48 protein-coding genes, 1 pseudogene and 1 riboswitch (2 of these 50 only partly in view) are annotated in these 57,671 nt (G+C 64.6%); of the genes and pseudogenes, 27 read left to right on the plus strand and 22 right to left on the minus strand.

The genetic code is table 11. From position 1 onward, the window contains the following. The 3 genes in view from HU748_RS18005 to HU748_RS18015 are tightly spaced (at most 41 nt apart) and all read left to right on the plus strand, a layout consistent with a single transcriptional unit that may run on beyond the window. Window positions 1–928 carry the 3' portion of a mannitol dehydrogenase family protein gene (locus tag HU748_RS18005; protein WP_186708269.1) on the plus strand. Its footprint begins 548 nt before the window's first position, so the window shows 928 of its 1,476 coding nt (coding positions 549–1,476); its start codon lies off the left edge, out of view; it ends in the stop codon at window positions 926–928. A 17-nt stretch (window positions 929–945) separates the two neighbouring features. Next, window positions 946–2,436: a xylulokinase gene (gene xylB / locus HU748_RS18010; protein ID WP_186721359.1), complete on the plus strand. Its 1,491-nt coding sequence runs from the start codon at window positions 946–948 to the stop codon at window positions 2,434–2,436. A 41-nt stretch (window positions 2,437–2,477) separates the two neighbouring features. Continuing rightward, window positions 2,478–3,410, plus strand: coding sequence for a carbohydrate kinase (locus tag HU748_RS18015; RefSeq protein ID WP_186721310.1), 933 nt, complete (start codon window positions 2,478–2,480; stop codon window positions 3,408–3,410). Window positions 3,411–3,464: 54 nt separating this feature from the next. Here the strand turns inward: HU748_RS18015 and HU748_RS26735 are convergent, their stop codons facing one another. The 8 genes from HU748_RS26735 to tkt all read right to left on the minus strand — a co-directional run bounded on the left by HU748_RS26735 (window position 3,465) and on the right by tkt (window position 14,853). Next, window positions 3,465–6,236: an RHS repeat-associated core domain-containing protein gene (locus tag HU748_RS26735; RefSeq protein ID WP_186721312.1), complete on the minus strand. Its 2,772-nt coding sequence runs from the start codon at window positions 6,234–6,236 to the stop codon at window positions 3,465–3,467. A 77-nt stretch (window positions 6,237–6,313) separates the two neighbouring features. After that, window positions 6,314–8,455 carry an EAL domain-containing protein gene (locus HU748_RS18025; RefSeq protein WP_186721314.1) on the minus strand — a complete coding sequence of 714 codons (2,142 nt, stop codon included), beginning with the start codon at window positions 8,453–8,455 and terminating at the stop codon, window positions 6,314–6,316. 204 nt (window positions 8,456–8,659) lie between these two features. After that, complete coding sequence (gene fba / locus HU748_RS18030; RefSeq protein ID WP_009399343.1) at window positions 8,660–9,724, minus strand: class II fructose-bisphosphate aldolase; 1,065 nt, start codon at window positions 9,722–9,724, stop codon at window positions 8,660–8,662. A gap of 100 nt (window positions 9,725–9,824) precedes the next feature. Then, window positions 9,825–10,154, minus strand: coding sequence for an MliC family protein (locus tag HU748_RS18035; protein ID WP_186665843.1), 330 nt, complete (start codon window positions 10,152–10,154; stop codon window positions 9,825–9,827). A gap of 81 nt (window positions 10,155–10,235) precedes the next feature. Continuing rightward, a complete protein-coding gene (locus HU748_RS18040) occupies window positions 10,236–10,454 on the minus strand; it encodes a hypothetical protein (RefSeq protein ID WP_186665841.1) in 219 nt (72 codons plus the stop codon). Window positions 10,455–10,486: 32 nt separating this feature from the next. Continuing rightward, window positions 10,487–11,650, minus strand: a complete 1,164-nt coding sequence (locus tag HU748_RS18045) for a phosphoglycerate kinase (RefSeq protein WP_063546513.1) — start codon at window positions 11,648–11,650, stop codon at window positions 10,487–10,489. Between the two features lie 12 nt (window positions 11,651–11,662). Further along, window positions 11,663–12,721: an erythrose-4-phosphate dehydrogenase gene (gene epd / locus HU748_RS18050; protein WP_186708275.1), complete on the minus strand. Its 1,059-nt coding sequence runs from the start codon at window positions 12,719–12,721 to the stop codon at window positions 11,663–11,665. Between the two features lie 134 nt (window positions 12,722–12,855). Then, window positions 12,856–14,853, minus strand: a complete 1,998-nt coding sequence (gene tkt, locus HU748_RS18055; protein WP_186665839.1) for a transketolase — start codon at window positions 14,851–14,853, stop codon at window positions 12,856–12,858. A 279-nt stretch (window positions 14,854–15,132) separates the two neighbouring features. On the opposite strand from tkt, the gene HU748_RS18060 reads away from it, so the two are divergent. The 4 genes and pseudogenes from HU748_RS18060 (at window position 15,133) to HU748_RS18075 (ending at window position 19,605) form a co-directional block, all read left to right on the plus strand. Further along, window positions 15,133–16,131: a metalloregulator ArsR/SmtB family transcription factor gene (locus HU748_RS18060; protein WP_186721316.1), complete on the plus strand. Its 999-nt coding sequence runs from the start codon at window positions 15,133–15,135 to the stop codon at window positions 16,129–16,131. 12 nt (window positions 16,132–16,143) lie between these two features. Beyond that, window positions 16,144–17,334, plus strand: a complete 1,191-nt coding sequence (metK, locus tag HU748_RS18065) for a methionine adenosyltransferase (RefSeq protein WP_186665837.1) — start codon at window positions 16,144–16,146, stop codon at window positions 17,332–17,334. A 145-nt stretch (window positions 17,335–17,479) separates the two neighbouring features. Beyond that, window positions 17,480–19,153, plus strand: a pseudogene (gene ligB, locus HU748_RS18070) (NAD-dependent DNA ligase LigB). A gap of 56 nt (window positions 19,154–19,209) precedes the next feature. Beyond that, complete coding sequence (locus HU748_RS18075) at window positions 19,210–19,605, plus strand: DUF1090 domain-containing protein (RefSeq protein ID WP_186708281.1); 396 nt, start codon at window positions 19,210–19,212, stop codon at window positions 19,603–19,605. A 46-nt stretch (window positions 19,606–19,651) separates the two neighbouring features. Here HU748_RS18075 and HU748_RS18080 read toward each other — a convergent pair whose 3' ends face one another. Continuing rightward, window positions 19,652–20,098: a cytochrome c gene (locus HU748_RS18080; protein ID WP_186708289.1), complete on the minus strand. Its 447-nt coding sequence runs from the start codon at window positions 20,096–20,098 to the stop codon at window positions 19,652–19,654. Between the two features lie 119 nt (window positions 20,099–20,217). Here HU748_RS18080 and HU748_RS18085 point away from each other — a divergent pair, with 119 nt between their 5' ends. After that, window positions 20,218–21,369, plus strand: a complete 1,152-nt coding sequence (locus HU748_RS18085) for an MltA domain-containing protein (protein ID WP_186708283.1) — start codon at window positions 20,218–20,220, stop codon at window positions 21,367–21,369. Window positions 21,370–21,408: 39 nt separating this feature from the next. Here the strand turns inward: HU748_RS18085 and HU748_RS18090 are convergent, their stop codons facing one another. Continuing rightward, entirely contained in the window at window positions 21,409–21,795 is a 387-nt protein-coding gene (locus HU748_RS18090; RefSeq protein WP_054894820.1) for an MAPEG family protein, read from the minus strand. Between the two features lie 24 nt (window positions 21,796–21,819). Then, a complete protein-coding gene (locus HU748_RS18095) occupies window positions 21,820–22,653 on the minus strand; it encodes a DMT family transporter (protein WP_186665831.1) in 834 nt (277 codons plus the stop codon). 329 nt (window positions 22,654–22,982) lie between these two features. Here HU748_RS18095 and HU748_RS18100 point away from each other — a divergent pair, with 329 nt between their 5' ends. Continuing rightward, window positions 22,983–24,218 carry a sodium:proton antiporter gene (locus tag HU748_RS18100; protein ID WP_065863852.1) on the plus strand — a complete coding sequence of 412 codons (1,236 nt, stop codon included), beginning with the start codon at window positions 22,983–22,985 and terminating at the stop codon, window positions 24,216–24,218. Between the two features lie 56 nt (window positions 24,219–24,274). Here HU748_RS18100 and HU748_RS18105 read toward each other — a convergent pair whose 3' ends face one another. Then, entirely contained in the window at window positions 24,275–24,676 is a 402-nt protein-coding gene (locus tag HU748_RS18105) for a hotdog domain-containing protein (protein ID WP_054894823.1), read from the minus strand. Between the two features lie 178 nt (window positions 24,677–24,854). Then, window positions 24,855–24,950: riboswitch (S-adenosyl-L-homocysteine riboswitch) on the plus strand. 21 nt (window positions 24,951–24,971) lie between these two features. On the opposite strand from HU748_RS18105, the gene ahcY reads away from it, so the two are divergent. From ahcY to HU748_RS18125, 4 genes are all read left to right on the plus strand, one after another. After that, window positions 24,972–26,381, plus strand: coding sequence for an adenosylhomocysteinase (gene ahcY / locus HU748_RS18110; RefSeq protein WP_186656321.1), 1,410 nt, complete (start codon window positions 24,972–24,974; stop codon window positions 26,379–26,381). A 132-nt stretch (window positions 26,382–26,513) separates the two neighbouring features. Then, window positions 26,514–27,359 (plus strand): methylenetetrahydrofolate reductase [NAD(P)H], encoded by an 846-nt coding sequence (metF, locus tag HU748_RS18115; RefSeq protein WP_186665829.1) that lies wholly within the window; start codon window positions 26,514–26,516, stop codon window positions 27,357–27,359. Window positions 27,360–27,450: 91 nt separating this feature from the next. After that, complete coding sequence (locus HU748_RS18120) at window positions 27,451–28,527, plus strand: hypothetical protein (protein WP_186721318.1); 1,077 nt, start codon at window positions 27,451–27,453, stop codon at window positions 28,525–28,527. Between the two features lie 339 nt (window positions 28,528–28,866). Then, window positions 28,867–30,771, plus strand: a complete 1,905-nt coding sequence (locus tag HU748_RS18125) for a DEAD/DEAH box helicase (protein ID WP_186708285.1) — start codon at window positions 28,867–28,869, stop codon at window positions 30,769–30,771. Window positions 30,772–30,824: 53 nt separating this feature from the next. On the opposite strand, the gene HU748_RS18130 is transcribed toward HU748_RS18125, so the two are convergent. The 3 genes from HU748_RS18130 to HU748_RS18140 all read right to left on the minus strand — a co-directional run bounded on the left by HU748_RS18130 (window position 30,825) and on the right by HU748_RS18140 (window position 33,979). Then, complete coding sequence (locus HU748_RS18130) at window positions 30,825–31,403, minus strand: YceI family protein (RefSeq protein WP_186721321.1); 579 nt, start codon at window positions 31,401–31,403, stop codon at window positions 30,825–30,827. Between the two features lie 34 nt (window positions 31,404–31,437). Further along, window positions 31,438–31,989, minus strand: coding sequence for a cytochrome b (locus HU748_RS18135; protein WP_186711853.1), 552 nt, complete (start codon window positions 31,987–31,989; stop codon window positions 31,438–31,440). Window positions 31,990–32,206: 217 nt separating this feature from the next. Further along, on the minus strand, window positions 32,207–33,979 hold the full coding sequence (locus tag HU748_RS18140) for a flavin monoamine oxidase family protein (protein ID WP_186721323.1): 1,773 nt from the start codon (window positions 33,977–33,979) through the stop codon (window positions 32,207–32,209). Between the two features lie 275 nt (window positions 33,980–34,254). On the opposite strand from HU748_RS18140, the gene HU748_RS18145 reads away from it, so the two are divergent. After that, a complete protein-coding gene (locus tag HU748_RS18145; RefSeq protein ID WP_186721325.1) occupies window positions 34,255–35,661 on the plus strand; it encodes an adenosylmethionine--8-amino-7-oxononanoate transaminase in 1,407 nt (468 codons plus the stop codon). A 119-nt stretch (window positions 35,662–35,780) separates the two neighbouring features. Next, window positions 35,781–36,500: a 16S rRNA (uracil(1498)-N(3))-methyltransferase gene (locus HU748_RS18150; RefSeq protein WP_186721327.1), complete on the plus strand. Its 720-nt coding sequence runs from the start codon at window positions 35,781–35,783 to the stop codon at window positions 36,498–36,500. A gap of 9 nt (window positions 36,501–36,509) precedes the next feature. Here the strand turns inward: HU748_RS18150 and HU748_RS18155 are convergent, their stop codons facing one another. The 7 genes from HU748_RS18155 to HU748_RS18185 form a co-directional block, all read right to left on the minus strand. Next, window positions 36,510–37,127, minus strand: a complete 618-nt coding sequence (locus HU748_RS18155; RefSeq protein ID WP_186665821.1) for a hemolysin III family protein — start codon at window positions 37,125–37,127, stop codon at window positions 36,510–36,512. A 74-nt stretch (window positions 37,128–37,201) separates the two neighbouring features. Then, a complete protein-coding gene (locus HU748_RS18160) occupies window positions 37,202–37,675 on the minus strand; it encodes a chemotaxis protein CheW (protein ID WP_186665820.1) in 474 nt (157 codons plus the stop codon). Beyond that, window positions 37,668–42,944: an Hpt domain-containing protein gene (locus HU748_RS18165; protein ID WP_238343403.1), complete on the minus strand. Its 5,277-nt coding sequence runs from the start codon at window positions 42,942–42,944 to the stop codon at window positions 37,668–37,670. Before HU748_RS18165 ends, HU748_RS18160 begins: the two co-directional genes overlap by 8 nt. 10 nt (window positions 42,945–42,954) lie before the next feature. After that, window positions 42,955–45,012 (minus strand): methyl-accepting chemotaxis protein, encoded by a 2,058-nt coding sequence (locus HU748_RS18170; protein ID WP_063546550.1) that lies wholly within the window; start codon window positions 45,010–45,012, stop codon window positions 42,955–42,957. A gap of 14 nt (window positions 45,013–45,026) precedes the next feature. After that, on the minus strand, window positions 45,027–45,581 hold the full coding sequence (locus tag HU748_RS18175; RefSeq protein WP_065863863.1) for a chemotaxis protein CheW: 555 nt from the start codon (window positions 45,579–45,581) through the stop codon (window positions 45,027–45,029). Then, window positions 45,578–45,943, minus strand: coding sequence for a twitching motility response regulator PilH (gene pilH, locus HU748_RS18180; RefSeq protein ID WP_012274551.1), 366 nt, complete (start codon window positions 45,941–45,943; stop codon window positions 45,578–45,580). The genes HU748_RS18175 and pilH overlap by 4 nt, the downstream gene beginning before the upstream one ends. A gap of 47 nt (window positions 45,944–45,990) precedes the next feature. Next, complete coding sequence (locus tag HU748_RS18185) at window positions 45,991–46,392, minus strand: response regulator (RefSeq protein ID WP_065863864.1); 402 nt, start codon at window positions 46,390–46,392, stop codon at window positions 45,991–45,993. A gap of 195 nt (window positions 46,393–46,587) precedes the next feature. On the opposite strand from HU748_RS18185, the gene gshB reads away from it, so the two are divergent. From gshB to phaZ, 12 genes are all read left to right on the plus strand, one after another. After that, on the plus strand, window positions 46,588–47,541 hold the full coding sequence (gene gshB, locus HU748_RS18190; protein ID WP_186665819.1) for a glutathione synthase: 954 nt from the start codon (window positions 46,588–46,590) through the stop codon (window positions 47,539–47,541). 89 nt (window positions 47,542–47,630) lie between these two features. After that, complete coding sequence (locus HU748_RS18195; RefSeq protein ID WP_186665818.1) at window positions 47,631–48,530, plus strand: energy transducer TonB; 900 nt, start codon at window positions 47,631–47,633, stop codon at window positions 48,528–48,530. A gap of 87 nt (window positions 48,531–48,617) precedes the next feature. Beyond that, window positions 48,618–49,187 (plus strand): YqgE/AlgH family protein, encoded by a 570-nt coding sequence (locus HU748_RS18200; protein ID WP_186710248.1) that lies wholly within the window; start codon window positions 48,618–48,620, stop codon window positions 49,185–49,187. After that, the gene (gene ruvX / locus HU748_RS18205) at window positions 49,187–49,612 is read left to right on the plus strand and encodes a Holliday junction resolvase RuvX (RefSeq protein ID WP_054894841.1); all 426 of its coding nucleotides are present in this window, start codon (window positions 49,187–49,189) and stop codon (window positions 49,610–49,612) included. The genes HU748_RS18200 and ruvX overlap by 1 nt, the downstream gene beginning before the upstream one ends. A gap of 46 nt (window positions 49,613–49,658) precedes the next feature. Further along, window positions 49,659–50,177 carry a bifunctional pyr operon transcriptional regulator/uracil phosphoribosyltransferase PyrR gene (gene pyrR, locus HU748_RS18210; protein ID WP_186710250.1) on the plus strand — a complete coding sequence of 173 codons (519 nt, stop codon included), beginning with the start codon at window positions 49,659–49,661 and terminating at the stop codon, window positions 50,175–50,177. A gap of 12 nt (window positions 50,178–50,189) precedes the next feature. Then, window positions 50,190–51,194, plus strand: a complete 1,005-nt coding sequence (locus tag HU748_RS18215) for an aspartate carbamoyltransferase catalytic subunit (protein WP_054894843.1) — start codon at window positions 50,190–50,192, stop codon at window positions 51,192–51,194. Beyond that, window positions 51,191–52,462: a dihydroorotase gene (locus tag HU748_RS18220; protein ID WP_186665814.1), complete on the plus strand. Its 1,272-nt coding sequence runs from the start codon at window positions 51,191–51,193 to the stop codon at window positions 52,460–52,462. Before HU748_RS18215 ends, HU748_RS18220 begins: the two co-directional genes overlap by 4 nt. Before the next feature lie 181 nt (window positions 52,463–52,643). Continuing rightward, window positions 52,644–53,174 carry an ATP-dependent protease subunit HslV gene (gene hslV / locus HU748_RS18225; RefSeq protein ID WP_186665813.1) on the plus strand — a complete coding sequence of 177 codons (531 nt, stop codon included), beginning with the start codon at window positions 52,644–52,646 and terminating at the stop codon, window positions 53,172–53,174. Between the two features lie 76 nt (window positions 53,175–53,250). Next, on the plus strand, window positions 53,251–54,594 hold the full coding sequence (hslU, locus tag HU748_RS18230; RefSeq protein WP_054894846.1) for an ATP-dependent protease ATPase subunit HslU: 1,344 nt from the start codon (window positions 53,251–53,253) through the stop codon (window positions 54,592–54,594). Between the two features lie 153 nt (window positions 54,595–54,747). Further along, the gene (locus HU748_RS18235) at window positions 54,748–55,125 is read left to right on the plus strand and encodes a DUF971 domain-containing protein (protein ID WP_063546560.1); all 378 of its coding nucleotides are present in this window, start codon (window positions 54,748–54,750) and stop codon (window positions 55,123–55,125) included. 233 nt (window positions 55,126–55,358) lie between these two features. After that, the gene (phaC, locus tag HU748_RS18240) at window positions 55,359–57,038 is read left to right on the plus strand and encodes a class II poly(R)-hydroxyalkanoic acid synthase (protein ID WP_186721330.1); all 1,680 of its coding nucleotides are present in this window, start codon (window positions 55,359–55,361) and stop codon (window positions 57,036–57,038) included. Window positions 57,039–57,098: 60 nt separating this feature from the next. Continuing rightward, window positions 57,099–57,671: the 5' portion of a poly(3-hydroxyalkanoate) depolymerase gene (gene phaZ / locus HU748_RS18245; protein WP_186721332.1), read on the plus strand. It continues 279 nt past the right edge of the window; only the first 573 of its 852 coding nucleotides appear in the window; the start codon lies at window positions 57,099–57,101; its stop codon lies off the right edge, out of view.

The raw sequence follows: 57,671 nt of genomic DNA on the forward strand, positions 1-57,671 counted from the left end.
GTTCACGGTCATGTCCTGCGACAACCTTCCACACAACGGCGACGTGGCGCGCAAGGCACTGCTGGCCTTCGCCCACCTGCTCAACCATGACCTGGCCCAGTGGATCGCCCGGCACGTCAGCTTCCCCAATGCCATGGTCGATCGCATCACACCGATGACCAGCGACGAACATCGCCGCCAGTTGGCCGAGCGCCATGGTGTAGAGGACGCCTGGCCGGTGGTCTGCGAGCCGTTCCTGCAGTGGGTGCTGGAAGACAAGTTCGTCAGCGGTCGCCCGGCCTGGGAGAAGGTCGGCGTGCAGTTCACCGACGACGTCACGCCCTATGAAGAGATGAAGATCAAACTGCTCAACGGCAGCCACCTGGCGCTGACCTACCTGGGCTTCCTGCAGGGCTACCGCTTCGTCCACGAGACCCTCGCCGACGACCTGCTGCGCCGCTACATGCGCACCTTCATGGACCAGGACGTCACGCCGCAACTGGCGCAGGTGCCAGGCATCGACCTTACGCACTACAAGGACAGCCTCACCGAGCGCTTCTCCAACCGCGCCATCGCCGACCAGTTGGAGCGGGTGTGCTCGGACGGCTCTTCGAAATTCCCCAAGTTCATCGTACCCACCGCCAACCGCCTGATTGCCGACGGCAAGCCGCTGGAGCGCGTGGCGCTGGTAGTCGCAGCCTGGGCGCTGTACCTGGGCGGCAAGGATGAAAAGGGCAATGTCTACAGCATTCCCGATCCGCGCGCAGCACAGTGCCAGGCCCGTGTCGTCCAGCGCGAAGGCCTGGCGGCCCGGGTGCTCGGCGACGAAGCGATCTTCGGCACGGCGATCCCCAACTCACGGGCCTTCGTCGACGCCTTCGAGCGCCTGTACGACAGCTTGCGTGAAGTCGGCGTGAGTGAAACCCTGCGCCGGGTACTGGGCGACTGAGACGGAGCGCAGCAATGATGGAAGGACTGTTCCTCGGCATCGACTGCGGCACCCAGGGCACCAAGGCCCTGGTGCTCGACGCAGACAGCGGTCGCGTACTGGGGCTGGGCAGCGCGGCACATGCGGCGCCGCAGGGCGACCACGGCCGCCGTGAACAGGATCCGGCAGACTGGCTGCAGGCCCTGCGCACGGCGGTGGCCAATGCCCTCGCTGACGCCGGGGTCGGGGGCCATGCCATCCGCGCACTGGCCGTCTCTGGCCAGCAGCACGGCCTGGTGATGCTCGATGACCAAGGCCAGGTGCTGCGCCCGGCCAAGCTCTGGTGCGACACCGAAACCACTACGGAAAATGACGAACTGCTGGCCGCCCTCGGCGGCGCCGCAGGCTCGCTGGAGCGCCTGGGGCTGGTGGTCGCGCCGGGCTATACGCTGTCCAAGCTGCTGTGGAGCCAGCGCCATCATCCAGACCTGTTCGCCCGCGCCGCACACCTGCTGCTGCCCCACGATTACCTCAACCACTGGCTCACCGGCCGTGCCTGCAGCGAACCGGGCGACGCCTCGGGCACCGGCTACTACGATGTGCGCAAACGCACCTGGGCCGCCGATGTGCTGGCGCTGATCGAGCCCGGCAAGCGCCTGCTGGCGGCACTGCCCGAGCTGGTCGAGTCCGGCGACTGCATCGCCACCCTGCAGCCCTCGGCAGCCCAGGCGCTGGGCCTGGACACTGGCGCCTGGGTGGCCAGCGGTGGGGGCGACAACATGCTCGGCGCCATCGGCACCGGCAACATTCGCCCCGGCATGATCACCCTCAGCCTGGGCACCTCCGGCACCCTGGCCGCACACCTCGACCAGCCACGTGTCAGCCCCCACGGTGAGGTCGCGACCTTCTGCGGCTCATCCGGCGGATGGCTGCCGCTGATCTGCACCATGAACCTCACCAGCGCCTGCGCCCTGGTGCAAGACCTGTTGCAGCTTGACCTGTCGGCGTTCAGCGAGCTCGCCGCACAAGCCCCCGTCGGCGCCGACGGCCTGTTGCTGCTGCCGTTCTTCAATGGCGAGCGCGTGCCCGCACTGCCCGAGGCCAGTGCCAGCCTGCACGGTATGACCAGCAGCAACCTGACCCGTGCCAACCTCTGCCGGGCGGTGCTCGAAGGCACCTGTTTCAGCCTGCGCTACGGGCTCGACCTGCTGCGCGCCAGCGGCCTGCAGGGCCAGGAGATCCGCCTGGTCGGCGGCGCGGCGAAAAGCCCGCTGTGGCGCCAGACACTCGCCGACCTGCTCGGCCTGCCGGTGGTGTGCCCGCGCCAGACCGAAGCCGCCGCCCTGGGTGCTGCGATCCAGGCTGCCTGGAGCCTGGGCCGCAAGCTCGGCGAAGGTGACAGCCTGGAGGCTCTGTGCCAGCGCTGCGTCGAACTCGACGAAAGCACGCGCACCACACCCCGGCCCGCACAACAGGCGGCCTACGAAACCGCCTACCAACGTTACGTTTCGCATCTGCCTGCGCACTGATCGCAGGTATCCTGCCCGCTTACTTCGTTTCGGAGAATTTCATGTACCTGGTCTGTGGCGAAGCCCTGTTCGATGTGTTCAGCCTGGATGACAGCCCACGCAGCAGCGAGTTGGGCTTCAAGGCGATTGCCGGCGGCTCGCCGTTCAACGTCGCGGTGGGCCTGCGCCGGCTGGGCGTGGAGTCGGCGCTGTTCGGCGGGCTGTCCAGCGACTACCTGGGTGCACGCCTGCGTCGGGTGCTGGAAGAGGAAAAGGTCGAGTGTGGCTATCTGGTCACCAATGACGCCCCGACCACGCTGGCCATGGTCGGCCTGGATGCGAGCGGCTCGGCGCAGTACCAGTTCCGTGGCGAGGGCTGCGCCGACCGACAGGTGCGCCTCGAACACCTGCCGCTGCTCGGTGACCAGATCCGTGGGCTGCATGTGGGCTCCTACACCTTGGTGGTCACACCCGTGGCAGACACCTTGCTGGCGTTGGTGCAGCGTGAGAGCGCACATCGGCTGATCAGCCTCGACCCCAACGTACGCCTCAATCCGCAACCCGACGTGGCCTTGTGGCGACGCCAGGTGCAAGCCTTCGCGGCCCACGCCCACCTGATCAAGGCCAGCGAGGAAGACCTCGCGCTGCTCTATCCGGACCGTGCGCCGGCCGAAGTGGCCCGTGGCTGGCTGAACGACCGCTGCCGACTGGTGTTCGTCACCCACGGTGCAGACGGCGCCAGCGTGCATTGCGCGCACGGCTCGTGGACACGACCGGCGGATGCCTCGCTGACGGTGCAAGACACAGTCGGTGCTGGCGATACCTTCCAGGCGGCGGTGCTGAGCTGTCTGGCCAAGCTGCACGCGGACAGTCCACAGGCACTGGCGGCGCTGACGCGCGAAGCGATCGACGGCATCCTCGAATTCGCCATTCGAGCGGCGGCCATCACCTGTTCGCGGGTTGGGCCGGATTTGCCGTTTGCCCGGGAGCTTTAGCGTTACACGGTGAGCGGGACCAGATCAGTCCACCAGGTAAACGTGGTGAGTGAGTCAGTGCTGCGCACGCCGTGTTACCTGGAGGGTTTTCATTTTTCGCTGTTGCTCAGCCTTGGACGTGTAACTGCTCCAACCCGTTGGATTGCTGACCCACGGCGCAGACACCTCATGACCGTTTTTGTAGAAGTGGAGTCGTGCTTCAAGCTGTGCCCACTGCCTAAATGCATAGCGAAGCTCGCTGGAGGTGTATGACTGCCCGTGGGTCATTGATTTGTTGATCACTGCGGCCTCGTCGATACCATCGAGGATGAAATGAACATGATGATCCGCCCTTCTCGCGGTTATCGACAGCCCAATCTTGCTCCCGCGCTTCCATAACAACTGCGGGCCTGGGTCCCCCTCCAGCCACTCATGGAACTGGGTTTTTCCGGGCCGCCCTTTGACCTCGGAATAAATTTGGTCGATATCGAACTTATTGTTGAAGAGACCGGCTGATACATACCGGTTCCATAACGGGTAGCCAGGAAAGGTTTCCTTGACCTGGGCAAACAGGGATGCATTCGCCCTGACGAACTTGATCACTTCGGTATGAGGCGCTGTTTCGGTCAAACCTGAGCGTGCAAGCGCGTTCTCCCTGATGACTCTAGCGATTGCCTGATTGTAGTGATCGATCGTCAGCGCTGACTTGGTGTAATCGATTCCTACATGATTAAAATAGCTCTCGCGCCACTCGCCCAGCCCATACACTAGGTCACCCCGTGCTGGCTGGAGATTGTCGCTGAAGGTAGCAAGCCCCGCAGAGTCCTCAAGCGAGACCGGATTGTTCTGGGTCATGCGGAAGGTGTTGATACCGTCGACGATGCCTGCGGGGTCGGGCGTCAGCCAGCGTCCAACCCTGGGTTGATGATAGCGATACCCGTAGTAATAAAGCCCTGTCGCATCTCGCTCCCGCCCCGAATAACGCACCGTCTTGTACTCCACCTCTATGCGATGACGCCCCGCCAGAATCGCCGTTCCCCCATAGGGGTAATATTCTTCGAGGCTGATGACACTGCCCTCGCCATCGAGCTCCAGTCCGACACTGCCGATCAGGTTGTCATAGCCAAAACGTACCTGGTCGTTATCGATCCCCTCCGGTTTACCGGCCTCCCAGCGCAACGCCCGCACCTGGGCACGCCCTGCCTCGCCCAGCACCACCGTGTGCAGACTTTCCCGCACGGCGCCGTCGACCGTCGTGATACGCAGCTCAAGCCCCGGCAGATACAGCGTGCGTTGCACCTTCAGTGATCCACCTTGCTGCTGATGACTCACCTTGAGCACACGCTGCCTGCCAGCATCGTAGCGATAGCTTTCCTGAGTACCGCCTGCAACCCTGCGCAACTCACCGCGTGCCGTCCACTCAAGCGGCTGTCCCGGCAGCAGCACACGCTGCTCGCCCCCTGCGGTGAACAGCGCCTCGACCTTGCTCGGGTCGCTGGCCAAAACGCTCGACACGCCGCGATTACTGCGCTGGCTGACGGTGATTGCAGTGACGTAGTTGTTGTTCGTGGCCGGCGTACTATGACGGACATGCGTGAGATTGCCCGCGCTGTCGTAGGTGTAACTCCGGGTGTAGAGGGTATAGGCCGAATCATCCACCGGCAGCGGCACCAGCACGCCTGGCAGATGATTGCCCTGCTGCCCGGCATTGGCCATCTCGCGGCCGCTGGCGAAGACCAGTTGATACAGGCTGTCGTAGCGGTACTCGCTTTGCGCGCTGATCTTCTGGTTGCGCCAGAAGCGCGTCGGCTCGGCGTCGTTGGCCAGCACGACGACGTTACCGACAGGGTCATAGCGATAGTGCAGGTCCTGCAAGCGCGTGCTTTCGGTGGTTTGGCGAGCAGTCCGCACGGTCGCCAGGCGCAGGGTCATCGGTTCGTAGGTGTACACCGTGATGATGCCGTTGCCATGTACCTCGTGCTGCTTGCGTCCACCCGCCGAATAGCTCACCGACCTGACGATCTCACGCTCGAGCGTACCTTCGAGTGTCAACCAGCTGGCCGCCTGGGCGCCTGCCACATCGTAGGCGCTTCGCTGCTGATGGCCTGCGCAGTCCAGCGCCGTGAGCCCCTTGCCGGTGGCGTCTACGTGGCTACGGGTCGTGTAGCGCTGATCATCCAGCAGTGCGTCCCAGGCCTCAGCAGCCTCACCTTGCCAGTCAACTTGCACCGCATCGTCGTCGCCCCCCTTCAGCAGCTTGCGCTGCACACAGAGGGCTGCGCCGCCGAGGGCGTTGGCGAGGGTAGAAACGCACCCGGCCGGGTCGTAGTGAACGATCCGGGTGCCCGCCAGATTACGGGCTTTCTCCTGCGGCTCATTGCCGCCATACAACACCCGCTCACGGGTACGAGGGGTATCACCGGCAACCTGCTCGCTCACCGCCAGCAGACGCCCAGGCAAATCGACCGGCTCATAGCGCAAGGTACGGGTCACGGCTTCAGCGAAATCGCCCTGTCCATCCAACGTCCTGCCAATACGACTAATCGAGAACAGGTCACGCCTGACTGCGTCTTTCAGATCGAGGCTCACGCCCGCATCGACGCTTTGCGTGCGTATCACCTGAGCTGTCAGATCATGCCGATGAATGAAGTTGGCAAGGCCTGCGCCATGCAACCGTGGGTCGGTGATCTGCGCCAGTCGGCCTGCCGGGCTGAACACCTGCCGCGTGATACGCGTATCGGCGGCATCCAGCAGCGAAGCACGCTGATACTCGATCTCGCGCACCGTTTGGCCGCGGTTGTCGAGGACCTTGATCAAGGGCGTCTGCTGGAACAGTGCGCTGCTCACAACCTGTACACCTGCGGGTCATGACTGGAGAGACGACAGTCGCTCATCATGAGCCGAACGGGCAACTGGCAGTTTTATCAGGTCTGGGGAGTGGCTGATCGGGTCGGCACCCACGGATACACCGTCGGAAAACCACGCGCATCCCTCGCCGTCATCGGCCGTGCAACCAGGAAGCCCTGCACGTAGGCGCAGCCGCTGTCGCGCAGCCACTGCGCCTGAACGTCGGTTTCCACGCCCTCGGCGATCACCGTGATGCCATAGTCGGCGCACAGCGCGATGACGCTGCGCGCCAGCGCCGCATCGACCTTCGAATCCGGCAGGCGTGCCACCAAGTGGCGGTCGAGCTTCAGGGTGTCGATCGGCAGGTCGCGCAGCATGCGCAGCGAGCAATCTCCGGCGCCGAAGTCGTCCAGCGCCACGCGTACGCCCAGCTCGCGCAAACGCTTGACCTGCTTGGCAGCCGCGTCGATGTCATACATCAATGAGGTTTCCGCCACCTCCACTTCCAGTTGCGCAGGCTCCAGGCCGTGCTCCTGGATCGCCCGCCGCAGTTCATCGACCAGGTTCGGCTGGGTGAACTGCGCGCGGCTCAGGCTGATGCCCAGCACCACATCGTCGGCGAATACCTGGCGCCATTCTTGACGCTGGGCCGCGCCCTTGCTGTAGATCCAGCTCGCCAGCCGATGGATGAGGCGCGCTTCTTCCAGCAACGGAATGAACAGCCCCGGCGGCACATCGCCAACACTGGGGTGCCGCCAGCGCAGCAGCGCCTCGAAGCCACGCAGACGTCCGTCGGCAAATCCCACCTGCGGCTGGTAGACCAAGGTAAAGTCCTTTTGCTCGATGGCAGTGCGCACACTATCCTCGAGCATCAGCCGCGAACGCGCGCGGCCGTTGAGCTCCTGGTCATAGAAGCGATACTGCTGGCGCCCGGCGCGCTTGGCGGCATACATCGCCGCATCGCCAGCACGCAGCAGGCCTTCGACCGTGGCACCGCAATCAGGGTAGGTGGCGATGCCGATACTGACCCCAAGACTGACATCCTGGCCGTCAACCTGCGGGCAACTGGACATGCGCTCGATCAAGGCCTCGGCGTACCGGCCGGTCTGCTCCGCATAGGGCAAGCCGTCGAACAACGCGGTGAACTCATCACCGCCCATACGCCCAAGCATCGCCTGGCTGCCCAGGCAGTCCTTGAGTTGCTCGGCGACCCAGCGCAGGACCCGGTCGCCCGCTTCGTGACCCAAGGAATCGTTGATTCGCTTGAAACCATCCAGATCCATGTACATCAAGGCCTGGACCTTGCCGGGCCGTTCGTTGCGAAGCAACGCACCTTCTGCCGTCTGGTAGAAACCGCGGCGGTTGAGCAAGCCAGTCAGCGGGTCGGTCACCGCCTGGTGTTCCAGTTGCTGGTGCAGGCTGCGCACCACCGACATGTCCAGTACGGTCACCACCATGGCCTTCTGTTCAGCGGGCAGCGGTGCACACGACAGCGCCACCGGAACCAGCGGCCCCGCGGGCGGACGCAACTGGGCATCGTGCACGCGGAAGATCTGCCGCCCCAGATAGGCCTGGTAGAAGTCCGAGTCGCGCCACAACGCAGCGCTGGGCAGTTGGATCAGGTCCAGGAGATGGGCGCCCTGCAGTTTGTCCACCGACATCTGCAGCAGACGCGAGATAGCAGGGTTGGCAAAGCTGATATCACCCGCCTCGTCGACCACCAGGATACCCTCGGCGGCGTTCTCAAGAATCGAGGCATTGAATGCGCGGGCCGACTCCAGCTCACGACTCAACCGCTGCAGCATGCGGCGGTTGCGCTGCTGTTCGAGCAGGGCCTGCACCTTGGGCTTGAGGATCTGCGGATCGAAGGGCTTGAACAGGTAGTCCACCGCGCCACTGGCATAGCCCTTGAGCACGGCAGCTTCGGACTGCTCGTTGGCGGTAAGGAAGATGATTGGGGTAAGGCGGGTGCGTTGGCTGCCGCGCATCAAGCGGGCGACCTCAAAGCCATCCATCTCGGGCATCTGTACATCGAGCAGGACCAGGTCCACTTCGTGTTCCAGCAAGGTGCTCAGTGCTTCCATCCCTGAGCCTGCGGTGAGTACTTGCCAATCCTGCCGGGCTAGCAAAGCCCGCATGCTGATCAGGTTTTCCGGGTAGTCATCGACCACCAGCAGCACTGAGCTGCCTTCCGGTGCCGCGGGTTGAGCTCCATCCATGCCGCTTCTCTTGTCCGACCGACTTCGTCTTGTAATTGGATCCGATTCTCTACTCTAGACGCGACTTTGCAGGACGCAATGCAATCAGTTCGCTATCAATGGATAAAATGAAAATAGCCGACTAATGGTCACTGCGCTTTGCGATCATTTCACAGGCGAAAAAAAACCCGCATTTCTGCGGGTTTCTTCAGTGCCATCAGCGGATCAGTTGACCTTTGCGGCCAGCTCGCCCTTGGCGTAACGCAGGTACATCTCATCCAGCGAAACCGGCTTGATCTTCGACGCGTTGCCAGCGGTACCGAAAGCTTCGTAACGCGCGATGCAGATGTCACGCATGGCTTCGACAGTCTTGGCGAAGTACTTGCGCGGGTCGAACTCGGACTTGTTCTGCTCCAGGAAGCGACGGATCGCGCCAGTGGAGGCCAGACGCAGGTCGGTGTCGATGTTGACCTTGCGCACGCCGTGCTTGATGCCTTCGACGATCTCTTCGACCGGCACGCCGTAGGTTTCTTTGATGTCGCCGCCGAACTCATTGATGATCGCCAGCCAGTCCTGCGGAACCGACGAGGAACCGTGCATCACCAGGTGAGTGTTGGGGATACGCTGGTGGATCGCCTTGATGCGGTCGATCGCCAGGATGTCGCCGGTCGGCGGCTTGGTGAACTTGTAGGCGCCGTGGCTGGTGCCGATGGCGATGGCCAGGGCATCGACCTGGGTCTTCTTGACGAAGTCGGCAGCCTCTTCCGGGTCGGTCAGCATCTGGCTGTGGTCCAGGATGCCTTCGGCGCCGACACCGTCTTCTTCACCGGCCTGGCCGGTTTCCAGGCTGCCCAGGCAGCCCAGCTCGCCTTCCACCGACACACCGCAGGCGTGGGCGAATGCCACGGTCTGCTGGGTGACGCGCACGTTGTATTCGTAGTCGGACGGGGTCTTGCCGTCTTCACGCAGCGAGCCGTCCATCATGACCGAGCTGAAGCCCAGCTGGATCGAGCGCTGGCACACGTCAGGGCTGGTGCCGTGGTCCTGGTGCATGCACACCGGGATGTGCGGGAATTCTTCGATCGCCGCCAGGATCAGGTGACGCAGGAAGGGAGCACCGGCGTACTTGCGGGCACCGGCGGAGGCCTGGACGATGACCGGAGAGTCGGTCTTGTCGGCGGCTTCCATGATGGCGCGCATCTGCTCGAGGTTGTTGACGTTGAAAGCTGGAACGCCGTAGCCGAACTCGGCGGCGTGGTCCAGCATCTGGCGCATGCTAATGAGTGCCATTGTGTATCTCTCTCCCGACAAGCGTCGTTGTTTCGTGCAAGCCTGCCGCAGGGGCGGTTGCTGTTCAAGTAGTTGTGGACCACCGTCGCGGTCCGGCCAATCACGGCGCCTTGCAGCCCCGCCCAATCAGATCGTTGGTCGCTTCCCAGTACACCAGGCCTTCATTACCCTTGGTGTGGAAGGCGAGTACGCCATCGCTGTACAGCGCGCCCGAGGCGCCGGGCTCGGCCTTGAGCCGGTAGACCTGGTCAGCGCCGCCGAGGCGGACATCGACCGACTGCTGCGAAGCATCGGCGAAGCGCCACAGCACTTCGGCCTGGCTGTCGCAGACCCAGCGGGTCCAGTTGTCCGTCGCGGCAGGTCGCGACGGTTGCAGCAGGGAGCAGCCTGCCAGGGTCGCCAGGGCCAGTACGGCCAGCAGCGCTTTCATTGAGTATCCTCGCTTCGAAGGCCGCACCACGGACCTTCTGTTCAAGACCACAAAACAGCCCATCGGTTGCCCGCTGTCCGATCAAGGGCAGCCGGGCGCCTTGCGCTGGTGTTCTTCGTCGTACTTCTCCAGCCCGTCCGGCCCCAGGCGCTTGTTGATCACCGGCACCGTCTCCGCCTGCCACTGCGACTGGTAACAGCCGCCCTTGGGCTCACGTGCCGGTTCGCTGTCGGGGGCGCCGCCGCTGGAGCAGGCCCCCAAAAACAAGGCCACGATCATCACAGGCAATTGCTTGACCATCAGGTCGCTCCCTTTGCCAGGCGCCGTCACTATCAGGCCTTGGCCCGTTCTTCCAGGATTGCCACGGCAGGCAGGACCTTGCCCTCGACGAACTCGAGGAACGCACCGCCACCGGTAGAAATGTAGGAGATATCAGCGCCGACGCCATACTTGTCGATGGCCGCCAGGGTGTCGCCGCCACCGGCGATGGAGAACGCGGCGCTTTCGGCGATGGCCTTGGCCAGCACTTTAGTGCCGTTGCCGAACTGGTCGAACTCGAATACACCGACCGGGCCGTTCCACAGGATGGTCTTCGACGACTTCAGCAGCTCGGCGAAGTTGGCGGCGGTCTGCGGGCCGATATCCAGGATCATGTCGTCGGCGGCCACGTCAGCAATGGCCTTGACGGTGGCTTCGGCGCTCTCGGCGAATTCCTTGGCAACGACCACATCGACCGGCAGCGGTACGCTGACCTTGGCGGCGATGGCCTTGGCGGTCTCGACCAGGTCTGGCTCGTACAGCGACTTGCCGACCGGGTGCCCGGCAGCGGCGAGGAAAGTGTTGGCGATACCACCACCGACGATCAGCTGGTCGCAGACAGTCGACAGGCTGTTGAGCACGTCGAGCTTGGTCGAGACCTTGGAGCCGGCAACGATGGCCGCCATGGGTTTGGCCGGCGCCTTCAGGGCCTTGCCCAGGGCGTCCAGCTCGGCCGCCAGCAGCGGGCCAGCGGCAGCGACCTTGGCGAACTTGGCCACACCGTGGGTGGAACCCTCGGCGCGGTGGGCGGTGCCGAAGGCGTCCATGACGAACACGTCGCACAGGGCGGCGTACTTCTGCGCCAGCTCGTCGGCGTTCTTCTTCTCGCCCTTGTTGAAACGTACGTTTTCGAACAGCACCACCTCACCGGCCTTGACCTCGACGCCGTCGAGATAGTCGGCGACCAACGGTACTGCGCGGCCCAAGGCCTTGCTCAGGTAGTCGGCGACCGGCTTGAGGCTGTTTTCCTGGGAGAACTCGCCCTCGGTCGGACGGCCCAGGTGCGAGCAGACCATCAGCGCGGCGCCCTTCTCCAGGGCCAGCTTGATGGTCGGCAGCGCTGCCAGGATACGCGCATCGCTCGTTACCACACCGTCCTTCACAGGCACGTTGAGGTCTTCGCGGATCAGTACGCGCTTACCTTGCAGGTCGAGGTCGGTCATCTTCAACACGGTCATGAATGCAGTCCTTCAGGGCTGTTTGCTGCGGGTTTGGTGGACGACGTGCAGATAATGTTCGGCAACGTCGAGCATACGGTTGGCGAACCCCCATTCGTTGTCGAACCAGGCCAGCAGGTTCACCAGGCGGGGGCCTGAGACGCGGGTCTGGCTGGCATCGACGATGGCCGAGTGCGGGTCATGGTTGAAATCACAGCTGGCGTGCGGCAGTTCGGTGTAGGCCAGCAGGCCTTTGAGCGGGCCGTCCAGCGCCGCCTCGCGCAGCACCCGGTTGACCTCGGCAGCCGTCGTGTCGCGTGCGGTCTGCAGGGTGATGTCCAGGCACGAGACGTTGACGGTCGGCACACGTACCGCTTTGGCCTGGATTCGCCCGGCAAGTTCCGGCAACAGGCGCTCGATGCCGCGCGCCAGACCAGTGGACACCGGGATCACCGACTGGAACGCCGAACGGGTACGGCGCAGGTCTTCGTGGTGGTAGGCGTCGATCACCGGCTGGTCGTTCATCGCCGAGTGGATGGTGGTGATCTGCACGTACTCGATACCGAACGCCTGGTCCAGCACGCGCAACAGCGGCACGCCGCAGTTGGTGGTGCAGGACGCGTTCGAGACCAGCAGCTCGTCACCGGTCAGGCGGTCCTGGTTGATACCGTAGACCACCGTGGCATCGATGTCCGCCTCGCTGGCCATCGGCTGCGAGAACAGCACGCGCGGCGCGCCGGCGTCGAGAAAACGCTGGCCATCGGCGCGGGTGTTGTAGGCACCGGAGCACTCCAGCACCAGGTCGATGCCCAGGGCGGCCCAGTCGATGCCTTCAGGGGTGGCGCTGCGCATGACTTTCACGCAGTCGCCATTGATATGCAGACAGTCGCCGTCGACCTTCACCTCGCCGGGGAAACGCCCGTGGGTGGAGTCGAAGCGCGTCAGGTACTCCAGGCTGGCCTGGTCGGCCAGGTCGTTCAACGCAACGATCTCGAAACCTGCCTTCGCCCCTCGCTCGAACAGTGCGCGCAGGACACAGCGGCCAATGCGGCCGTAACCGTTGAGTGCAACTTTGTAGGGACGCTGGGGCATTCGGGACTCACGTGGCTAGTGCGTTGAACGGCCATCGCGGGACAAGCCCGCTCCTACAGAGCACTACACATGCGCTGTAGGAGCGGGCTTGTCCCGCGATCGATGGAGGCATCACTGCCCCCAGGCTTGATGCATCAGTCTTCCAGCAGCTCTTCAGCGGTACCCAGGATGTTCTCCAGGGTGAAGCCGAACTCCTCGAACAGCGCGGCGGCCGGGGCCGATTCGCCGTAGGTGGTCATGCCGATGACGCGGCCTTCGAGGCCGACGTACTTGTACCAGAAGTCGGCATGGGCAGCTTCGATGGCGATACGCGCACCGACTTCCAACGGCAGTACCGACTGCTTGTAGGCAGCGTCCTGGGCGTCGAACACGCTGGTGCTTGGCATCGACACGACGCGGACCTTGCGGCCCTGCTCGCTGAGCTTGTCGAACGCCTGAACGGCCAGGCCCACTTCGGAGCCGGTGGCGATCAGGATCAGCTCAGGCTCGCCGGCGCAGTCCTTGAGCACGTAGCCGCCACGGGCGATGTCGGCGATCTGCTGGGCGCTGCGTTCCTGGTGCTGCAGGTTCTGGCGCGAGAAGATCAGCGCCGAAGGGCCGTCCTTGCGCTCCAGGGCGGCTTTCCAGGCCACGGCCGACTCGACCGCGTCACCCGGACGCCAGGTGTCCAGGTTCGGCGTGCTGCGCAGGCTGGTCAGTTGCTCGATCGGCTGGTGGGTCGGTCCGTCTTCGCCCAGACCGATAGAGTCGTGGGTATAGACGTGGATGACACGCTGCTTCATCAGCGCCGACATGCGCACCGCATTGCGGGCATATTCCATGAACATCAGGAAGGTGGCGCCGTAAGGCACCAGACCGCCGTGCAGGGCCACGCCGTTCATGATGGCGGTCATGCCGAACTCGCGCACGCCGTAGAACACGTAGTTGCCGCTGGCGTCATTGGCCTCGACGCCCTTGCAACCTTTCCACAGGGTCAGGTTGGAACCGGCCAGGTCCGCCGAACCACCGAGGAACTCGGGCAGCAGCGGGCCGAAGGCGTTGAGGGTGTTCTGGCTGGCCTTGCGGCTGGCGATGGTTTCGCCCTTGGCGGCGACTTCATTGATGTAGGCCTGGGCCTTCTCGGCGAAATCGGCCGGCAGGTCGCCAGCAGCGCGGCGCTTGAACTCGGCGGCGAGTTCAGGGAAGGCCTTGGCGTAGGCGTCGAAGCGCTGGTTCCACTCGGCTTCGGCCTTGGCACCGGCTTCCTTGGCGTCCCACTCGGCGTAGATGTCGGCCGGGATTTCGAACGGGCCGTGGTTCCAGTTCAGCTCCTTGCGGGCCAGGGCGATTTCGTCGTTGCCCAGCGGCGCGCCGTGGCAGTCTTCCTTGCCCTGCTTGTTCGGCGAGCCGAAACCGATGATGGTCTTGCAGCAGATGAGGGTCGGACGGTCGCTCTTGCGCGCGGTCTCGATCGCCATCTTGATTTCTTCGGCGTCGTGGCCGTTGACGTTGCGGATCACCTGCCAGTTGTAGGCTTCGAAACGCGCCGGGGTGTTGTCGGTGAACCAGCCGTGCACTTCGCCGTCGATGGAGATGCCGTTGTCGTCGTAGAAGGCGATCAGCTTGTTCAGGCCCAGGGTGCCGGCCAGCGAGGCGACTTCGTGGGAAATACCTTCCATCATGCAGCCATCGCCCAGGAACACGTAGGTGTTGTGATCGACGATGTCGTGGCCTTCACGGTTGAACTGGGCCGCCAGCACTTTCTCTGCGAGGGCGAAACCGACAGCGTTGGCGATACCCTGGCCGAGCGGGCCGGTGGTGGTCTCGACGCCCGGGGTGTAGCCGTATTCCGGGTGGCCCGGGGTGCGGCTGTGCAGTTGGCGGAACGCCTTCAGGTCATCGATGGACAGGTCGTAGCCGGTCAGGTGCAGCAGCGAATAGATGAGCATCGAACCATGGCCGTTGGACAGCACGAAGCGGTCGCGGTCGGCGAAATTCGGGTTGCTCGGGTTGTGCTTGAGGTAGTCGCGCCAAAGCACTTCGGCGATATCCGCCATGCCCATGGGGGCACCTGGGTGGCCGCTGTTGGCCTTTTGCACGGCATCCATGCTGAGGGCACGAATGGCGTTGGCACGATCACGACGGCTGGGCATCGCTTATCTCCTGAGGCTTGAATAAGTAGTGAAACGAAAAAAGGCGGCCATTTTCGCCCACTGGGGGCCTTCGGGGCAATGACGGATGGTCGCAGTCGGGGATTTTTCCTGTGATTGGAGGGCACTTCGGGTAAAAAACTCGAGATCGGCGTCGTAGTTTTCGCGGATGAACCCGCGCCCACGGATTACAAATCCTCGCATCGGCCACCCATCAGCCAATATCAAAACTTTTTGATATTGGCTTGCCAGGACAACGACGCGTGTCTAGACTGCCGCACCATGAACCTGCGTGCGCAAGCGATCCCCCAACAAAGCGATACACTGGCCGCCCTGTGCAAGGCCAGTGGCGATGCGCTGCGCCTGAATGTCCTGCGCGCCCTGGCCAGCGATTCGTTCGGCGTGCTGGAGCTGGCGCAGATCTTCGACATCGGCCAGTCCGGCATGAGCCACCACCTCAAGGTGCTGGCCCAGGCGGAACTGGTGGCCACGCGCCGCGAAGGCAACGCGATCTTCTATCGCCGCGCCCTGCCCGACAGCCTGCGCCAAGGCGGACGCCTGCATGCGGCCCTGCTCGAGGAAATCGACGAACTGGCCCTGCCGGACGACGTGCAGGCGCGTATTGCCCAGGTGCAACAACGCCGCGCGGCCACCAGCCAGGACTTTTTCCAGCGCGTCGAAGAAAAATTCCGTGCCCAGCAGGACCTGATCGCCGGTGTACCGCAATACCGCGAAAGCCTGCTGGCCCTGCTCGACAAGTTGAGCTTTGGCAGCGACGCCAGCGCCCTGGAGGTTGGCCCCGGCGATGGCGGCTTCCTGCCTGATCTGGCGCAGCGCTTCGCTCAGGTCACGGCGATGGACAACAGCCCGACCATGCTCGAACTGGCTCGCCAGGTCTGCGAACGTGAAGGCCTGGATAATGTAATCCTGCAGTTGGCCGATGCACTGGGTGCAACGGATGTGGAAGCCGACTGCGTTGTGCTGAACATGGTCCTGCACCATTTCAGCGACCCGGCCCTGGCCTTGCGCCTGCTGGCCAAACGGGTGAAAGCGGGCGGCAGCCTGCTGGTCACCGAGCTGTGCAGCCATAACCAGGGGTGGGCGCGGGACGCCTGCGGCGACCTCTGGCTGGGCTTCGAGCAGGACGACCTGGCCCGCTGGGCCAATGCTGCGGGGCTGACTCCCGGGGACAGCCTCTATGTTGGCTTGCGTAACGGTTTCCAGATTCAGGTCCGTCATTTCCAGCGGGCCGCTGGCGACACACACATCGGTAAATTTTAGGAACCCCTCGAGATGAGCGAATACTCCCTTTTCACTTCCGAGTCCGTGTCCGAAGGGCATCCGGACAAGATCGCCGACCAGATTTCCGACGCGGTCCTGGACGCAATCATCGCCCAGGACAAATACGCCCGCGTAGCCTGTGAAACCTTGGTCAAGACCGGTGTCGCCATCATCGCCGGCGAAGTCACCACCTCGGCCTGGGTCGATCTGGAAGACCTGGTGCGCAAGGTCATCATCGACATCGGCTACAACAGCTCCGACGTCGGCTTCGACGGCGCCACCTGCGCCGTGATGAACATCATCGGCAAGCAGTCGGTGGACATCGCCCAGGGCGTCGATCGCTCCAAGCCGGAAGACCAGGGCGCAGGCGACCAGGGCCTGATGTTCGGCTACGCCAGCAACGAAACCGAAGTGCTGATGCCTGCGCCAATCTGCTTCTCGCACCGCCTGGTCGAGCGCCAGGCCGAAGCGCGCAAGTCCAAGCTGCTGCCATGGCTGCGCCCGGACGCCAAGTCCCAGGTCACCTGCCGCTACGAGAACGGCAAGGTGGTCGGCATCGACGCGGTGGTCCTGTCGACCCAGCACAACCCTGAAGTGTCGCAGAAAGACCTGCAGGAAGCGGTGATGGAACTGATCGTCAAGCACACCCTGCCGGCCGAACTGCTGCACAAGGACACCCAGTACCACATCAACCCGACCGGCAACTTCATCATCGGCGGCCCGGTGGGCGACTGCGGCCTGACCGGTCGCAAGATCATCGTCGACTCCTACGGCGGCATGGCCCGTCACGGTGGTGGCGCGTTCTCCGGCAAGGACCCTTCCAAGGTCGACCGTTCCGCAGCCTACGCCGGTCGCTACGTGGCCAAGAACATCGTTGCCGCAGGCCTGGCCGAGCGTTGCGAGATCCAGGTTTCCTACGCCATCGGCGTAGCCCAACCGACCTCCATCTCGATCAACACCTTCGGGACCGGCAAGGTGTCCGACGACAAGATCATCCAGCTGGTGCGCGAGTGCTTCGACCTGCGCCCCTACGCGATCACCACCATGCTCGACCTGCTGCACCCGATGTACCAGGAGACGGCCGCCTACGGTCACTTCGGCCGTGAGCCGCAGCAGAAGACGGTGGGTGACGACACCTTCACCACCTTCACCTGGGAGCGCACCGACCGCGCCGCCGCCCTCCGCGACGCCGCCGGCCTGTAAGCCTCCTACAGCAGTAACGGAAAGCCCCTGCCGAGCAATCGGCAGGGGCTTTTTTGTGACACATCACCTGACAGTCCTGTCCCGGCACACCTGAACATCGGCGCCTAGGCTGAGCCCTTCCTCCTGCCATGCAAGGATGCTGGCCATGTCGATTCGCTTGCTCACCCTACTGCTACTCATCGCCTTCAGCTCAGCAGCGTTGGCCACCCCCTGCCCCGATTAGCCGCCACGGCGCGCCACCGAGGAAATAGCACAATTGCGCCAGACCCTCGCCGAATGGGACGACCGCTACCATCGCCAGGGCATTGCCACAGTGGCCGATGAACTCTACGACCAGAGCCGGCATCGGCTGGAGCACCTGCAAGGCTGTTTCGGACAACCTCATCGCGACTCGCCACTGGCCACGGCCGCAGGTCCACATGCCCACCCGGTGGCACATACCGGCGTTGCCAAGCTGGCCGACGAAGCCGCTGTAGGCCAATGGTTGCAGGGCCGGCAGGCTGTCTGGATACAGCCCAAGGTCGACGGCGTCGCGGTGTCGCTGATCTACCGACAGGGACGCCTGAGCACGCTGCTCAGCCGCGGCGATGGTGTGCACGGCCACGACTGGAGCCGGCATATCCCGCACCTGCGTGCCGACATACGGCAACTATCCGGGCCGCACGACCTTGTCCTCCAAGGTGAGCTGTACTGGCAGCTCGAAGACCATGTGCAGGCACAGGCAGGTTCGGTCAACGCTCGTGGCATCGTCGCCGGCCTGCTGGCACGCAAGCAACTGCCTGCGGACCAGGCCGCAGGGATCGGGCTGTTCGTCTGGGACTGGCCCGAGGGTCCCGAAAACCAGGCGCAGCGCCTGGCCCAGCTGGAAGCGCTGGGCTTTGCTGACAGCCGCCGCCTGAGCGTGCCGATCGACAACCTCGAACAAGCGGCCCACTGGCGCCAACACTGGTACCGCTCACCCCTGCCGTTCGCCACCGATGGCGTGATTCTGCGCCAGGACAGCCGTCCGTCCGCCACGCGCTGGCGGGCCCAGGCGCCTTACTGGATCGCTGCCTGGAAATACCCCTACCGCCAGGTGCTGACCGAAGTGCGCCAGGTCAGCTTCCGCATCGGCCGCAGCGGCCGCATCACCCCGCTGCTGGAGGTTCAGCCTGTAAAGCTGGACGACCGCCTCGTTCGCCAGGTCAGCCTCGGCTCGCTGCAGCGCTGGCAGCAACTGGATATCCGCCCCGGAGACCAGGTGGCGGTGAGCCTGGCCGGGCTCACCATCCCGCGGTTCGAAAGTGTGGTGCTGCGCAGTCTGCAACGCGTCCCCGTCGCAGTACCCGACCCAGGCCGCTACCACCCGCTCAGTTGCTGGACACCTCGCGACGACTGCAGCCAACAGTACCTTGCTCGCCTCACGCGGCTCTCGGGCAAGCAAGGGTTGAACATGCCAGGCCTGGGCCCCGGCACCTGGCAGTTACTCACCGAGCAAGGCCTGGGCGACACCCTGACCCGCTGGCTGGAGCTTGGCCAGGATGACCTGCTGCAGGTCCCGGGGATTGGCAGCGTACGCGCCGAAAAACTGCATCAGGCCTTCATGACGGCCCGCACACAGCCGTTCGAACGCTGGCTGCGCGCCCTGGGTGTTCCGGCCCCAAGTAACCTGCGCCTGGGCCCGGACTGGCAGACACTGGCCAGCCGAAACATTGAGCAATGGCTTGCCGAACCGGGGGTTGGCCGTGGCAGGGCCGGGCAGTTGCGGGCCTTTTTCGCCCATGAGGAAGTGCTGGCCGTGGCCGGAGAACTGCGTCGGCATGCAATAGAGGGTTTCTAATTTTCGCAGATCAGGGCAGCATTTCCGTTTCTGCCGCCTCCCGACTGGAGCCCTTCATGAAACTGCTCTCGACCTTCATTCTGTCTTCCGCACTGGGCCTGGTCGCCAACAGCGCCCTGGCCGCAGAGGTGCAGCCGGAGCTGACCGGCTGCGCCGCCAAGCGCCAGGCCATCAGCACCCAGATCGAGCAAGCCCGCGCCCACGGCAACGCCGATCAGCAGGCGGGCCTGGAAAAGGCACTGAGCGAAGTCACCGAACACTGCACCGATGCGGGCCTGCGCAAGGAACGCGAGCAGAAGGTGCTCGATGCCCGCCACGAGGTGAACCAGCGCACCAAGGACCTGGACAAGGCCATGAAAAAAGGTGACGCGGAAAAGATCAACAAGCGCAAGGAGAAGCTCGCCGAGGCGAAGAAAGAACTGCAGGAAGCGGTCGACGAGCTCGAACGCTGAGGCCAGCGGCAAGCGCGGCCGCTCCCACACAGGGCACTGCAGATCATCAATGATTGCGAAACTCGGTATGACAGGCCTTGCACGCCGCCTCGACGCGGTCCATCGGCGCCTTCAGCCCAGCCGCATCCAGTGGCTGGCTGCGGGTCACACCGACCAGCTCGCTGGTAACACCCTCGAGCTGGCGGGCCAGGTCATGAAACCGCGCCTGGCGCTCCCAGACCTCAGGCCGGGCGCTGCTGTCCCCCCCGTCACGCGCCTGCGGGAAGTGCTGCCAGGGTTCGTGGGCCAGGGTATCGAGCTTCACCGCCCCCTCGGCGAACCTCATCCCGTCGAACGGCAAGCGGCCGCGCAACATGCCGCCCAGGTCTTCGCTGGTCTTGAGCATGTCCTTGAAGATCGCCTTGCGCTGGCCCAATGGCGAGTTCGGATCGACACGCTCGCAAGCGGTCAGGGCCAGGGTGGCGAGCAGCACTACGGTCAATCGCTTGAACATCACGGTCTCTTCGGCCTGCATGAACGGGTCGCCAGTATCGCTGCCCGCCGGGTAAAGACCAATAGCCACACAAAAGACAAGGGCGATTTTTCATCTCTGCCCGCAACAGGACCCTGCTTATGAAATCTGCTTTGCGCCCTCTCGCCTGGGCACTCCCGGCCCTGGCCCTGCTGGCCGGCTGCAACGGCGGTGAGGGTACAAAACCTGAGCCCCACGCCATCGCCACCTATGCCGATGCCACCTGGCAAGATTTGCCGAGTGTCACTGACACCGACCTGGTCGCAGGCTTCCAGGCCTGGCGCAACGGCTGCGAGAAACTCAAGCGTGATCCGGTGTGGGCCGCTACCTGCAATGCCGCTGCCGGAGTACCGGCAGACGCCGCCCAGGTGCGCGCCTTCCTGCAACAGAATCTGCAGGTCTATGGTCTGCGCTCTGCAGAAAACAACGCCAATGGCCTGATCACCGGCTACTACGAACCGGTCTATCCCGGCAGCCTGACACGTACGGCAAAGGCCAGTGTCCCGGTCTATGGTCCGCCCGACGACATGATCGTGGTCGACCTGGCCAGCGTATACCCCGAACTCAAGGGCAAACGCCTGCGCGGTCGTCTCGAAGGTCGCGTGCTCAAGCCCTACGACACCGCCGAAGTGATCAACCGCCAGGGTGTGAAGGCGCCGGTGCTGGCCTGGCTGACCGACCCGATGGACCTGCAGTTCCTGCAGATCCAGGGTTCCGGTCGCGTGCAACTGGAAAGCGGTCGCCAACTGCGCCTGGGCTATGCCGACCAAAACGGCCACCCTTACCGACCGATTGGCCGCTGGCTGGTGGACCAGGGCCAATTGAAAAAAGAAGACGTGACCATGGGCAGCATCCACGCCTGGGCCCAGGCCAACCCCCAGCGGGTGCCGGAGCTGCTGGCGAGCAACCCGAGCTATGTGTTCTTCGCCGCAGGCCCCGACAGCAACGAAGGCCCGCGCGGCTCGCTCAACGTGCCATTGACCGCAGGCTACAGCGTGGCTATCGACCGCAAGGTGATTCCGCTGGGCAGCCTGCTGTGGCTGTCCACCACCCGGCCGGATGGCTCGCCGGTGGTGCGCCCTGTGGGTGCGCAGGACACCGGCGGCGCGATCACCGGCGAAGTGCGCGCCGACTTGTTCTGGGGCACCGGCCCCGAGGCCGGCGAGCTGGCAGGCAACATGAAGCAGCAAGGACAGATCTGGATGCTGTGGCCCAAGGGGGCTGCCCTGCCTGAAGTGCCGAAGGTGCCGTGATCGGTGGTGAAGCTATCGCGGGCTTGCCCCGCGATGGCTTCACGCCGATACGACGAACAACGACACGATCAACGCCAACCCGGCAAACCACACCAGCGAGCGCAACGCCGCCCAGTCCGCCAGGTAACAGATGATGTACAGCAGCCGGCTGGTGATATACAGCACCGCCAGTACATCCTGGGTCACTTGCTCGGCGTTACCGACGATATCGGCCACCAGCACCGCTGCGGCGAAGGCAGGAAACGCCTCGTAGCCGTTCTGCTGCGCCGCATTAGCGCGCCGAGGCAAGCCTGAGAGCGTGTCGAGAAAGGCTCGCGGATCATGGTTGTCGCTCAAGCCAAAACGGCCACTGGCGACTTTGGCGATCAATGCGCACAACGGCGGCAGGACCAGGGCGATCAGGATGCACCACAGGGCAACGGTCATGGACTGGCTCCTCGTTCAGAAAGGTCAGAGCTTCATCACCAGCATGCCTGCCAGGACCAGCCCGCAAGCTAAGAGTCTCGGACCGCCAAAAGGTTCTTTGAGGTAGCGCATGCCCAACAGCACCACCAGGATCACACTGACCTCCCGCAGCGCCGCCGCCTCAGCCACCGACCCCAGGTGCATGGCCCACAGCACCAGGGCGTAACTCAGCAATACACACAGCCCCACCGCCAACCCAAGCCGCCACTGGCTGCGCCAGAACTGCACGAAGGGTTCACGTCGGGCCACGCCTGCCAGCACCGGGAACGGCCAGGCACTCAGCAGCGTAAGCCAGACCAGGTAGTCCCAGGGTTTACCCCACAGGCGCACCGCCTGGCCGTCGAACCAGGTGTAACAGCCGATGCACAGGCCGATCAGCGCCACCACCGGCAGCATCGACCAGGGCAGCCGATCACCGCCACCGCCCTGCCAGAGCAGACACGCCATGCCGCAGGGGATCAGCAGAATGCCAATGATCTGCTGGTTGCTCAGCGATTCACCGGCAAAGGCCAGGGTCAGCCCCAGCACCACCAGCGGCGACAATCCCCGCATCAGAGGATAGACCAAGCCCAGGTCACCGACCCGGTAGGCCTTGATCAGCAGGACACGATAGGCCTGCTCGGCCAGCGCCGAGGCCAGCAGCCATGGCCAGATCGCCGCCGGAGGGGGCTCGACGAACGCCACCGCCAGCACCGCGAAGACCAGAGCCACCGCGTCCATGCTGGCGATTACCAGCAGGCGCTCGGCGCTGAACTTGATGAGGGTGTTCCAGGTGGCATGCAGCAGGGCGGCGATCAGGACGAGGGAAGTTGCCAGCACGCGTGGAGTTCCTTGGACAAGACTCGAGTCACTATATACGCGATCCGGGCAGCGCTTGCAGGAGCGGGTTTGCCCGCGAAACATACACCGCGGTGCAGGGCGCCGGCCAAGCCGGTGTTCGCGGGCAAGCCCGCTCCTACACAGAAGGATGAGCTGGCCGTCAGATGTGAACCAGACAGTTGCTCCTACAGGGCCGCTTCAGCGGTGAATTGAGGAACGATCCTTATAATTCCGGTCATAAGGTGTGTCCCGAGCGCTCCGTCAGGCCATCAAAGAACTGCCCGAGCCCTTCGGGTTACGACTTGGAAGCCATTGTCACAGGATTCAGGATGCTTGAATTAGTTGCCGCGTTCATCTGCCTCACCACCCTCCTCACCTATGTGAACTACCGTTTCATCGGCCTGCCGCCCGCCATCGGCGTGATGGTCACCGCCCTGTTGTTCTCACTGATCCTGCAGGGCCTGAGCCTGATCGGCTTCCCCGGCCTGGAGGAACGCGTCGAAGGCCTGATGAACCAGATCGACTTCAATGACCTGCTGATGCACTGGATGCTGTCGTTCCTGCTGTTCGCGGGCGCTTTGCACGTCAACCTCGGCGACCTGCGCAGCTACCGCTGGCCAATCGGCCTGCTCGCCACCATCGGCGTACTGATCGCCACCGTGGTGATCGGCTACCTCGCCCACTGGGTGTTCGCGATGTTCGGCTGGGACGTACCGCTGATCTACTGCCTGCTGTTCGGCGCACTGATCTCGCCGACCGATCCCATAGCGGTGCTAGGCGCACTGCGTACCGCCAACGCCTCCAAACCGCTGAAGACCACCATCGTCGGAGAGTCGCTGTTCAACGACGGCACCGCGGTGGTGGTGTTCACCGTGCTGCTGGGCATCATCCAGCTCGGCGAGACGCCGAGCGTTTCCGACACCGCCATCCTGTTCGCCCGAGAAGCCGTAGGCGGCGTGGTGTTCGGTGGGCTGATCGGCTACGCCACCTACCGCATGATCAAGAGCATCGAGCAGTATCAGGTCGAGGTGATGCTGACCCTGGCGCTGGTGATCGGCGGCTCGGCCATGTGCTACGAACTGCACGTGTCGGCGCCAATCGCCATGGTGGTAGCCGGCCTGATCATCGGCAACCTGGGGCGTAACCTGGCGATGAACGACATGACCCGTCGCTACATGGACGGTTTCTGGGAGCTGATCGACGACATGCTCAATGCCCTGCTCTTCGCCCTGATCGGCCTGGAGCTGTTGCTGCTGCCGTTCAACTGGCTGCACCTGGCAGCGGGTGGCGTGCTTGCGGTCGCGGTGCTGGCATCGCGCCTGTTGACCGTGGCACCAGCCATCGTCTTGCTGCGGCGCTGGCGCGAAGTGCCACGTGGCACGGTGCGGGTATTGACCTGGGGAGGCTTGCGCGGGGGCGTATCGGTGGCCCTGGCGCTGTCGCTGCCGGTGGGAGACGAACGCGACCTGTTGCTGTCGATCACCTACATCGTGGTGCTGTCGTCGATCCTGGTGCAGGGGCTGACAATCGGCAAGGTGGTGCGCCGGGTAAGCGCCCAGCCGTGATTACAATGGCGCACTCCGCGAGCGAGCCCGCGAAGTGCGCCGCACGGTTTCCAGCACTACTCCACCGCCGAATCCGGGAACTGATCCTGGATGTACTTGATCTCGGTGCGCCCGTGCGGTGCCGGCAGGCCATCCTCGCCCAGATTGACGAAGACCATCTTGTCGACGGTGAGGATGCTCTTGCGGGTGATCTTGTTGCGCACTTCGCACTGCAGGGTGATCGAGGTGCGACCGAACTCGGTGGCGGTGATACCCAGCTCGATGATCTCGCCCTGGCGCGAGGCGCTGACGAAGTTGATCTCGGAAATATACTTGGTCACCACCCGCTGGTTGCCCAACTGGACGATGGCGTAGATCGCCGCTTCCTCGTCGATCCAGCGCAGCAGGCTGCCACCGAACAGGGTGCCGTTGGGATTGAGGTCTTCGGGTTTTACCCATTTGCGCGTGTGGAAATTCATTACAACTCCTGACGTGCCTGACTGACATGGGGCAATGATGGCAGACCCACCGGCCCGCCTCCATTGAACATCGACTATCGTCGCGATAAATCGACAGAAAGTCTTGGGTGTGTCACACAGCCGCGGCTATAATCTCGCCGTTTCCAATGGCCACCCGCTGCGGTGGTCATCCCGCCACCTGTCCGAGGGGCGCTGCAGCAGGTTCACCTGTCAGGCTCGGATGGGGCGTTGTCCGCTCCTGCGGACGCTCAACGCACAACGGCGCCCATTCGCACACTACGAATGGAGGCTCTTCATGAGCGCTGTAAACACGCCCGCTGGTTTTTCCGACTTCAAGGTCGCCGACATTTCCCTGGCCGACTGGGGCCGCAAGGAAGTCATCATCGCCGAATCGGAAATGCCCGCACTGATGGGCCTGCGCCGCAAGTATCAAGCCGAGCAACCGCTCAAGGGCGCTAAGATCATCGGCTGCATCCACATGACCATCCAGACCGCCGTGCTGATCGAGACCCTCGTCGCCCTGGGCGCCGAAGTGCGCTGGTCGTCCTGCAACATCTTCTCCACCCAGGACCAGGCTGCCGCCGCCATCGCCGCTGCCGGCATCCCGGTATTCGCCTGGAAAGGTGAAACCGAGCAGGAGTACGAGTGGTGCATCGAGCAGACCATCCTCAAAGATGGCCAGCCATGGGACGCCAACATGGTCCTGGACGACGGCGGTGACCTGACCGAAATCCTGCACAAGAAATACCCGGCCATGCTGGACAAGATCCACGGCGTGACCGAAGAGACCACCACTGGCGTGCACCGCCTGCTGGACATGCTGGCCAAGGGCGAGCTGAAAGTCCCGGCGATCAACGTCAACGACTCGGTCACCAAGAGCAAGAACGACAACAAGTACGGCTGCCGTCACAGCCTGAACGACGCCATCAAGCGCGGCACCGACCACCTGCTGTCGGGCAAGCAGGCCCTGGTGATCGGCTACGGCGACGTGGGCAAGGGCTCGGCCCAGTCCCTGCGCCAGGAAGGCATGATCGTCAAGGTCACCGAAGTCGATCCGATCTGCGCCATGCAGGCCTGCATGGACGGCTTCGAAGTGGTCTCGCCGTTCAAGGACGGTATCAACACCGGTACCGAAGCCGGCATCAACAAGGACCTGCTGGGCCGCATCGACCTGATCGTCACCACCACCGGTAACGTCAACGTCTGCGACGCCAACATGCTCAAGGCCCTGAAAAAGCGTGCAGTGGTCTGCAACATCGGTCACTTCGACAACGAGATCGACACCGCCTTCATGCGCAAGAACTGGGCATGGGAAGAGGTCAAGCCACAGGTGCACAAGATCCACCGCACCGGCGCCGGCACCTTCGATCCGCAGAATGACGACTACCTGATCCTGCTGGCCGAAGGCCGTCTGGTGAACCTGGGCAACGCCACTGGCCACCCGAGCCGCATCATGGACGGCTCGTTCGCCAACCAGGTACTGGCGCAGATCTTCCTGTTCGAGCAGAAGTTCGCCGAGCTGCCTGCCGCGAAGAAGGCCGAGCGCCTGACCGTCGAAGTGCTGCCCAAGAAGCTCGACGAAGAAGTGGCCCTGGAAATGGTCCGCGGCTTCGGCGGCGTGGTCACCCAGCTGACCCCGCAGCAGGCCGAGTACATCGGCGTGACTGTCGAAGGCCCGTTCAAGCCCGACGCGTACCGCTACTAAGCGGCATGCGGCGCGCATTGCGCGCCGCAGCAGCGCAAGGATCTTGAACTACGCCCAAGCCAGATCGGCCATCACCGATCTGGCTTTTATTTGCAGCCTGACGCTTGAGGCACGCTGCCAGAGGAACGACCGATGTCCCAGGAACGCCGCTACAGTTTCGAGTTCTTCCCGACCAAGACCGATGCCGGTCACGAAAAACTCATGGCCGTTGCCCGTCAACTGGCCACCTATAACCCCGACTTCTTCTCCTGCACCTACGGCGCCGGCGGCTCGACCCGCGATCGCACGCTGAACACCGTGCTGCAACTGGAAAACGAAGTGAAGGTCCCTGCAGCCCCGCACCTGTCGTGCGTCGGCGACAGCAAGGACGACCTGCGCGCCCTGATCGCCGAATACAAGGCGGCCGGGATCAAGCGCATCGTCGCCCTGCGCGGCGATCTGCCGTCCGGCATGGGCATGGCCAGTGGCGAGCTGCGCCACGCCAGCGACCTGGTCGAATTCATCCGCCAGGAAACCGGTGACCACTTCCACCTGGAAGTCGCCGCCTACCCCGAAATGCACCCACAGGCGCACAATTTCGAGGACGACCTGGCCAACTTCGTACACAAGGTCAAGGCCGGTGCCGACAGCGCCATCACCCAATACTTCTTCAACGCCGACAGCTACTTCTACTTCGTCGAGCGCGTACAGAAGCTGGGCGTGGACATTCCGGTAGTGCCCGGCATCATGCCGATCACCAACTACAGCAAGCTGGCGCGCTTCTCCGACGCCTGCGGTGCCGAGATCCCACGCTGGATCCGAAAGCAACTGGAGGCCTACGGCGACGATGCCGCCAGTATCCAGGCATTCGGCGAAGAAGTGATCAGCACCATGTGCGAAGAGCTGCTGCAAGGCGGTGCGCCGGGCCTGCACTTCTATACCCTGAACCAGGCCGAGCCGAGCCTGGCGATCTGGAACAACCTCAAGCTGCCACGCTGACACCTTTTGGTAACAAAAATTTCAGCAATGATTAAGGCTCCGAACGTAGATTGGAGCCTTGATCATTCAAGCTGATACCAGGTTTCCCTCGATGCAGCCGTGCAACTGTGACACCCCGCAACTCGTCTACCTCGCCTTCGGCCCGGCTACCTATCACCAGGAAGCGTGCTTCAGCATCGTCAGCGCCCTGGCCAACCTGCGCAAGACGCCAGGTGAAGCCATGGACATCCAGGTCTACACCGACAACCCCGAACCCTACGCCAAGCTGCCCGTGACCGTGCACCTGCTCGATGAGCACACGCGTACAATGTGGAATCAGCCCCACGGCTATCACTTCCGCAGCAAGCATGTGCTGCTGCGCCAGGTCCTCGAACAACACCCGCGCGCGGTCCTGATCGACACCGACACCTTCTTCCGCCAGTCGCCGATCGAACTGTTCCGCCGGGTCAAGCCAGGCGCGGTGCTCTGCAACGCCATCGACGGACGCTACGGCGAAAACCGGAAGTGCCTGCTGTACAAGAACCTGCTGACCCTCCTACAGCAACGTGGCCTGGCCGACTGCCAGATGCCGCTGGTCAACTCCGGCGTCATCGGCCTGACTGCACAGGACGCAACGACCCTGGACCACTCCATCGCCCTGATGGACGAGCTCTATCCCCTGGCGCGCGAGGCCTATACGCTCGAGGAGTTCTGCCTGGCGGTCGCCGCCTACCGCAAGCTGCAACTGGCCACCTGCACCGACGTCATCCACCACTATTGGAGCCGCAAGGCGCAGTTCCGTGCCAAGATCCAGGCGTGGCTGCGCAAGCACGGCGACGATCCGCTCGGCGAAGCCGCGCTGGCCGACATCACGCTGGTCAACGACCAACTGCCTCGCCCACCCACGCTGCACCGCCTCGGTTACAAGGCCATGAGCCTGACGCTACCCAGTCGTCACCGCCAGTTCGCTCGCGAACTGCTCTATGGCTGCTATCCCTACGACAACGAATTCGACCGCGCCTGCGCCACGGCGTGGTGGGACAAGGCCCTGGAAAACTTCAATCAGCGTCAGGGTGGCATGAGCCCCGAGCAATTGCGCGAATGCTTGCGCCAACCCGGCCTTCGTCTGTCGCTAGGCTCACGCCACAAGGATATCGAGCGGCATCTGATCGACGCACAGCAAGCCTGAGCACAGCCCTGCTGACCACCCTGGAGCGCGCCTGCACTGCCCTGCAGACGCGCAACGCAAACATCGATGGACATTTTCTCGACACCGTTGAGCAGCAGGATCGCAGCACTTCGCGATAGCTCTGTTATACTCGGGCCTTCCCGCCCGGCTCACGCCCGGACGCTCGGCCTCGCAACAGGCATCTCGACCAGCAGCGACGCACACTCAAGTGCCCGCCCGCCGCCTCCAGGATGCGCAGTGTAAGCCCAGCTGGACCGGACGCGATCGCATCCCACCGATGCCCGTCGCGCCAGGCAGAACATCCCACAGGGCTCAGCCCAAACGAGAACAGGATTGCCCATGTCCTTTGCTTCCCTCGGTCTCTCCGAGGCACTTGTCCGCGCTATCGAGGCTGCGGGCTACACCCAGCCTACCCCGGTGCAACAGCGGGCCATTCCCGCCGTGTTGCAAGGCCGCGACCTGATGGTCGCCGCGCAGACTGGCACTGGTAAAACCGGTGGCTTCGCCCTGCCGATCCTCGAGCGCCTGTTCCCGGGTGGCCACCCTGACAAATCGCAGCGTCACGGCCCGCGCCAACCGCGCGTCCTGGTCCTGACCCCAACCCGCGAACTGGCCGCACAGGTCCACGACAGCTTCAAGATCTACGCCCGCGACCTGAACTTCATCAGCGCCTGCATCTTCGGCGGCGTCGGCATGAACCCGCAGATCCAGGCGATGGCCAAGGGTGTCGACGTTCTGGTCGCCTGCCCGGGCCGCCTGCTCGACCTGGCCGGCCAAGGCAGCGTCGATCTGTCCAAGGTGGAAATTCTCGTTCTGGACGAAGCCGACCGCATGCTCGACATGGGCTTCATCCATGACGTGAAGAAAGTCCTCGCACGCCTGCCGGCCAAGCGCCAGAACCTGCTGTTCTCGGCGACCTTCTCCAAGGACATCACCGACCTCGCCGACAAGTTGCTGCACAACCCCGAGCGCATCGAGGTCACGCCGCCCAATACCACCGTCGAGCGTATCGAACAGCGCGTCTACCGCCTGCCCGCCAGCCACAAGCGTGCGCTGCTGGCCCACCTGATCACCCTCGGCGCCTGGGAACAGGTGCTGGTCTTCACCCGTACCAAGCACGGCGCCAACCGCCTTGCCGAGTACCTCGAAAAGCACGGTCTGACCGCTGCCGCGATCCACGGCAACAAGAGCCAGAATGCGCGCACCAAGGCTCTGGCCGACTTCAAGGCCAACAGCGTGCGGGTGCTGGTCGCCACTGACATCGCCGCCCGCGGCCTGGACATCGACCAGTTGCCGCACGTGGTCAACTTCGAACTGCCCAACGTCGAGGAAGACTACGTTCACCGCATCGGTCGTACTGGCCGTGCCGGCCGCTCCGGTGAAGCCATTTCGCTGGTGGCACCTGACGAAGAGAAGCTGCTCAAGAGCATCGAGCGGGTGACCAAGCAGAGGATCCCGGATGGCGACCTGATGGGCTTCGATGCCTCGCAGGTCGAGGCCGAGAAACCCGAGGTGCGCGAGCGCCAGCAGAATAACGGCCGCGGCGGGCGCAACCAGCAGCAACGTGCCGAAGGCAGCAAGGAAGGCAGCGGCGGGCGCAAGGACAAGGGCAAGGACAAAGGCAAGGCCAAGCAACAGGCCGCCGACAAACCTGCCGACAAGGCCACTGCGGGCGACAAGCCACAGCAGAAGAAGCAGGAACCACGCAAGCAGCGCGACAACAAGAAGCCGCGTCAGCAGCAGGCCGGCCAGGCCCAGGGCAATGTCCCCAAAGTCCCTGCCGATCGCGACCCGGAAGAATTCCTGGACGACGATATCGACAACTTCGGTAACCGCGCCGACTACGTCAGCCCTTACCAGAACGGCAAGAACCAGGGCCGCAACCGTCGCCCAGGCGGCAACGGCGGCCAGGCTCAAGGCCAGGGGCAGCGTTCGGGTTCGGGCCAGCCTCGCAGCAACAACGGTGGCGGCGGCCAGCGCCAGGGCGGCCAGGGCTCTGGCGAGAAGCGTCCCCGCAACAACAATGGTGGTGGTGCACGCCGTGATGGCAACCCAGGCCGCGCGCGCCGGGACGACAGCAACCGCCAGGAGCCTGCCGTACGCAATCCGCGTGAGCCGCAGAGCACGCCTGTGATCATCCGAAAGGAGTCCAAGCTCGACCGTTACCCAACGCCCGAGCAACTGGATGACCTGCCGAGCCGCCCACGTGGCGAGCGTCCGGCGCTGCTGACCCGCAAGGGCTGACAGAAACGACAAGGGGCCGCAGAGCGGCCCCTTGTCGTTTCAGATGACGCGAATCACTTCTGCTTCACGCCTTCCAGGCTGATGTCCAGATCCAGGGTCTGGGAAGTCGGGCCTGGGCCCTTGATGCCAAAGTCGTTCAGGTTCAGCGTGGTCTTGGCGTTGAAGCCAGCGCGCTCGCCACCCCACGGGTCCTTGCCCTCGCCGTTGAACACGGCCTTGAAGGTGACCGGCTTGGTCACGCCATGCAGGGTCAGGTCGCCGGTTACGTCGGCAGTCTTGTCACCGGTGGACTTGACGGACGTGGAGACAAACTTGGCGTCCGGATACTTCTTCACATCCAGGAAATCGGCACTGGCGATGTGCTTGTCACGCTCGGCATGGTTGGACCACAGGCTGGCAGTCTTCAGGTCGACGCTGATCTTGCTGGCTTCAGGCTTGGCGCTGTCCCAGGAGAACGAACCGTCGAAGTCCTTGAATGTGCCGTGGATGAAGCTGTAGCCCAGGTGGCTGATCTTCCAGTCGACGAAAGCGTGCTGGCCTTCCTTGTCGATCTTGTAGTCAGCGGCCATGGCCTGACCAGCGCCAATCAGAGCGGTACCGAGCGCCAGGGCGGCAAAAGTCTTTTTCAACATCCTTACTTCCTTCCTTTGCAATTGAGGTTGAGAGTCAAGCTTTGCGGCCCAGCATACGAGTCAGGGTCGCGTCACGGTCAATGAAATGGTGCTTCAAGGCTGCCAGGGCATGCAGGATGGCGAAGATCACCAACCCCCAGGCCAGGTACAGGTGAATCACACCGGCAGTGTCCGCCTGATCGGGCAGGTTGCTGACCAGCGCCGGCACCTCGAACAGACCGAAGACCGGAATGCCGACACCGTCGGCAGTGGAGATCAGGTAGCCGGCGGCCATCACCGCAAACAACCCCAGATACAGCGCCAGGTGCCCCAGCTTGGCGGCCACGCGGGTGAGTGACCCGTGGTTGGCCGGAGCCGGTGGAGGTGGGCTGATCAAACGCCAGAGTACGCGCAGCAGCATGACTGCCAGCAATACCAGACCGATGCTCTTGTGCAGGTCGGGCCCGGCTTTGCGCCAAGGATCGTAATAGTCGAGACCGACCATCCACAGACCCAGACCGAACAACCCGAATACGACAAGGGCCACGCCCCAGTGCAGGAAGATGCTGACCGCACCATAGCGAGAAGCAGAATTGCGCAGTTGCATGTTGGCGTATTCCCCGTGAAAGCTGTGCACAAGATAACGCGATAAATATCGAATTAAAGCGGAAAAGTCCGCTTTTTATTATCGAATAAACCGATAGTTTATTTTGAATTCATCCAATTAAGTCAACATTAACAATAAGCGGGCGCGGGGGACTTGTCAGGGTAGAAACTATCGCGGGCACTTCGCAGCAACGCCACGAGGTGCCCGCCATGGTCAATCAGTTCGCCTTGGCCTGAGTGTCGGCCGAGGGTTTCTTCTTGACGGGCTCGGCCTTTGCGGCCGCCTTCTTCACCGGCTCCGGCTTGCTGGCCTGCTTGGCAGGCGGCTTGTGCGCGGGTACGTGCTTGGCAGGTGCGGCCTTGGCCGGCGCAGACTTGACGGGCTCCTCCTTGGCCACAGGCGCCGCAGGTGCGGCTGCCGGTGCCGGAGCTGGCGGCGCAGGTGTCGGTTCATCCACCTTGGCCACCGGCTCGGCCTTGGCCACCGGTTTATCGTCGCCACCGAACAGGCGGGAGAAGAAGCCAGGCTTGTCCTTGCCGGCTGCCGCACCCACCGCTGCAGCGCCCGCAGCAGCTGCAGCGACCGGCGCCGCCTTGACCACTGGATCGAAGGATTTGCCGGCAGCCAGGTCCTCGATCTGGCCCGCAGCACGCTGGCCACTGCGCAGCGCGCCTTCCAGGGTGCCCGGGTAAAGTGCATCGGTGTGCTCGCCAGCAAAGGCGACACGTTGCACCGGACGCTCCCACAGGCGCCAGTACTTGCTGATCTGCCCCGGCCCATAGGCCAGGTAGGCGCCACCGGTGCCGGCATCGGTGCTGTAGCGCTTGACCTCATAACCGGTAAAGGCACCACGGGCCTGGGGGTAGAAGGCATGCAGGCGAATCAGCACCTGGTCGACCATCTGCTTGTCACCGAAGGCTTGCAGCAGGCGGGCGTTGTCGCCGGACAGGTTGATCACCACATTGGCACCGCCCTTGAGCGCCGGTTCGATCCAAAGCATGCCCAGGCCTGCGTTGCTGAAGATCTCGCCCGACATGCGCGCGCGGCTCTCCCACACCGGGTTCTTGAACTTGAGCAACAACTGGTCGCGCCAGCCGTAGTTGGTGCCCTTGAGCGCCGCCAGGTGCTGATTGTCCAGCCCCGGCGTCATCTGGATCTTGGCTAGCGCGCGCAGCGGCACGGCTAGGACCAGATAGTCAGCCTGATAGCCGACGGCCCCCACCTTGACGGTGACGCCGTCCTTGTCCTGGACGATGGCGGTGACAGGCGAGCTGGTCTTGATGGCCTTGAGTTGCTTGACGAAGGCCTGTGCCAGCACCGGGCTGCCGCCGGGCAGGCGTGCCGCGCGCAGGTCGCGATCGCCGACTCCACGATAGACCCGGCTCTGCTGGGCGAAGTAGAGCAACGACAGGCGCGAGGGTTCGTCATAGCGGGTACGAATCTGCTGGTTGACCAACTGACGGGCGGTCGCCGGCAGTTGCAGCTTGTCCAGCCAGGTAGAGACGTTGATCTGATCGAGGGCGAACAGCGTGCTGTTGGCCGCCGGGTTCAGCGGATCATCGATCGAACGGGCCAGGTCATCGAGGGTCTTCTCGTAGCGCTTGATCGCCTCGGCGGTCGCGGGCTGCTTAGTGGCGAGGTCGGCCGCGCTGAAGTACTCGCCGTCGATCAGGTAGCCTGGGGTACGCACGAACTCGGGCGCAGGCAAGGTTTCCAGCTTGAAGCGGTCCAGGTACTGATTGAGTACCGGCTGCGCCTTGTTGTTGCCGATCCACTCGCTGGTCGCCAGCCCCGAACGGCCACCCATGCCACTCTTGGCTTCGAGCAGGGTCACCTGCCAGCCCTTGGCCTGCAGCTCGTAGGCCGCCGTCAGACCTGCCAGGCCACCGCCGACGACAATCGCCGTGGGAGTCTTGTCCTTTGCCAGCGCACCCGCGCTGGATGCACCAATCAATACCAACGCGCACAGGCGCACCCAAGCAGCAGCCATGTCGGCGAACTCCGGATCAGAAGCGAAATGTAAGCGGGGAGGATTTCCCCGGGAGAGATGCGTTAAGAATACGTCAGGTCCTGCGAGCCTGCCAGCACAGCGCTATCAAGTGCTTCGAATGGTTCAGGTTTCTGTGGTGGCTCCTTCGCGGCGGTTCGGCGCCCCGACAAGCCCGCTCCTGCAGAAGCCAGCACAAAACCCAAGGTTGTTCCTGTGGGTGCCTTTGCTTAGGCTTACACCGTCCTACACGCCACCCCAGCCAGGAGATCTGCCCCATGGGCCTGAATCAACAGTGGATGCAGCGCGACCTCAAGGTCCTCTGGCACCCCTGCACCCAGATGAAAGACCACGAGAGCCTGCCGCTGATCCCGATCCGCCGTGGCGAGGGCGTCTGGCTCGAGGACTTCGAGGGCAAGCGCTATCTGGACGCCGTCAGCTCCTGGTGGGTCAACGTCTTCGGCCATGCCAACCCGCGCATCAATCAGCGCATCAAGGACCAGGTCGACCAGCTCGAACACGTGATCCTTGCAGGCTTCAGCCATCAGCCGGTGATCGAGCTGTCCGAGCGCCTGGTGGCCATGACCCCGGCCGGGCTGGACCGGGTGTTCTACGCCGACAACGGCTCGTCATGCATCGAAGTGGCGCTGAAGATGAGCTTCCACTACTGGCAGAACAAGGGCCAAGGCGCCAAGAAGCGCTTCGTCACCCTGACCAACAGCTACCACGGCGAAACCATCGCCGCGATGTCGGTCGGCGATGTGCCGCTGTTCACCGAAACCTACAAGGCCCTGCTGCTCGACACCATCAAGGTGCCCAGCCCCGATTGCTACCTGCGCCCCGAAGGCATGGGTTGGGAGGAGCACTCGCGCAACATGTTCGCAGCCATGGAGCAGACCCTGGCCGAACACCACGCCACGATCGCCGCGGTCATCGTCGAGCCGCTGATCCAGGGCGCGGGCGGCATGCGCATGTATCACCCGGTCTATCTCAAGCTGCTGCGGGAAGCCTGCGACCGGTACGGTGTGCACCTGATCCATGACGAAATCGCCGTCGGCTTCGGCCGCACCGGCACGATGTTCGCCTGCGAGCAGGCCGGTATCCGCCCCGACTTCCTCTGCCTGTCCAAGGCCCTGACCGGTGGCTACCTGCCGCTCGCCGCCTGCCTGACCACCGATGACGTGTACCAGGCCTTCTACGACGACTACCCGACCCTGCGCGCCTTCCTCCATTCGCACAGCTATACCGGCAACCCGCTGGCCTGCGCCGCAGCGCTGGCGACCCTGGACATCTTCGAGCAGGACCAGGTGATCGACGCCAACAAAGCGCTGTCGGCGCGCATGGCCAGCGCCACCGCGCACCTGGTCGATCACCCGAACGTGGCCGAAGTGCGCCAGACCGGCATGGCCCTGGCCATCGAGATGGTCAAGGACAAGGCCGGCAAGGTCGCCCACCCATGGCAGGAACGCCGCGGCCTGAAGGTCTTCGAGCATGCCCTTGCGCGCGGCGCACTGTTGCGTCCGCTGGGCAGCGTAGTGTATTTCCTGCCGCCCTACGTGATCACCCCGGAGCAGATCGACTTCCTGGCCGAAGTGGCCAGCGAAGGCATCGATATCGCCACCCGTGACAGCGTCAGCGTGGCGGTGCCGGCCGACTTCCATCCCGACTTCCGCGATCCGGGCTAACTATCACCTAACCCTGTAGGAGCGGGCTTGCCCACGAATGCTGCGGTGCAGCCACTGACGCATTCGCGGGCAAGCCCGCTCCTACAGAGGACGATGTCCCCCCTATTCCGAGCCAAACCATGAGACTGTCCCGCTTCTTCATCGACGCCCCGCTAAGCCTTGGTGAGCACGAGCTGCCCGAGGCCCAGGCCCACTACATCGGCCGCGTGCTGCGCATGACCGCCGGCGCCGCCGTGCAATTGTTCGACGGCAGCGGCCAGGAATACCTCGGCCAGTTGCTCGAAGTAGGCAAGAAATCCGTGCGCGTCAGCCTCGACCAAGCCCTGCCCGGCCAGCCCGACTCGCCGCTGCACATCCACCTCGGCCAGGGGCTGTCCCGCGGCGAGCGCATGGACTGGGCGATTCAGAAGGCCACCGAGCTGGGCGTCAACGAAATCACCCCGATCGTCAGCGAGCGCTGCGAAGTACGCCTGAAGGATGAGCGTGCCGACAAGCGCCTGGCCCACTGGCGCCAGGTGGCGATCAGCGCCTGCGAACAATGCGGGCGCTCCACCCTGCCCGTGATCCATCCGCCGGTGACCCTGGCCGAATGGCTGAAAGACTGCGATGCCGAGCTCAAGCTGGTCCTGCACCCGGTGGCCGAGCCGCTGACCAGCCATGACAAACCGATGCGCCTGGCCTTCCTGATCGGCCCTGAGGGTGGCTTGAGCGATGCCGAAGTCGATCAGGCCAAGGGCGCCGGCTTCCACGCCGCCCGCCTCGGCCCCCGCGTACTGCGCACCGAGACGGCGCCGGTGGTGGCGCTGTCGGTGGCGCAGCAGCTGTGGGGCGATTTCTAGGCTCAGCCCCTAGAGCACATAGAAGGACACCGCGACGAAGTGCATCAGGCTGCCAGCGATGACGAACAGGTGCCAGATGCCGTGCCAGTGACGAAAGCGGCTGTCGAAGGCGAAGAAGATGATGCCGACGGTGTACAACACACCGCCGGCCGCCAGCCAGGCAAAGCCGGCGCCGCCAAGGCTGTAGAGCAGCGGCTTGACCGCCACCAGCACGATCCAGCCCATCACCGCGTAGATGATGATCGACAGCACCCGCGCCTCGGAGCGCGGCTTGATCTCCTGGAGCATGCCGATCACCGCCAGCCCCCAGACGATGCCGAACAGGCTCCAGCCCCAGGGCCCGCGCAGGCTGACCAGGCAGAACGGTGTATAGCTGCCGGCGATGAGCAGGTAGATCGACAGGTGATCGAGCTTGCGCATGACCACCTTGGCCCGGCCGCGCGTGCTGTGATAAAGCGTGGAAATGCTGTAGAGCAACAGCAGCGTAAAGCCGTAGATGGAGAAGCTGACGATCTTCCAGGGGTCGCCCTGCAAGCCCGCGACGACGATCAGCCAGATGGCACCGATACAGGCCAGGACGGCACCGACCAGGTGGGTCCAGGCATTGAAGCGTTCACCGTAGTACATGCAGAGTCTGACCTCCACAAGGTCAATGGGTTCCTGACAGGCAGTGGTGCGATAGGGCCCGCAACAGCACCATCCTACTGCACCAAAGGTTGCAGATCCGCGTCACGCACCAGCCGCTCGAGCGCCGCCAGGTCAGGCACCCGCGCCACCTGATCGCCCACCTGCACCGCCGCCAGCTCCATTGCCCCCAGTGGCACGTCCACATAGTTCAACTGGCTGTCGAGCTTGCACGAGCGCGGAATCCCCTGCAGCAGCACCGCCAGGTAGCGCAGCCCGGTATCGCCCAGGGCGTTGAGCACGACGATCCGCGCCCGCTCGCCACAAGGCGTCTCGCCCCCACAGGCCGCCTCGAAGCCGATGAGCGGCAAGCGCTGCTGGCGCCAGTCGATCCAGCCCATGTGCCAGGCCGGCTGGTGCCGCTCGCAGACGAACGCACGCTCACCGATCAGCTCGGCGACGGCGACATTGGGCAGCACCAGGGTGCGGTCGCCCAGGGGCAGCAACAGGCCGGTGAGGCTGCTGCGCTGGCCGGCGATATGTTCAAGCATGGGGCTTGCTCCAGTGGGCGATGCTCTGCAGCAGGAGCGACTCCTGGTAAGGCTTGCCGAGGTATTCGTTGACGCCGATGGCCATGGCTCGGTCGCGGTGCTTCTGACCGGTACGCGAGGTGATCATGATGATCGGCAGGTCGTGCAGTCGGTTGTCGCGCCGCACCCGCGTCGCCACTTCGAAGCCGTCCATGCGCGGCATTTCGATGTCCAGCAGCAGCACGTCGGGGCGGTGTTCCTCCAGCAGGGCCATGGCATCGACCCCGTCCTTGGCGGTCAACACGCTCATGCCATGACGTTCCAGCAGGCGGCTGGTGACCTTGCGCACGGTGACCGAGTCGTCGACCACCATCACCAGCAACGGCCGCCGCGCTGCCGGGCCGAACAGTTGGCGCCGCTCGCCATCGCCCACCGGCAACCGCGCCAGGCGCCGCTGCTGGCCACGCAGCTGACCGAGCAGGTCGAGAATCAGCACCACCCGCCCATCACCGAGCAAGGTCGCACCCGACAACCCCGGCACTGCAGCGAACTGCGGCCCCAGGCTTTTCACTACGATCTCGCGGCTCGGCGACAGGCCATCGGCCTGGATCGCGAACGACTGCTCCTGGGCATGCACCAGCAGCACCGGCAAGGGCAGGCTTTGCCCCAGCAGGCGCGGCCGAGCGACATCCTGCAGCAGCTCGCCCAGGTAGCGCAGGTCGTAGGCGTGCCCAGCATAGCGATAGCGTGGCGGGTCCAGTTGGTAGCAGGCCTCGAGCTCGGCGGGCGGCACGCGGACGATGCCCTCGATGGTGTTGAGCGGGATGGCGTACTGTTCCTCGCCCAGGTGCACCATCAGTGCCCGGTTCAGCGACACCGTGAACGGCAGGCGGATCTGGAAGCGTGCCCCCTTGCCAGGGCTGGACTCGATGCTCATCGAGCCGCCCAACTGCTTGACCTCTTCATGGACCACGTCCATGCCCAGCCCGCGCCCGGAAATCTGGGTGATCTTCTCTGCCGTGGAAAAGCCCGGACGCAGGATGAACTGCAGGATCTCGTGATCGCTGAGCTGCGCCTGCGGCGCCAGCAGGCCACGCTTGATGGCCTTCTTGCGCACCGCCTCCAGCGGCACCCCGGCACCGTCGTCACTCATCTCGATGACGATATCGGCGCCCTCGTGCAGCAGATTGAGGTGGATGGTGCCCTGCTCCGGCTTGCCTGCCGCCAGGCGCACCTCGCGCGGTTCAAGGCCATGGTCGACAGCATTGCGTAGCATGTGCTCCAGTGGCGCGACCATGCGCTCCAGTACGCTGCGATCCAGCTCGCCCTCGGCGTTGCCGACCACCAGTTCGACCTGTTTGCCCAGCTCGCTCGCCACCTGCCGCACCACGCGCTGCAGGCGTGGCACCAGGCGCTCGAAAGGCACCATCAGGGTGGCGGTCAGGCCTTCCTGCAACTGACTGTTGACCCGCGCCTGCTGCTGCAGCAGGCCGTGCGCCTCCTGGGCGCGCAAGGCAAGAGTTTCCTTGAGGTCGAGCAGGTCGGAAGCCGACTCGAACAACGCCCGCGACAGCTGCTGCAACTGCGAGTGACGGTCCATTTCCAGCGGGTCGAAGTCGTCGTAGGCGTCGCCCTCGGCCTGCCAGCGGCTGGACATGCGACCCTGGGTTTCGTTGTCCAGGCGCAGCAACTGGTCGCGCATGCGCTCCAGGGTGGTTTCCATTTCGCTCAGGGCGAACTGTGCATCGTTGACCTGCTGCTCGATGCGACCACGAATGATCGCATGCTCGCTGGCCAGGTTGCCCAGGTCGTCGAGCAGTTCGGCATCGACCTTGACCATGTCCCCGGGTGCGCGCTCCGGTGCGGCGGCCGGTATGTCGAGCGGCGCGGCCTCCACCGGCGGCTGGCCGGCAGCGCTGTCGGTCAGCGCCGCGCTGGAGAAGTTGCGGATGTAGTCGATCAGCGCCGTCGCGGCGTGCAGCGGCTGCCCCAGGCGCACGGCGTCGAGCATGTGCGCGAGGCGGTCGTGGCAGTTCTGCAGCAGGCTGAACAGCGCAGGCGTCGGTGGCAGGCGGCCAGCGGCGAGCAGCTCGTAGAGAAATTCCAGCTCGTGGGCCAGGTCGCCGATGGCGGCGATTTCCACCATGCGCGCGCCGCCTTTGAGGGTGTGCAGGTCGCGCAGCAGGTTTTCCACCTCGACACTGCTGCGCGGGTCGGCCTGCCAGCGCGCCAATGCAGCTGCAGCGCTTTCGACGATGTCCGAGCTTTCTTCGAGGAAGACTTCCAGCAGCTCCTTGTCGCCGGGGGTTTCTGCCCCCTCCGGCTCGCTGCTTGGCGCATGGCGGAACTCACGCAACTCACCAAGCAGTGCCACCGCCGAAGACGGCACCTGGCCCTGGCGCATGCTGTCGAGCATCTGGCCCAGCGCCGCATGGCTGCGCTGCAGCAGCTCGAACAGTGCCTTGCTGGCGCCCAATCGGCGGTCGACCACGCCTTCGTAGAGCAACGCCAGCTCCTGGGCGAGCACCTCGATGGCGCCAATCGCGGCCATCTGCGCACCGCCGCGCAAGGTCTGCACATCGTGCTGCAGCGCGGACACCGCGCAACTGCCGTCAGGCTCCTGCCGCCAGCGCTGCAAAGCCTGGTCGGCGCTGTCGAGAATGTCGCCGGCCTCTTCGAGGAACAATTGCACCACTGCCGGCTCCGGCAGGTCCATGGCAGTGGCCAGCGGGGTCACGCCCTGCTCGCCCACCAGCCCGGTTGCCGCCGGGTCGAGCGCCCCGTCCAGCAACGCACGCCAGCCATCCAGGCACTCGTTGCGCGGGGTGACTTCCTGCCCCGCGGCAATCTCGTCGAGCATGTCGATCAGGGCTTCATGGGCCTGCCGCGCCTGGGAGAAGAAATGCCCGTCGGCGACCAGGCTGCCTTCCTCCACCGCCCCGTACAGATCGAGCAGCGCTTCGCAAAGCTCATCCACCTGCCAGAAATCGGCCAGGTGCGCGCCGTGGGCCAGGGTCGTCAGCTCGTCAAGCAGCGTGTCCAGCTCCTGGCGTTCGCGCGGGTGCTCCTGCCAGCGCGACAACAGCGACTCGGCATCGAGCAGAATATCCATCCCCTGGGCCAGGAAACTGGCGATCAGTTGCGGATCCCGGCGGCTACGGCGGGTGTGCGGCGCCCCGTCCTGCAGCACCGCCAGGCGCGCATCCACCGCTTCGCCGACCTGCTCGATCAGTTGCGCAGCGCCAGGAATCGGTGCCAGCGGTGTGCGCTCAAGCTGGGCCAGGCCCAGCTGGAACAGGCGGCGCGACGCTTCCAGCCATTCGATATCCGCCACTTCCAACGGCAGTTGGTGCGCCTTGTATTCACGCGCCAGGCGGTCGAAGGCGGTGGCCAGCTCCGCGATCGGCATCACCCCGGCCATGGCCGCACTGCCCTTGAGGGTATGCAGCGCGCGTTGCAGGCTGTCGCTGACCTGGGTGTCCTGGCCATCGGCAGCCGTGAGGAAACTGTCGAGGCTGGCCAGATGGCCTTGGGCCTCGTTGCGGAAAATCTCCAGCAGGTGCGGGTCGAGCCCGTCATCGGCACTGGCCGGCGCCTTGTCGTTGACAGCCAGGACATGCAAGTGGCCGCTGAGCTGCTCGACATCGGCCAACCGAGGTATCTGGCCGGCAGCGAAGTCGGCGAGCAGATCGGGCAGGTGGACGAGGGCCTGCTGCAGGGCCACAGCGCCCTCGCCGCTCAGTACGATGCGCCCTTCCAGCACACGATTGAGCAGATGCTCGGCCGCCCAGGCCAGCTCGGCCACGGCACCTGCCTGCACCATCCGCCCGCTGCCCTTTAACGTATGCAGGGCACAGCGCAATTCGATCAACGCCTCGCGCTGCTGATTGTCGGCGCGCCAGCGCAACCATTGACGCTCGATCTCCGGCAACAGCTCGCCGGCCTCTTCGAGGAACACCTGGCGCAACTCGTCGTCGATGCCGTCATCCGGTATCTGCGCGGTGGCGCTCACGGCCTCGTGGCTGCAGCGCAGCCCCAGCGCGGCCAGGCTTGCAAAGGCCATGTCGAGGAAACGCTGGGCATCTGCCAGCGGATCGGCTACACGCCATTGCAGGTAGCACTCCACGGCGCTCAAGGCCTCGGCCAGGTGGGTCAACTCCTGCTCCGGGGGCTCCTGATCGAGGTGCGACAGCCAACCTTGCACATAGTCGGCCGACACTCCGAAGACCTCGGAGGCGGCCGGCAGCATCAGCATCGCCAACGCACCACGAACCTGCTGCAGCAGGCCCGGCAGGGGCTGCAGACGCTGGCGTGGCCAACCGGATTCCAGGCAGTCGCCGATCAGGTCCTTGGCCTGCTGCAACACCGAGAGCGACTCCTCGAACACCCGCTGGCGGGTCTCGGTCACGTCCGAGCCGGGCATGCCGCTTTCCAGGCCCTCGGCAAGGCCGCCGACCATGCCGTTGAGCGTCGCCTCCACGTACAACAGGGCACCGGCCACATCCATCAGCACCGCATCGTCCACGGCACGTTCGCCCTGGGCCAGGGCCTGCAAGGCGAGCACCTGATCGATGATGACCCGGCGCGGCTGCTGGAAACCCAGCACTGCGAGGGTATCGGCCACATGGCGCAGCGGCGCGACCAGCACATCGAGCGGGTCGCGCTGCTCGTTATCCCCCCGTACGAACGGGTCGAGCCGCTCCTTGATCCGCACCAGGTCGTCGCACAGGGCAGTGATCACCGAGCGCAGGGCATCGCGGCCCTGGCCGGCCTGCAACTGGTCGCGCCAGTTGCCCAGCGACAGGTCGAGGTTGGCCAGATCGTTGGCCCCCGCCAGGCGCTGCGCCGCTTCTCCCATCAGGCTGTCCTGGGCCAGCGGCTCGGCGCCACGGCACAGGCGCAACTGGTTGAGCAACGGCAACACCACCAACGGCAGGTCGTGGCGCGCACCCCGCAGGCGCTCGAGATAGGGCGGCAATTGCTCGAGGCCGCGGAACAGCGCGCCCAGGCAATCGCCACGCGGGCTGACCTGGCCCTCGAAGAGGGCGCGCCCGAGCAACTCCAGCTCCTCGGCCAGACGCGCTGCGCCATTGAGCTCGAGCATCGTCAGGCACCCTTGCACCTGATGCAGGTTGTCGACGAAAAACCCCAGCAAGGCCGGGTCGCCCGGCTCGCTGGAAAAACGCTCCAGCGCCTGGCGCGCCTGGCCCAGGCAATCGGCGATGGCCGCCTTGGTCCAGCTAAGGGCGACGGTGTCGTGACGTTCGGGGCTCATTGCCGTAACGGCCATCGGCCTCTCCTCAGCGCCGCTCGGCCGGGGCCGGCAGGGTGAAACCAGACACCGAACGGCGCATCTCGCTGGCCATTCTGGCCAAGTGACGGATGCTGTCGGCGGTAGCGCCGGAACCGGCGGAGGTCTGCGCGGTGATCTGCTGGATCACCGCCATGGTGTGGGAAATCTGCCCGGCCGAGGATGTCTGCAGTTGCGCCGCGTCGGAAATGCTGTGGATCAACTCGGCCAGGTTCTGCGACACGCCCTCGATTTCAGCCAGGGCCACGCCGGCGTCCTGGGCAAGACGCGCACCGCGCACCACTTCGGCGGTGGTCTGCTCCATGGAGATCACCGCTTCGTTGGTATCGGCCTGGATGGTCCGCACCAGTGCTTCGATCTGTCGGGTCGCCGACGACGAGCGTTCAGCCAGGCGCTGTACCTCGTCGGCGACCACGGCGAAGCCGCGTCCGGCTTCACCCGCCAGCGAGGCCTGGATCGCCGCATTGAGGGCCAGGATGTTGGTCTGCTCGGCAATGTCGTCGATCAGGCTGACAATGTCACCGATTTCCTGGGAAGACTCGCCCAGACGCTTGATGCGCTTGGCGGTGTCTTGGATCTGCTCGCGGATGTTGTCCATGCCATGGATGGTGTTGTGCACCACCTCGTTGCCCTTGTTGGCGATGGCCACCGAGCGCTCGGCGACCTTGGCCGACTCGTAGGCGTGGGCGGAAACCCGGTCGATCGACTCGACCATGTCGCCCACCGCCAGCGACGCTTCGCTGATCTGGTCGGCCTGGTGTTCCGAGGCCTTGGCCAGCTGGCGTGCGGTGTTCTGGGTGTCCTGCACCGCAGCGGCAACCTGCTCGGCACTGTGGTTGATGGTAGCCACCAGGTCGCGCAACTGGTCTACCGAGAAGTTGATCGAGTCGGCGATGGCGCCGGTGAAATCCTCGGTGACCGACACCGTGACGGTCAGGTCGCCATCGGCCAGCTCTTCGATTTCATCGAGCAGGCGCATGATCGCCTGCTGGTTGCGCTCGTTCTTCTCCGCCGTGTCGCGCAGTTGGCGGTTGGTGGCGCGGACCATCACCAGGCCGATGAGGATGATCGAGGCCAGCGCCAGCAGGCCGAGCACGTAGCCGCCGACGGTATCGAGGGTGCGCCCGGCGAGGTTCTCGAAACCGTTGGCCAGGTGCGAGGCTTCGTCGAGCAGGGTCTGCGACAGGCTGAAAATGTTGCTCGCCGCCTCGCGCACCCGCAGCAGTTCCGGTGAAGTTTCGAGAATTTCGTCGACCGAGCCGGAAACGAACTGGAACAGCTCAGCGATCTCGGCCAGGCGCGCGCGGGCGTCCGGGTCTTCGACACGGGTCACCTGGATCGCCGGATTGCCGCCGAGCATGCCTTCGAGCACCTGGCCGAAGCGGCTGGCATCACGGCCGAAGGTGTCGGCGGCCTGCACCGAGGTATCGTCACCGGCCAGCACGGTATTGACCGAACCGAGAATCCGCTCGGCCAACAGCAACTGGCGCTGGGCCACGGCCACCTGGCTGGCCGGTGCACCGCTCTGCAGCAGGATTTCCACGACCTTTTCGTACTCGACCTGCAACTGGGGCACGGTTTCGGCCAGGGTTGCCGCCACCTGGTGCAAGGACAGCACGGTCTGCTCGCTGGCCAGGATGGTGTCGGTGTTGCGCCGCAGGTTCTCCCAGTCCTGGCGCACCGCGTCCATTTCGTCGCGCACCGTGGCCGGTGCGGGCGGCAGGCCGGTGGCCTTGTCACCCTCGCGCAGGTACTTCCAGCGGCGCTCGAAATCGTTGCGGGCATCGGACAGCAGCCGGAACGCCAGGGCCTTGCCCGCCGCCGCCTCGGTGGCGTTCTTGGCGATGCGCTGGGACAGCACGCGCAGCTCGCCGGCATGGCCGATGTACTGCTTGTCGTGGTTGGACTGGGTATTGAGGTAGGCGAAGTTGGCGAACAGCAGCACGATCGACAGGATCAGCACCACGAACAGTACGGTGATCTGCGCCGTGCTGCGCGGGCGCTGGGCCACGGCTTCGGGAACGACGGTTGGAGCGGGCTTGTTCACTGTCGCAGGGTCCTCTACAACGCCACATCGAGAAAGCCCGGCGCCTGGGCCAGGGCGAAGGGGCTGAAGATCGCCCAGTTGCGCTCACGGGGGAAATGCCCCTGGACGAAACGCGCCGCGGCGCGGATCAGTGGCTGCGGCGGCGACAGCTCCAGGCTGCTCAGGTCGAAATGTTGCAAGCCGACCACTTCGTCCACCAGCAAGCCGACGAACAGGTCGTCATGGTCCAGCACCAGCACGCGGCGCTGCTTGCCCGAGGCCGCCGGCCCAAGGCCGAAGAACGCCGACAGGTCCATCACCGGCAGCAGGCGACCGCGCAGGTTGGCCACGCCGCACACCCATGGCTGCACCCCAGGCACCCGGCTGCTGCGCGGCTCGCGCAACACTTCGGCCACCTCACCCATGGGGGCGACGAACCACTGCCCGGCGATGCGAAAGCCGATACCGCTCCACTGCTGCAGGCGCGTGTCCTGCAGCGGCTGGTCGGCCACCAAGAGGCGGCAGCGGCGGTCGATGTCCAGCAACAGCTCGAAGGCGGTCAGCGACGCACCCTGGGGGCGCGTGGTCAAGCGCCCAGCACCTCTTTGAGCTTGGCGATCAGCGCGTCTTCTTCCACCGGCTTGGTCAGGAAATCGCGGGCACCCTGGCGCGTGGCCCAGATGCGGTCGGTTTCCTGGTCCTTGGTGGTGACCACGATCACCGGGATGGCGCTGGTTTCCGGGTCCTTGCTGAGCTGACGGGTGGCCTGGAAGCCGTTCATGCCGGGCATGACGATGTCCATCAGCACCGCATCCGGCTTGTCCTGGCGGGCCAGGGCCACGCCATCGGCACCGTTGCTGGCCTTGAGCACCTGGTAGCCATGCTTTTCGAGCCATTCGGTCAATCTGTACATCTCTGTCGGCGAGTCGTCGACAATCAGCACTCGGGCCATACGGTTTCCCCATCAGGAAAATGAAGACCGCGCCAGGGCGGGCGCGGTCAGGGTGCGTGTTGTGCCTGCACGGCGAATCCGGGCACGTGGGCACGGATCGCGTCGAGCAGTTCTTCCTTGCTGAACGGTTTGGTGAGGAACTGATCGGAGCCGACCACCCGGCCGCGGGCCTTGTCGAACAGGCCATCACGCGAGGACAGCAGGATCACCGGGATATCCTTGAACGCACTGTTGTGCTTGATCACCGCGCAGGTCTGGTAACCGTCCAGGCGCGGCATCAGTACATCGACGAAGATGATCCGCGGCTTGTGATCGACGATCTTGGCCAGGGCATCGAAACCGTCGCTGGCGGTGATCACCTCGCAACCCACCTCGCCCAGCAGCATCTGGGCGGTGCGGCGGATGGTGCGGGAATCGTCGATCACCATCACCTTCAGGGGCTGTTCCATGAAATGCGTCACCCATCGCCAAGCCAGGAATGAAACCTTGAGGGCTGCGATGCAGCGCTCTGACTGGCATTTTTAACACAGTCCGGGTAGGCATTCCATCTGCCTCCCCCCTTGACCGGCCGCGTTCCCGGCGCCACCCTGAGCCACTTTTCTTTCGTGCCATCGCGGCCACCTGCCGCCAAGAGGAATTACCCCATGAGCGTTCGCCTCGGGATTGTCATGGACCCCATCGCGTCCATTTCCTACAAGAAGGACAGCTCGCTGGCCATGCTGCTGGCGGCGCAGGAGCGCGGCTGGAGCCTGTTCTACATGGAACAGCGCGACCTCTACCTGGGTGCCGGCCAGGCCCGCGCGCAGATGCGCCCGCTGAAGGTGTTCGCCGATCCGGCGCGCTGGTTCGAACTGGGCGATGAGCAGGACAGCGCGTTGAGCGAGCTGGATGTGATCCTGATGCGCAAGGATCCACCCTTCGACATGGAGTTCGTCTACAGCACCTACCTGCTGGAGCAGGCCGAGCGCGAAGGCGTGCTGATCGTCAACAAGCCGCAGAGCCTGCGCGACTGCAACGAGAAGCTGTTCGCCACCCAGTTCCCGCAGTGCATGGCGCCGACCCTGGTCAGCCGCCGCGCCGACATCCTGCGCGCCTTCGCCACCACCCATGGCGATGTGATCCTCAAGCCGCTCGACGGCATGGGCGGCGCGTCGGTGTTCCGCCACCGCCAGGGCGACCCGAACCTCTCGGTGATCCTCGAAACCCTGACCCAGCATGGCCACCAGCAGATCATGGCGCAGGCCTACCTGCCGCAGATCGTCGATGGCGACAAGCGCATCCTGATGATCGACGGCGAGCCGGTGCCCTACTGCCTGGCACGCATCCCGGCCAGCGGCGAGACCCGAGGCAACCTGGCCGCCGGCGGCCGTGGCGAAGCCCGTCCGCTGACCGAGCGCGACCGCTGGATCGCCGCCCAGGTCGGCCCGACCCTGCGCGAAAAGGGCCTGCTGTTCGTCGGCCTGGACGTGATTGGCGACTCGCTGACCGAGATCAACGTCACCAGCCCGACCTGCATCCGCGAGATCGATGCGGCCTACAACACCAATATCGGCGGCCAACTGATGGACGCCATTGATCGCAAGCTCAAGGCGCGCTGACCGCCGACGCGGAGCAAAACCCTGGAGTGGGGTATGATGCCGGTCCATTTCACTCGACCTGCTGCCCCACTGCGGTTGCTGGATACCCGATGACGCTGCCTGCCGACATCCCCTCCGACCTGCTGCCACCGCGCATTCGCCCGGTGGACCGGCTCGGCTTCACGCTTTTCCTGGCCGCGCTGGTGCACCTGGCGCTGATCCTCGGGGTGGGCTTCAGCGTGGTCAAGCCCGCCGAAATCCGCCAGACCATGGACATCACCCTGGCCACCTTCAAGCGCGAAAAGCCGCCCGAAAAAGCCGACTACCAGGCCCAGGACAACCAGCAGGGCAGTGGCACCCTGGACAAGAAAGCCGTGCCCACCACCACCGAGGTGGCGCCGTTCCAGGACAGCAAGGTCAACAAGATCACCCCGCCCCCTGCGGCCCGGCCGGAAACGCCTGCGGCGCCGGAAAAGTCAGTGGTGACCACCAAGGCGCCGAAACCGCAGAAAGCCGAGACCGCGCCAAAGGAAAGCAAGCCTCAACCCAAGCCTCCCGCGCCTGTGCCGGACTTCGACAGCTCGCAGCTTTCGAGCCAGATCGCCAGCCTCGAAGCCGAGCTGTCCAACGAACAGCAGCTGTATGCCAAGCGTCCACGCATCCATCGCCTCAACGCCGCCTCGACCATGCGCGACAAAGGCGCCTGGTACAAAGAGGAGTGGCGCAAGAAAGTCGAGCGCATCGGCAACCTCAACTACCCGGAAGAAGCCCGGCGCCAGCAGATGTACGGCAGCCTGCGGATGATGGTGTCGATCAACCGCGACGGTTCGCTGTATGAAGTGCTGGTGCTCGAATCCTCCGGGCAACCGGTGCTGGACCAGGCCGCCCAGCGCATCGTGCGCCTGGCGGCCCCGTTTGCGCCGTTCACCGGCGATCTGGCGGAGTTCGACCGTCTGGAGATCATCCGCACCTGGCGCTTCGCGCGTGGGGACCGGTTGTCGAGCAATTGACCGGTACGGGCTGTGCCGCGACAGGGCCGATACCGACACCGCACAGCCAGCTTGTCAGCCTCGCCACCTGACGCCACACTACCCCTCATGAAAACCCTCACGCCGAGCTACCTCAAGCACCAGTTCCTGATTGCCATGCCGCACATGGCCGATCCGAACTTTGCCCAGACCCTCACCTACATCGTCGAGCACAACGCCAACGGCGCCATGGGCCTGGTGGTCAATCGCCCGCAGGAGCTGAACCTGGCCGATATCCTCGAGCAGTTGCGCCCGGATGAGGAGCCGCCTGCCAGCACCCTGCAGATCCCGATCTACCAGGGCGGCCCGGTGCAGACCGACCGCGGCTTCGTCCTGCACAGCGCCGAATGCAGCTACCAGGCCACCATCGAGCTGCAAGGCCTGTCGCTGTCGACATCTCAGGATGTGCTGTTCGCCATCGCCGAGGGCGTCGGCCCGAAGCAGAGCCTGATCACCCTGGGCTACGCCGGCTGGGAAGCCGGGCAGCTCGAGGCGGAACTGGCCGATAACGCCTGGCTCAACTGCCCGTTCGACCCCGAGATCCTCTTCGGCATGGCCTGCGAGCAGCGCCTGCAGGCCGCCGCGCAAAGCCTGGGGATCAACCTCAGCCTGCTGACCAGCCAGGCAGGGCACGCCTGATGGCCGAGCTGCGCCTGCTGCTGGGCTTCGACTACGGCACCCGCCAGATCGGCGTCGCCGTCGGCCAGGTCATCACTGGCCAGGCCCGCGAACTGTGTACGCTCAAGGCACAGAACGGTGTGCCGGACTGGAACCAGGTCGAGAAACTGATCAAGGAATGGAAACCCGACGCCATCGTCGTCGGCCTGCCGCTGAACATGGACGGCACGCCCAGCGAGATGAGCGAACGCGCGGAGAAGTTCGCCCGCCGCCTGCACGGACGCTACAACCTGCCGGTGCACACCCACGATGAACGCCTGACCACCTTCGAGGCCAAGGGCGAACAGATGGCCCGTGGCGGCCAGCGTGGCAGCTACCGCGACAACCCGGTCGACGCCATCGCCGCGGCACTGCTGCTGCAGGGCTGGCTGGAGGCCAATACCTGACCATCCGCTTTGCCGCCGGTAATACCGGCGCCCCAAGGAGCACGCAATGAGCCTACCCAATCCCGCCGACCTGATCCGGCAGATGGCCGTCGACCTTCGCGCCCACCTGGCGCGCCGCGCCATCACCGAGCCACGTTTCATCGGCATCCGTACCGGTGGCGTGTGGGTCGCCCAGGCGCTGCAGCAGGAGCTTGGCGACCAAAGCCCGCTGGGCACCCTCGATGTGTCGTTCTACCGCGATGACTTCAGCCAGAACGGCCTGCACCCGCAGGTGCGTCCATCCGAGCTGCCGTTCGAGATCGAAGGCCAGCACCTGGTGCTGGTGGATGACGTGCTGATGAGCGGTCGCACCATCCGCGCAGCGCTGAACGAGCTGTTCGACTATGGGCGCCCGGCCAGCGTGACCCTGGTCTGCCTGCTCGACCTGGATGCAGGCGAATTGCCGATCCGCCCGAATGTGCTCGGCGCAACGCTGTCCCTGGCGGCCCATGAACGGGTAAAATTGACCGGACCCGCCCCGCTCGCCCTCGAGCGCCAGGACCTCGCCCCCGCATCCGCCCTTTAAGAGTCCCCCGCGATGACGCCATTCGACGCCAAGCGCCCGCTGCAGCTCAACGATCAGGGCCAGCTACGCCATTTCCTCTCGCTCGACGGTTTGCCCCGCGAACTGCTCACCGAGATCCTCGACACCGCCGACTCCTTCCTCGAAGTCGGCGCCCGGGCCGTCAAGAAGGTCCCGTTGCTGCGCGGCAAGACCGTGTGCAACGTGTTCTTCGAGAACTCCACCCGTACCCGCACCACCTTCGAACTGGCCGCCCAGCGCCTCTCGGCCGACGTGATCAGCCTGAACGTGTCGACCTCCTCGACCAGCAAGGGCGAGACCCTGTTCGATACCCTGCGCAACCTGGAAGCCATGGCGGCCGACATGTTCGTCGTACGCCACTCCGACTCCGGCGCCGCGCACTTCATTGCCGAGCACGTGTGCCCGGAAGTCGCGGTGATCAACGGCGGCGATGGCCGCCACGCCCACCCGACCCAGGGTATGCTCGACATGCTGACCATCCGTCGGCACAAAGGCAGCTTCGAAAACCTTTCGGTGGCGATCGTCGGCGATATCCTGCATTCGCGCGTGGCCCGCTCCGACATGCTCGCGCTCAAGGCCCTGGGTTGCCCGGACATCCGTGTGATCGGCCCGAAGACGCTGATCCCGATCGGTATCGAGCAGTACGGCGTCAAGGTCTACACCGACCTGGCCGAGGGTCTGAAAGACGTCGACGTGGTGATCATGCTGCGCCTGCAGCGTGAACGCATGGCCGGTGGCCTGCTGCCCAGCGAGGGCGAGTTCTACCGCCTGTTCGGGCTGACCACCGCACGCCTGGCCGGCGCCAAGCCGGACGCCATCGTCATGCACCCGGGCCCGATCAATCGGGGCGTGGAAATCGAATCGGCGGTGGCCGACGGCAAGCACTCGGTGATCCTCAACCAGGTGACCTACGGCATCGCCGTGCGCATGGCCGTGCTGTCGATGGCCATGAGCGGCCAGAACGCGCAACGTCAACTCGACCAGGAGAACGCCCTGTGACCATCAGCATCATCGGCGCACGGGTCATCGATCCCAGCAGCGGCCTGGACCAGATCACCGACCTGCACCTGGAAAACGGTCGCATCCTTGCCATCGGCGCCGCACCAGCAGGCTTCAGCGCCAGCCGCACGATCCAGGCCGACGGCCTGGTCGCCGCCCCCGGCCTGGTCGACCTGGACGTCGCCCTGCGCGAGCCGGGCTACAGCCGCAAGGGCAACATTGCCAGCGAGACCCGCGCAGCCGTGGCCGGCGGCGTCACCAGCCTGTGCTGCCCGCCGCAGACAAAACCTGTGCTCGACACCTCGGCCGTCGCGGAACTGATTCTCGACCGCGCCCGCGAAGCAGCCAACAGCAAGGTCTACCCGATCGGCGCCCTGACCAAGGGCCTTGAAGGCGAGCAACTGGCCGAGCTGGTGGCCCTGCGCGACACCGGCTGCGTGGCCTTCGGCAACGGCCTCAAGGAGATCCCCAACAACCGGACCCTGGCCCGCGCCCTGGAATATGCCGCCACCTTCGACCTGACCGTGGTGTTCCACTCCCAGGACCGCGACCTGTCAGCCGGAGGCCTGGCCCACGAAGGTGCCATGGCCAGCTTCCTCGGCTTGCCGGGCATTCCGGAAACCGCCGAAACCGTGGCCCTGGCGCGCAACCTGCTGCTGGTCGAACAGACCGGCGTGCGAGCGCACTTCACCCAGATCACCAGCGCCCGCGGTGCACGGCTGATCGCCCAGGCCCAGCAACTGGGGCTGCCGGTCACCGCCGATGTGGCGCTGTACCAGCTGATCCTCACCGACGAGGCGCTGCGCGACTTCTCCAGCCTGTACCACGTACAGCCGCCGCTGCGCACCCCGGCTGACCGCGATGGCCTGCGCGAGGCGGTGAAGTCGGGGGTCATCCAGGCGATCTCCAGCCACCACCAGCCCCACGAGCGCGACGCCAAGCTGGCACCGTTCGGCGCCACCGAAGCCGGGATCAGCAGTGTCGAACTGCTGCTGCCGCTGGCCATGACCCTGGTCGAGGACGGCCTGCTCGACCTGCCGACCCTGCTGGCGCGGCTGTCCAGTGGCCCGGCCCAGGCGCTGCGCCTGCCGGCGGGCGAGCTGAAGGTCGGTGGTGCGGCAGACCTGGTGCTGTTCGACCCGAGCGCCTCCACCGTGGCCGGCGAGCAGTGGTTCTCCCGTGGTGAAAACTGCCCGTTCATCGGGCATTGCCTGCCGGGCGCAGTGCGCTACACCCTGGTCGATGGGCATGTCTGCCACGAAGCCTGAGCAACCCCCATCGCGGGGCAAGCCCGCTCCCACAGGGATCACACCTTCCTTGTGGGAGCGGGCTTGCCCCGCGATAGGGCCGGCACAACCACCACTCATCCCCTCAGGTTGAAATCCTTCCCCCCTCCCCCCATATGAGTCTGCAACAGGCATTTTCGCCCCGCTGCGTGGAGACTCTCTCTTGACCACCATCGTTTCTGTCCGCCGTAACGGCAAAGTCGTCATGGGCGGCGACGGCCAGGTATCCCTCGGCAACACCGTGATGAAAGGCAACGCCAAAAAGGTCCGTCGCCTGTACAACGGCGAGGTCATCGCAGGCTTTGCCGGCGCTACTGCAGACGCCTTCACCCTGTTCGAGCGCTTCGAGGCGCAACTGCAGAAGCACTCCGGGCACCTGGTGCGTGCCGCCGTCGAACTGGCCAAGGAGTGGCGCACCGATCGCTCGCTGAGCCGCCTGGAAGCCATGCTCGCCGTGGCCAACAAGGACGCCTCGCTGATCATCACCGGCAACGGTGACGTGGTCGAACCCGAGGACGGCCTGATCGCCATGGGTTCCGGTGGCGCCTACGCCCAGGCCGCAGCCCGCGCCCTGCTGAACAAGACCGATCTCTCGGCCCGCGAAATCGCCGAGACCGCACTGAATATCGCCGGTGACATCTGTGTGTTCACCAACCACAACCTGACCATCGAGGAGCAGGACCTGGCCGAGTGATCAGCTGATCTGGTGTCCCGCTCACGGCGGGACTTTTTCCCACGCTGACTCACTACGCCCAAGGACCCAATTCACCATGTCCATGACCCCCCGCGAGATCGTCCACGAACTCAACCGCCACATCATCGGCCAGGACGACGCCAAGCGTGCCGTCGCCATCGCCCTGCGCAACCGCTGGCGGCGCATGCAGCTGCCTGCCGAGCTGCGTGCCGAAGTCACCCCCAAGAACATCCTGATGATCGGCCCTACCGGCGTCGGCAAGACCGAAATCGCCCGGCGCCTGGCCAAGCTCGCCAATGCGCCGTTCATCAAGGTAGAAGCGACCAAGTTCACCGAAGTCGGCTACGTTGGCCGTGATGTCGAGTCGATCATCCGCGACCTGGCCGATGCTGCGCTGAAGATGCTGCGCGAGCAGGAAATCGTCCGTGTGCGCCACCGCGCCGAAGACGCCGCCGAAGACCGCATCCTCGATGCCCTGCTGCCGCAGGCGCGGGTCAGCAGCTTCAACGAGGAAGCCCAGCAGTCCAGCAGCGACTCCAACACCCGCCAGCTGTTCCGCAAGCGCCTGCGTGAAGGCCAGCTGGACGACAAGGAAATCGAGATCGAAGTCGCCGATGCGGTGGGCGTCGAAATCGCCGCGCCGCCCGGCATGGAAGAGATGACCAACCAGCTGCAGAGCCTGTTCGCCAACATGGGCAAGGGCAAGCGCAAGGCGCGCAAGCTGAAGGTCAAGGAAGCGCTGAAGATGGTCCGTGACGAGGAGGCAAGCCGCCTGGTCAACGAGGAAGAGCTCAAGGCCAAGGCCCTGGAAGCCGTCGAGCAGCATGGCATCGTGTTCATCGACGAGATCGACAAGGTGGCCAAGCGCGGCAACGTCGGCGGCGCCGATGTGTCCCGCGAAGGCGTACAACGCGACCTGTTGCCGCTGATCGAAGGCTGCACGGTCAACACCAAGCTGGGCATGGTCAAGACCGACCACATCCTGTTCATCGCCTCCGGTGCGTTCCACCTGAGCAAGCCGAGCGACCTGGTACCGGAGCTGCAGGGCCGCCTGCCGATCCGTGTCGAGCTCAAGGCCCTGACGCCGCAGGACTTCGAGCGCATCCTCAAGGAGCCGCACGCCTCGCTCACCGAACAGTACCGCGAGCTGCTCAAGACCGAAGGCCTGAACATCGCCTTCGCCGACGAAGGCATCAAGCGCCTGGCCGAGATCGCCTTCCAGGTCAACGAGAAGACCGAGAACATCGGTGCCCGCCGCCTGCACACCCTGCTCGAGCGCCTGCTCGAAGAGGTATCGTTCAGTGCCGGCGACCTGGCCAGCGCCCATGACGAGACGCCGATCAACATCGACGCCGCCTATGTGAACAGCCACCTCGGTGAGCTGGCGCAGAACGAAGACCTGTCGCGTTACATCCTGTAATACCACCACCGCGGGCGAGCCCGCTCCCCAGGGGTCACCACAATGCCAATGTGTAGGGTGCCCCTGTGGGAGCGGGCTTGCCCGCGAATGGGCCCTTGAATCCCTCCACCAGAAGCTGGAAGCTTGTTCCATCAGCTCCCGAGAGATTCCCCCATGGCCCGCCTCCCCACCGCCATCAACCTGCACAAAGCCTCGAAAACCCTGACACTCACCTACGCCCCCGGCGAGGTCTATCACCTGCCCGCCGAGTTCCTGCGCGTGCACTCCCCCTCCGCCGAGGTCCAGGGCCACGGCAATCCCATCCTGCAGTTCGGCAAGATCAACGTCGGCCTCAGCGGCCTGGAACCTGCCGGCCAATATGCCTTGAAACTGACCTTCGACGACGGCCACGACAGCGGTCTGTTCACCTGGGAATACCTCGAGCAACTGTGCCTGCGCCAGGAGCAGCTGTGGGCCGAGTACCTCGACGAACTGCACAAGGCCGGCAAATCCCGCGATCCGGTCGAGTCGGTGGTCAAGCTGATGCTCTAGGTCAAGTCTTCCAGACGTTAGAGCGCATTTTCTAATGCGTTTTGTTTGAATGACTTACAGACAGCCAATGACTGGCTGTCTTGCGCATTACATGAAAGTCGGGTAACCAATGGGGCTGGCAAGTTCCTGCATCTGTTCGTTATCACTGGTCACCCGAGCAGCAGTACCGGGCGGTCGTCTGTGTACCCGCCACAGGCAGCCGGTACTCGTCTCAGGACAACGGAGCGTCGTAGATGAGTAACAAGAACAACGATGAGCTGCAGAAACAGGCCTCGGAAAACACCCTCGGCCTGAATCCGGTCATCGGCATTCGTCGCAAGGACCTGCTGAGTTCCGCGCGCACCGTGTTGCGCCAGGCGGTGCGTCAGCCGTTGCACAGCGCCAAGCATGTGGCACATTTCGGCCTGGAGCTGAAAAACGTGCTGCTGGGCAAGTCCAGCCTGCATCCCGAGAGCGACGACCGTCGCTTCAGCGATCCGGCCTGGAGCCAGAATCCGCTCTATCGCCGCTACCTGCAGACCTACCTGGCCTGGCGCAAGGAGCTCAACGACTGGATCGCCGAGAGCGACCTGTCGCCCCAGGATGTCAGCCGCGGCCAGTTCGTCATCAACCTGGTGACCGAAGCCATGGCGCCGACCAACACGCTGGCCAACCCCCAGGCGGTCAAACGCTTCTTCGAGACCGGCGGCAAGAGCCTGCTCGACGGCCTGTCCAACCTCGCCAAGGACATGGTCAACAATGGCGGCATGCCCAGCCAGGTGAACATGGAAGCCTTCGAGGTCGGCAAGAACCTCGGCACCAGCGAAGGTTCGGTGGTGTTTCGCAACGACGTGCTGGAGCTGATCCAGTACCGGCCGATCACCGAGCAGGTGCACAGCCGCCCGCTGCTGGTGGTGCCGCCGCAGATCAACAAGTTCTACGTGTTCGACCTGAGCCCGGAAAAGAGCCTGGCGCGCTTCTGCCTGCGCTCCAACCAGCAGACCTTCATCATCAGTTGGCGCAACCCGACCAAGGCCCAGCGCGAGTGGGGCCTGTCGACCTACATCGACGCCCTTAAGGAAGCGGTGGACGCGGTGCTGGCGATCACCGGCGCCAAGGACCTGAACATGCTAGGTGCCTGCTCCGGCGGCATCACCTGTACCGCACTGCTGGGCCACTACGCCGCGTTGGGCGAAACCAAGGTCAACTCGCTGACCTTGCTGGTAAGCGTGCTCGACACCACGGTCGACACCCAAGTGGCACTGTTCGTCGACGAACAGACCCTCGAAGCCGCCAAGCGCCACTCCTACCAGGCCGGCGTGCTCGAAGGCAGCGACATGGCCAAGGTGTTCGCCTGGATGCGCCCCAACGACCTGATCTGGAACTACTGGGTCAACAACTACCTGCTCGGCAACGAGCCGCCGATCTTCGACATCCTGTTCTGGAACAACGACACCACACGCCTGCCGGCCGCCTTCCACGGCGACCTGATCGAGATGTTCAAGACCAACCCGCTGACCCGCGCCGACGCGCTGGAAGTCTGCGGCACCGCCATCGACCTGAAGAAAGTGCAGTGCGATATCTACAGCGTCGCCGGCACCGCCGACCACATCACCCCCTGGCAGTCGTGCTACCGCTCGGCGCACCTGTTCGGCGGCAAGATCGAGTTCGTGCTCTCCAACAGCGGCCATATCCAGAGCATCCTCAACCCGCCAGGCAACCCCAAGGCGCGTTTCCTGACCGGTGAAGACCGCCCGGACGACCCGTTGGCCTGGCAGGAGAACGCGATCAAGCACGCCGACTCCTGGTGGCTGCACTGGCAGGCTTGGCTGGGTGAACGCGCCGGTGAGCTGAAGAAAGCACCGACACGCCTGGGCAATCGCGCCTACAGCGCGGGCGAAGCGGCCCCGGGGACCTACGTGCACGAGCGTTGAGTCGCACCGCCGCGGCCACCCGGCGGGCCGCGGCGCTTCATTCATCACAGAGTCAGGCGCATGTCGCAACCCTACGTATTCAGGACCGTCGAGCTGGACAACCAGTCCATCCGCACCGCCGTCCGCCCCGGCAAGCCACATCTGACGCCGCTGCTGATCTTCAACGGCATTGGCGCCAACCTCGAGCTGGTGTTCCCGTTCATCGAGGCGCTGGACCCGGACCTGGAAGTCATCGCCTTCGACGTCCCCGGTGTCGGCGGCTCCTCGACACCCCGCCACCCCTACCGCTTTCCGGGCCTGGCCAAGCTCACCGCACGCATGCTCGACTACCTGGACTACGGCCAGGTCAATGTCATCGGCGTGTCCTGGGGCGGGGCGCTGGCCCAGCAGTTTGCCCACGACTATCCCGAGCGCTGCAAGAAACTGGTGCTCGCCGCCACTGCCGCCGGGGCCTTCATGGTGCCCGGCAAGCCCAAGGTGCTGTGGATGATGGCCAGCCCGCGGCGCTATGTGCAGCCATCGCACGTGATCCGCATCGCACCGATGATTTATGGCGGCGCCTTCCGCCGCGACCCGGACCTGGCGCTGCACCACGCCTCCAAGGTGCGTTCCGGCGGCAAGACCGGCTACTAC

The organism is Pseudomonas sp. RW3S2, assembly GCF_014268955.1.
Taxonomy (GTDB): Bacteria; Pseudomonadota; Gammaproteobacteria; order Pseudomonadales; family Pseudomonadaceae; genus Aquipseudomonas; species Aquipseudomonas wayambapalatensis.

What these genes read in the sequence shown, in the direction of transcription:
- xylB (WP_186721359.1), top strand. Translation starts at nt 946, where the DNA reads ATGGAAGGACTGTTCCTCGGCATCGACTGCGGCACCCAGGGCACCAAG.
- HU748_RS18015 (WP_186721310.1), top strand. Translation starts at nt 2,478, where the DNA reads ATGTACCTGGTCTGTGGCGAAGCCCTGTTCGATGTGTTCAGCCTGGAT.
- HU748_RS18025 (WP_186721314.1), bottom strand. Translation starts at nt 8,455, where the DNA reads ATGGATGGAGCTCAACCCGCGGCACCGGAAGGCAGCTCAGTGCTGCTG.
- fba (WP_009399343.1), bottom strand. Translation starts at nt 9,724, where the DNA reads ATGGCACTCATTAGCATGCGCCAGATGCTGGACCACGCCGCCGAGTTC.
- HU748_RS18035 (WP_186665843.1), bottom strand. Translation starts at nt 10,154, where the DNA reads ATGAAAGCGCTGCTGGCCGTACTGGCCCTGGCGACCCTGGCAGGCTGC.
- HU748_RS18040 (WP_186665841.1), bottom strand. Translation starts at nt 10,454, where the DNA reads ATGGTCAAGCAATTGCCTGTGATGATCGTGGCCTTGTTTTTGGGGGCC.
- HU748_RS18045 (WP_063546513.1), bottom strand. Translation starts at nt 11,650, where the DNA reads ATGACCGTGTTGAAGATGACCGACCTCGACCTGCAAGGTAAGCGCGTA.
- epd (WP_186708275.1), bottom strand. Translation starts at nt 12,721, where the DNA reads ATGCCCCAGCGTCCCTACAAAGTTGCACTCAACGGTTACGGCCGCATT.
- tkt (WP_186665839.1), bottom strand. Translation starts at nt 14,853, where the DNA reads ATGCCCAGCCGTCGTGATCGTGCCAACGCCATTCGTGCCCTCAGCATG.
- HU748_RS18060 (WP_186721316.1), top strand. Translation starts at nt 15,133, where the DNA reads ATGAACCTGCGTGCGCAAGCGATCCCCCAACAAAGCGATACACTGGCC.
- metK (WP_186665837.1), top strand. Translation starts at nt 16,144, where the DNA reads ATGAGCGAATACTCCCTTTTCACTTCCGAGTCCGTGTCCGAAGGGCAT.
- HU748_RS18075 (WP_186708281.1), top strand. Translation starts at nt 19,210, where the DNA reads ATGAAACTGCTCTCGACCTTCATTCTGTCTTCCGCACTGGGCCTGGTC.
- HU748_RS18080 (WP_186708289.1), bottom strand. Translation starts at nt 20,098, where the DNA reads ATGTTCAAGCGATTGACCGTAGTGCTGCTCGCCACCCTGGCCCTGACC.
- HU748_RS18085 (WP_186708283.1), top strand. Translation starts at nt 20,218, where the DNA reads ATGAAATCTGCTTTGCGCCCTCTCGCCTGGGCACTCCCGGCCCTGGCC.
- HU748_RS18090 (WP_054894820.1), bottom strand. Translation starts at nt 21,795, where the DNA reads ATGACCGTTGCCCTGTGGTGCATCCTGATCGCCCTGGTCCTGCCGCCG.
- HU748_RS18100 (WP_065863852.1), top strand. Translation starts at nt 22,983, where the DNA reads ATGCTTGAATTAGTTGCCGCGTTCATCTGCCTCACCACCCTCCTCACC.
- HU748_RS18105 (WP_054894823.1), bottom strand. Translation starts at nt 24,676, where the DNA reads ATGAATTTCCACACGCGCAAATGGGTAAAACCCGAAGACCTCAATCCC.
- ahcY (WP_186656321.1), top strand. Translation starts at nt 24,972, where the DNA reads ATGAGCGCTGTAAACACGCCCGCTGGTTTTTCCGACTTCAAGGTCGCC.
- metF (WP_186665829.1), top strand. Translation starts at nt 26,514, where the DNA reads ATGTCCCAGGAACGCCGCTACAGTTTCGAGTTCTTCCCGACCAAGACC.
- HU748_RS18120 (WP_186721318.1), top strand. Translation starts at nt 27,451, where the DNA reads ATGCAGCCGTGCAACTGTGACACCCCGCAACTCGTCTACCTCGCCTTC.
- HU748_RS18125 (WP_186708285.1), top strand. Translation starts at nt 28,867, where the DNA reads ATGTCCTTTGCTTCCCTCGGTCTCTCCGAGGCACTTGTCCGCGCTATC.
- HU748_RS18130 (WP_186721321.1), bottom strand. Translation starts at nt 31,403, where the DNA reads ATGTTGAAAAAGACTTTTGCCGCCCTGGCGCTCGGTACCGCTCTGATT.
- HU748_RS18135 (WP_186711853.1), bottom strand. Translation starts at nt 31,989, where the DNA reads ATGCAACTGCGCAATTCTGCTTCTCGCTATGGTGCGGTCAGCATCTTC.
- HU748_RS18140 (WP_186721323.1), bottom strand. Translation starts at nt 33,979, where the DNA reads ATGGCTGCTGCTTGGGTGCGCCTGTGCGCGTTGGTATTGATTGGTGCA.
- HU748_RS18145 (WP_186721325.1), top strand. Translation starts at nt 34,255, where the DNA reads ATGGGCCTGAATCAACAGTGGATGCAGCGCGACCTCAAGGTCCTCTGG.
- HU748_RS18150 (WP_186721327.1), top strand. Translation starts at nt 35,781, where the DNA reads ATGAGACTGTCCCGCTTCTTCATCGACGCCCCGCTAAGCCTTGGTGAG.
- HU748_RS18155 (WP_186665821.1), bottom strand. Translation starts at nt 37,127, where the DNA reads ATGTACTACGGTGAACGCTTCAATGCCTGGACCCACCTGGTCGGTGCC.
- HU748_RS18160 (WP_186665820.1), bottom strand. Translation starts at nt 37,675, where the DNA reads ATGCTTGAACATATCGCCGGCCAGCGCAGCAGCCTCACCGGCCTGTTG.
- HU748_RS18165 (WP_238343403.1), bottom strand. Translation starts at nt 42,944, where the DNA reads ATGGCCGTTACGGCAATGAGCCCCGAACGTCACGACACCGTCGCCCTT.
- pilH (WP_012274551.1), bottom strand. Translation starts at nt 45,943, where the DNA reads ATGGCCCGAGTGCTGATTGTCGACGACTCGCCGACAGAGATGTACAGA.
- HU748_RS18185 (WP_065863864.1), bottom strand. Translation starts at nt 46,392, where the DNA reads ATGGAACAGCCCCTGAAGGTGATGGTGATCGACGATTCCCGCACCATC.
- gshB (WP_186665819.1), top strand. Translation starts at nt 46,588, where the DNA reads ATGAGCGTTCGCCTCGGGATTGTCATGGACCCCATCGCGTCCATTTCC.
- HU748_RS18195 (WP_186665818.1), top strand. Translation starts at nt 47,631, where the DNA reads ATGACGCTGCCTGCCGACATCCCCTCCGACCTGCTGCCACCGCGCATT.
- HU748_RS18200 (WP_186710248.1), top strand. Translation starts at nt 48,618, where the DNA reads ATGAAAACCCTCACGCCGAGCTACCTCAAGCACCAGTTCCTGATTGCC.
- ruvX (WP_054894841.1), top strand. Translation starts at nt 49,187, where the DNA reads ATGGCCGAGCTGCGCCTGCTGCTGGGCTTCGACTACGGCACCCGCCAG.
- pyrR (WP_186710250.1), top strand. Translation starts at nt 49,659, where the DNA reads ATGAGCCTACCCAATCCCGCCGACCTGATCCGGCAGATGGCCGTCGAC.
- HU748_RS18215 (WP_054894843.1), top strand. Translation starts at nt 50,190, where the DNA reads ATGACGCCATTCGACGCCAAGCGCCCGCTGCAGCTCAACGATCAGGGC.
- hslU (WP_054894846.1), top strand. Translation starts at nt 53,251, where the DNA reads ATGTCCATGACCCCCCGCGAGATCGTCCACGAACTCAACCGCCACATC.
- HU748_RS18235 (WP_063546560.1), top strand. Translation starts at nt 54,748, where the DNA reads ATGGCCCGCCTCCCCACCGCCATCAACCTGCACAAAGCCTCGAAAACC.
- phaC (WP_186721330.1), top strand. Translation starts at nt 55,359, where the DNA reads ATGAGTAACAAGAACAACGATGAGCTGCAGAAACAGGCCTCGGAAAAC.